A 57,671-nucleotide genomic window follows, 5' to 3' on the forward strand; every position below is an offset into this window, starting at 1 on the left:
ATCCACCACCGGGGCAAAGCTCAGGTCCACGCCACTGGCGCGCACTTCGCTGGCCATCAGCCAGGCATGTTGTTCGGCCAGCGCCAGCGCGGCCTGCGGGTCCTGCCGGTAAAGGGCATCGAAGCCCTGCAACGGCGGCAACGCGCTGTAGCCCTCACGGAAACGCTGGACGCGACCGCCCTCCTGGTCCACGCAGATCAGCTGCGGGCGCGGCGCGGCGGCGCGGATCGCCGCCGACAGCTCGGCCACCTGCTCGCGCGAGGCGAAGTTGCGCTTGAACAGGATGACCCCGGCCACCGCATCGTGCTGCAGCCAGTCGCGTTCCTGGGCGGTAAGTTCGGTCCCGGCAACGCCGATCACGAGCATGGTCGATCTCCAATACGGGGCGCCATGATGGCGCACCGCCGCATTGTCGCAGAAGCCGCGTGTACTGGGCCACGACCTGCGCCGTGGCCGGCCTTCTTACGGGCAGCCGTCCACGTCGCACTGGCCGCCCTGCGCCGCCGCAGGCGCCTCGGGCATGTCCGCGGCGATCTGGCGCAGGGCCTGGGCGAACGCCTCCGGCGGCTGGGCCCCCTGGATGGCATAGCGGTCATTGACCACGAAGGTGGGGACCGACTGGATGCCCAGCGCCTGGGCCTGGGCCAGCTGCGCCTGGATCTCCGGCAGCCCCTCGTCGCCGGCCAGCAGCGCGGTGACCCGCTCGGCGGGGATGCCACCGGCGGCCGCCGCGGCGATCAGGGTCTGCGTATCGGCCAGGTTGCGGCCCTCGACGAAATGGGCCCGGAACAGCGCCTCGCCCACCGCCGCCTGCACGCCTTCACGCCCGGCCAGCCACAGCAGCCGGTGGGCTGGCAGGGTGGTGACCCGCACCTGCCCCTGGTCGAAGTCCATCGGCAGGCCCTCGGCGCGCGCGGTGGTCTGGGTCTGGGACAGGATCTGCGCGGTGCGCTCGGCACTGCCGAACTTGGCCACGTAGGCCTCGCGCAGCGGTACCGGGGTGGTGCCGGCGTCGGGGTCGAGCAGGAAAGGATGCCAGTGCACCTCGATGTCGGGCGCGTCATCGCCCAGCAGGGCCACGCCCTGCTGGAAACGATGCTTGCCGATCCAGCACCAGGGGCACACCACGTCGGACCAGATATCGATTTTCATCTGACCAGACTGTGGGTCGGGGGCGGCCAAAACAAGGGGCGTCGCATTTGCGTGGCACGCCTACGTACCCACCAACGGTGGGTACCTACCGGCCCCGTTCAGCGGCTGACCAGCGCGCGTAAGGATGCGCGGCCAGGGCCAGGTTGTAGTAGCGCACCTGGTCGGTCACCTCGGTGCCGGCCCAGTCGGGCAGTTCGATGGCCTGGTCGGCGTGCTCCAGCTCCACCTCGGCCACCACCAGCCCGGCGTTGTCGCCCAGGAATTCGTCCACCTCCCAGACCAGACCGGCATGGCGCACCAGGTGGCGTCGCTTGTCGATCAGGCCGCCGACGCACAAGGCCAGCAGCGCGCGCGCGTCGTCGACCGGGATCGGGTAGTCGAACTCCTGCCGGGTATGACCGATCTCGCGCGATTTGAAGTTGAGGAAGGCCTGCTCGCCCTGGATGCGCACGCGCACCGAGGCCTTCTGCGCGCCGCTGTCGAGTGCGGCGGAGTCGTTGATGTAGCCCTGCGCCATCGGGATCACCGCGTGGGCGGCACTGCGCCAGCCATCACCGGTTACGAGGTATTTGCGTTCGATTTCAATGCCCATGCCCGCATTATGGCGCGCACCGCCTACACTGCGCGCCCTTTCCAAGGACCCGGTTCCCCCATGACCCGTCGCACCCGTTTTCTGCTCCTGTCCACCCTGCCCACCCTGCTGCTGGCGCTGCCTGTCGCGCATGCCGCCGTCTCCGATCCCACCTTGGCGCAGGCCCAGGCCGCAATGGATCGCCTGTTCGACGAGGCCATCGCCGATCGCCCGGCCAACGACAGCAGCCGCCTGGTGGCCGAGGCCTTCCGTCCGCGCCTGCAGGCCGTGTCCGGCTGCCTGCCGGTAACCGACGCGGGCCCGCCCAGCGTGGACTGCATCGTCACCGCGCAGGATGGCGGGGACGCGGTGCACCGCCTGCTGCGCTTCAGCCAGGTGGACGGCAGCTGGGCGCTGCTGCACACACAGCAGCAGCGTCAGCGGCCGGCACCGGTGCCGCCCACGGCGCGCGTGCAGGTGCTGCTGCGCGAGGGGTTTGCTGCGCGGCTGGCCCGCGAGCAGGATGCGGGCAAGCGTGCGGATCTGACCTTGGCCATGAACAGTGCCGAGGTGTTGGACGTGCGCGACTGCGCGGTCGGCGACGATGCGCCGGTGATCGAGTGCACGGTCCGCGCCGGTGCCGGCAGCGAGCGCGGCGAGCAGACCATGGCGTTTGCCTGGCGGGACGGCCAGTGGGTCAACGCCCCGCAGCCGTAAGCGGCCGCCCCGGTCGGGCGCCGATGCGATGCATCGGCCGCCCGGCCGGTGGCGCCGGCCTCAGCGCTTCTCGAATACCGCGATGCTTTCCACGTGCGCGGTGTGCGGGAACATGTCCATTGCACCGGCACTGACCAGGGTGAAGCCCTGTTCGTTGACCAGGTAGCCGGCATCGCGCGCCAGCGAACCCGGGTGGCAGCTCACATAGACGATGCGCTTGAACTGCTTCAGCGGCAGCTGCTGCAGCACTTCGATCGCGCCCGAACGCGGCGGGTCCAGCAGCAGCTTGTCGAAGCCCTGGCGCATCCACGGGGCGTTGCGCTGGTCCTGGGTGAGATCGGCGGCATGGAACTGCGCGTTGGCCAGGCCATTGCGCTCGGCATTTTCCCTGGCCCGGGCGACCAGGCCCGCATCGCCTTCCACGCCCACCACGTCACGCACGGTACGCGCCAGCGGCAGGGTGAAGTTGCCCAGCCCGCAGAACAGGTCCAGCACGCGCTCGTCCGGACCGGCCTCCAGCAGCTCCAGCGCCAGCGCGATCATCTTCACGTTGAGCGAGGCATTGACCTGGATGAAGTCCAGCGGGCGGAAGGCCAGCTCCACGTCCCACGGCGCCAGCTTGAACGACAGCGGCACCTCGGCCGGCCACAACGGCTGTACCGACTCCACCCCGCCCGGCTGCAGCGAGATCGCAAAGCCATGTTCCTGCCCGAAGGCGGTCCAGGCGGCGCGGTCGGCCTCGGTCAGCGGCTGCATGTGGCGGATGGTCAGCATGATCGCCTCGTCACCGGCGATGAACTCGATCTGCGGAATGTCGCGCTTGCCGTCGAGGGTTTCGATGAACGTCGCCATCGCCCCGACCTTGCTGCCGATCTCCGGAATGACGGTCAGGCACTGGCTCAGGTCCGCCACGAAACGCGGGTCCTGCTCGCGGAAGCCGACCAGGGTCTTGTCCTTCTTTTCCACCCGGCGCACCGAGAAGCGGCCCTTGCGGCGGTAGCCCCAGCTGTCGCCCACCAGCGGCGGCAACACCGTGCCGGGGGTGACGTGGCCGATCCGGGTCAGATTGTCCGTAAGGACCCGTTGCTTGGCCACGATCTGCTGCGACTCCTCCAGATGCTGCAGCACGCACCCGGCGCAGACGCCGAAATGCGGGCAGCGCGGGGTGACCCGCTGGGGCGACGGCTGCAGCACCTCCAGGGTGCGCGCCTCGTCGAAATGGCGGTTGCGCGCGGTCGGTTCAGCGCTCACCACTTCGCCGGGCAGTGCGCCGGTGATGAAGGTGACCTTGGCACCCTCGCCTTCACGGCGGGCAACGCCGCGGCCATCGTGGCTGAGGTCGAGGATGTCGGTCTGGAAGGGGGTACGGTCGAGGCGGGAGCGGGATCGGGCCACGTGGCAACAGGCTGCGGGCAAAAAGGGTGCGTATTGTCGCAGATACGTGGGTCGGGCTGCCGATGGGCCCGTTGGAAACGCTTGCAGAGCGCGTTGTCATGTTTAATATGGGCATAGCTGACATGGAGGCAGCCCCAATGCAGATGACCCCTCGGGATCCAATGCCCCGATTCCTGCTCGTCGAGGACGACACCATCAGCCGCGGCTTTTTCAAGGCCGCGCTGGAGACCCTGCCGGCGCAGGTGGATACCGCCGATTCGCTGGCCACGGCCATGGACACCGGCCGCAGCGGTCAGCACGACCTGTGGCTGATCGACGTCAACCTGCCCGACGGCAATGGCACCCAGCTGCTGCATGCGCTGCGCCGTTCACGGCCGGACACGCCCGCGCTGGCGCATACCGCCGATGGCGACACCAGCATCCATGCGCGGCTGCGCGATGCCGGCTTCAGCGACACCCTGGTCAAGCCGCTTACCGGCGAACAGCTGCTCAAGGCCGTGCGCCGGGCGCTGGTCAACAGCCCCGGCACCGCCCCGCCCGCCGTGGGCGCGAGCCTGGACAGCGAGCGTGAAGACTGGGACGAGATCACCGCGCTGGCCGCCCTGAACGGGCAGCGCCACCATCTCATCGCGCTGCGCGAACTGTTCCTGGCCGAGCTGCCGAGCGTGCGCGATGCGGTGGCCCAGGCCTTGCTGAAGCAGGACGTGCGTGCCCTGCAGGGCCAGTTGCACCGGCTGCAGGCCAGTTGCGGCTTCGTCGGCGCAGCGCGGCTGGCACGCGCGGTACGCCAGCTGCACCAGGCCCCGGAGTCCAGCGGCGCCCACACCCAGTTCCAGGCGGCGGTGGAATCCCTGCTGCATTGAGGCCCCGTAGCGCTGGGCTCTGCCCGGCTGGCGTGGAAACTGGCGGGTTCGCGCCGCGTAGAGCCGGGCTCTGCCCGGCTGGCGGGGAAACTGATGGGGTCGCGCACCCAAAGCAGCCGGGTAGAACCCGGCTCTACTGCGGCTCCATACGCCCGGCGCTACCTGCGCCTGGCCAGGTCTTCCAGCATTTCCCACGACTTCAGCCCGCGCCCGCCCAGGTGGTGCAGCAGCACCGCGCGCATGGCCCGGCGCAGGCTGGCCAGGTCGTCGGGGTCGGGCTGGCGGTCGTCGGCCAGTGCCAGAAGAGCACTGCCGGTGGCGGTGCCGCGGCGGGGGTCGGTGCCGCGTTCGCTGAGCAGCCGGCGCGGCCCCTCCTGCGGGTCCAGATCGTAGCGGGCGGCCGGGTCCACCGGCTCGCCGTCGCTGCCATGGGCCAGGTCGAACCCGAACCCCAGCGCTTCCAGCAGGTCGCGCTCGAACCGGCGCAACGTCCAGGCCAACGGCTCGCCGTCGCGCAGACGTTGGCGCACCAGGCCGTAATGGTCATACAGCTCGGGCAGCGGATCCTGGCGCGGGGCCAGCCGCATCAGCAGCTCATTGATATAGAACCCGGCCAGCATCGCCTCGCCGCCCAGCCGCGGTGCGGCATCGAGGGCTTCGGCGCCGCGCAGCTGGGCCAGCTCACCGCGCTGCACGGCACTGAAACGGATCCATTGCAGCGGCTGCAGTGCCGCCCGCAAGGCCTGGCTGCGCGGGCTGCTGACACCCCGCGCCAACAGGCCGATACGGCCGTGCTGCTCGGTCAGCACCTCCACCAGCAGGCTGGTTTCGCGCCACGACCGGGCATGCAGCACGAAGGCGGGTTCGTCATCGATGCGCATGGCGCAGCCGTCAGCGACCCGGCTTACTCGTAGCCGAACGCCTTCAGCGCGGCTTCGTCGTCGGACCAGCCTTCACGCACGCGCACCCAGGTCTCCAGGAAGACCTTGGCGCCGAACAGGCGCTCCATCTGCATGCGCGACTTGGCGCCGATGTCCTTCAGGCGGGTGCCGCCCTTGCCGATCACGATGGCCTTCTGGCCTTCGCGCTCGACCCAGATCACCGCGCCGATGCGCAGCAGGTTGCCGTCTTCGACGAACCGCTCGATTTCCACCGTGGTGGCGTACGGCAGTTCTTCGCCCAGCTGGCGCATGAGCTGCTCACGCACCAGTTCGCCAGCCAGGAAGCGCTGGCTGCGGTCGGTGATTTCGTCCTCGCCGAACATCGGCGGGGCTTCCGGCAGCAGCTTGAGCAGGTCGCGCACCAGCGCTTCCAGGCCGTTGCGCTTCTGCGCCGAAATCGGGTGGACGGCGGCAAAGGTGCGGCCCTCGGTGACCTGCTGCAGGAACGGCAGCAGCGCGGCCTTGTCCTTGAGCCGGTCGACCTTGTTGACCACCAGCACCACCGGAATGCCCGAGTCGCTGAGCACGTTGAAGGCCAGGGTGTCTTCCTCGTCCCAGCGGCCGGCTTCGATCACCAGCATGCCGGCGTCCACGCCTTCCAGCGAACCGCGCGCGGCGCGGTTCATGACGCGGTTCATGGCGCGCTTCTGCACGCGGTGCAGGCCGGGGGTGTCCACCAGCACCAGCTGCCCTTCCGGGTAGCTGGCAATGCCCAGCAACCGGTGCCGCGTGGTCTGCGGGCGGTTGGACACGATGCTGACCTTGGCGCCCACCAGGGCGTTGGTCAGGGTGGATTTGCCGACGTTGGGGCGGCCGATGACGGCCACGCTGCCGCAATGATGGGGAATTGCTTCGCTCACTTGGAATCCAGTTGCTCGAGGGCGGCCGCGGCCGCCTGTTGTTCGGCCAGCCGTCGCGAGGCACCTTCGCCTTCGGTGCTGACAGCGGGATCGGCTACGCCACAGCGTACCCGGAAGGTCTTGGCGTGATCGTCACCCGCTTCTGACACCAGCTCATACTGCGGCAGCGTCTTCTGGCGGGCCTGCAACCATTCCTGCAGGCGGGTCTTGGGATCTTTTTCGGGCTTGCCGGTGGCCGGCAGTGCCTCCATCGAGGCGTTGAACCACGGCAGCACCACGGTGCGGCAGGCCTCGAACCCGGCATCCAGGTAGATGGCGGCCACGACCGCCTCCAGGGCATCGGCCAGGATGGAGTCGCGGCGGTGGCCGCCGGTCTTCATCTCGCCCGGACCCAGGATCAGCCGGTCACCCAGTTCGAGGGTGCGGGCGATGACCGCCAGCGCACCTTCACGCACCAGTTCGGCACGGGCGCGGGTGAGCGCGCCTTCGTCGGCCTTGGGCCAGCGCTGGTACAGCGCCTGGGCCACCATCATGTTGACGATGCTGTCGCCGAGGAATTCCAGCCGCTCGTTGTTGGGCGTACCGGCACTGCGATGCGTCAGGGCCTGCTGGAGCAGGCCCGGATCTGCGAAGGGGTGGCCGATGCGGTCACCACGTTGGAAAGTCTTAGTCGACACCGGCGAGGGTCAGTTCCTGGTTCGTATCAAATTTGCCAACCACGTCGAGGTTGCCGATCAGTTCGCGGCGTACCTCGTAGCTGACCTTCATGTTCCAGCCGCCCTCGATGCGATCGAACTTGACGTTGGCCGGCTTCACGTTTTCCGAGTAGCTGATGTCAAGTCGCTTGAACAAAAGGTCCTGCACGCGGGCCGGCTCCATGTTGCCCACGCCCGGCTCCTTGGCCAGGCTCTTCATCGCCGAGCGCACCGAGTAGTACTCCTGGTACATCGGGAACAGCTTCATGCCCACATACAGGCCGAACGCCACCACGATCAGTACCGCCAGGAACGAGGTGAGGGTCATGCCGCGCTGCGTGTTCATCGTCTTCATTGCGTTCTCCCCAGATACGCGAGTGTGATGGATCAATTGATGCTCGAGCCGATCCGCGACGGCTCGAAGCCGTCCTTGCAGAACCACCCCGAGCAGTTCAGCCAGATCAGGAACGCCTTGCCGCGCAGGTTCTCTTCCGGGAGCAGGCCCCAGAAGCGACCATCATCGCTGTTGTCGCGGTTGTCGCCCATCACCAGGTACTTGCCGGCCGGCACCGTCCACTGGCCTGCGCCACGCGGGTAGTCGGTTTCCAGCACGGTGTGGGTGCGGCCCGGCAGGTGCTCGACCAGCAGCGAGCTGCCCTCGCCCTGGCCGCGATGGCCGGCGTACAGGCCCTTGTTGTCGTACTTGACCGGCTCGCCGTTGAGGATCAGCCCGTCACCTTCGAAGACGATCTGGTCACCGGGGATGCCGATCACGCGCTTGATGAAATTCTCGCCCTTGGCCGGATCGTTGTCCGAATGGCCCGGGAAGTGGAACACCACCACGTCGCCGCGCTTGGGTTCGCCCAGCGGGACGACCTTGGCATTGTTCAGCGGCAGGCGCAGGCCATAGGAGAACTTGTTGACCAGGATGAAATCGCCGATCAGCAGGTTGGGCATCATCGAGCTGGACGGGATCTTGTACGGCTCGGCGATGAAGCTGCGCACCACCAGCACGATCGCCAGCACCGGGAAGAACGCCCGGGCGTAGTCGACCGCGACCGGTTCGGAATCCAGCAGGCCGGCGCGCGCGGCACGGCGCTTGGCGAAATACAGCTTGTCGGCCAGCAGGATCAAACCCGAGGCCAGCGTCAGTACGACCAGGAGGATCTCAAACAATTTCATGCGGTGTCCTTGGGCAACGGGTGCAGCGGTGCGGGTGCAGCGGCTACGGGGCCATCCCTGCGCGCCCGGCGGCACCTGGCGGGTGCCGCGCGGTGGCCGGGCGACCTGCCGGCCTTACTTGTCCATCTGCAGCACGGCCAGGAAGGCTTCCTGCGGGATTTCCACGCGGCCAACCTGCTTCATGCGCTTCTTGCCTTCCTTCTGCTTTTCCAACAGCTTCTTCTTGCGCGAAACGTCGCCACCATAGCACTTGGCCAGCACGTTCTTGCGCATCGCCTTGACCGTGGTGCGGGAGATGATCTGCGAGCCGACGGCGGCCTGGATGGCCACGTCGAACTGCTGGCGCGGGATCAGTTCCTTCATCTTCTCGCAGAGCTCGCGGCCCCGGCGGTCGGCATGGCTGCGGTGCACGATCAGCGACAGGGCATCGACCTTGTCGCCGTTGATCAGCACGTCCACGCGGACGAACGGGCCGGCATCGAAACGCACGAAGTGGTAGTCCAGCGAGGCATAGCCGCGGCTGACCGACTTGAGCTTGTCGAAGAAGTCCAGCACCACTTCGGCCATCGGCAGCTCGTAGCTGATCTGTACCTGGCTGCCCAGGTAGTTGATGCCGATCTGGCTGCCGCGCTTTTCTTCGCACAGCTTGATGATGTTGCCGATGTACTCCTCGGGGGTGAGCACGTTGGCGCGGATGATCGGCTCACGGATCTCATCGACCATGTTCACCGGCGGCAGCTTGGCCGGGTTGTCCATGTTGATGATCGTGCCGTCGGTCTTGAGCACTTCATAGACCACGGTCGGCGCGGTGCTGATCAGGTCCAGGTTGTACTCGCGCTCCAGGCGCTCCTGCACGATTTCCATGTGCAGCATGCCCAGGAAGCCGCAGCGGAAGCCGAAGCCCATGGCTTCGGAGCTTTCCGGCTCGAAGCGCAGCGCGGCATCGTTCAGGCGCAGCTTGTCCAGCGCTTCGCGCAGGTCCGGGTAGTCTTCGGCGTCGACCGGGAACAGGCCGGCGAACACGCGCGGCTGCATTTCCTGGAAGCCCGGCAGCGGCTTGGAGGCCGGGTCGGCGGCCAGGGTCAGGGTGTCGCCAACCGGCGCGCCGTGCACGTCCTTGATGCTGGCCGTGACCCAGCCCACTTCACCGGCCCGCAGCGCCGGCAGCACCTTGCGCTTGGGGGTGAACACGCCGACGTTGTCGACCTGGTGGGTACGGCCGGTGGACATCACCTGCAGCTTGTCGCCGGCCTTGATCTGGCCCTGCATCACGCGCACCAGCGAGACCACGCCCAGGTAGTTGTCGAACCACGAGTCGATGATCAGCGCCTGCAGCTTGTCGGTATCGCGCGGCACCGGCGGCGGAATGCGATGCACGATCGCCTCCAGCACGTCGACCACGTTCAGGCCGGTCTTGGCACTGACGGGCACCGCGTCGGTGGCGTCGATGCCGATGACGGCCTCGATTTCGGCCTTGGCGCGCTCGATGTCGGCGGTGGGCAGGTCGATCTTGTTGATCACCGGCACCACTTCCAGGCCCTGCTCGACGGCGGTGTAGCAGTTGGCCACCGACTGCGCTTCCACGCCCTGGGCCGCATCGACCACCAGCAGCGCGCCTTCGCAGGCGGCCAGCGAGCGGCTGACTTCATAGGAGAAGTCGACGTGCCCGGGGGTGTCGATGAAGTTCAGGTGGTAGGTCTGGCCGTCTTTTGCCACATAGGGCAACGAGACCGACTGGGCCTTGATGGTGATGCCGCGCTCGCGCTCGATCGGGTTCGAGTCGAGCACCTGCGCCTCCATTTCGCGGGCCTGGAGGCCGCCGCAAAGTTGGATGATGCGATCGGCCAGCGTGGACTTGCCGTGGTCGACGTGGGCAATGATGGAGAAGTTGCGGATGAATCGCATCGAATCAGAAGACATAGGTGGCGGCGGCGCGTCGCGTCGTCAGGATGACTGCGGATTATCGCATGGCCGGCCCGGTCCCGCGTGCGGCCGCCCGCGATTGGCGTGATCGACCCGCCAGAAACGACCGGGCCCGCCGAAGCGGGCCCGGAAACGTAGCGCTGGCGGGGGCTTTACTGCCCGGCCTTGATCGCCACGAAGGCGCTGTTGCCGGTGGCCCGGACCAGCAGCATGACCACATCGCCCTTCTTGTAGGTGGCCAGCGCCTTGTCCAGCCCGGCCACGCTGCCAACCGGGGTACGCCCGACCTGCAGCACCACCATGCCGGGCGAAACACCGGCGTCGCGCGCGGAGGCGCCATTGACGCGGGTCACCCGCACGCCCTCGCCCGCTCCCAGGCCCAGCTGCTTGCGCTGGGCGGCGGTCAGGTCGGCCACCTCCAGCCCCAGCAGGGCGTTGGAGCCGGTCTGCGGCGCGGCGGCCTCGGCGGTGGGCCGGGTCGTGCCGCGTTCGGCATCGTCGGCCAACTCGGTCAGGGTGGCGCTGATTTCACGTTCCTTGCCGTCCCGGACCACGCCCAGGCGGACCTTGCTGCCCGGCGGCAGCGCGCCGATCAGCGGCGGCAGGTCGCTGAAGGTATTGATCGGGCTGCCGTTCACCGAGCGGATCACGTCGCCCGGTTCCACCCCGGCCTTCAGCGCGGCACTGCCCGGCACCACTTCATTGACCAGGGCACCGCGGCTGTCGGACAGGCCCAGGCCCTGCGCCTTGAGCCCGTCGATCGGCCCCACGGCGGCGCCCAGCTGCCCGCGGCTGACCCGGCCGGTCTTCTTGATCTGCTCGACCGCGCCCATCGCCAGATCGATCGGGATCGCGAAGCTGATGCCCATGTAGCCACCGGAGGCGGAGAAGATCTGCGAGTTGATGCCGACCACCTCACCGCGGGTATTGAGCAGCGGGCCGCCCGAATTGCCCTGGTTGATGGCCACGTCGGTCTGGATGAACGGCACGTAGCGCTGGTCGGCGCCGCCGGTGCTGCGGCCCACGGCGCTGACCACGCCGGCGGTGACCGAGTGGTCCAGGCCGAACGGCGAGCCGATCGCCACCACCCACTGGCCTGGCTTGAGCGTGTTGGAATCGCCCACGCGCACGGTCGGCAGGTTCTTGCCGTCGATCTTGAGCAGGGCCACGTCGTACTGCTGGTCGCTGCCGATCACCTTGGCGGTGAATTCGCGGCGGTCGCCCAGCTTGACCTTCACTTCGCTGGCGTCGGCCACCACGTGGTAGTTGGTCAGCACGTAGCCGTCGGCGGAGATGATGAAGCCCGAGCCCATGCCGCGGCCCTGGATGCGCGGGCTGTCGTCCTGGCCACCGGGGTCCTGCCCCGGCATCTGGAAGTCCGGGCCGAAGAAGCGCCGGAAGAATTCGGGCATCTCATCGTCGCCGCCCGGGCCCATGCCGCGGGCCTGGCGGTTGCTGCGCACGATGGTGGTTTCCACATTGACCACGCCGGGGCCGACCTGTTCGACCAGGTTGGTGAAGTCCGGCAGGCCGCTGACCAGCTGCGGGGCGGGCGCGCGGGGCGCCGCGGCGGCGGCCGGGGCGGCGGGAGCGGCAGGAGCCGGCGCCTGGGCGCAGGCCATCAACGGCAGGGTCAGGGCCAGCAGGGTCATGGCCTGGCTACGCATGCGGGGAGTCATCGGACGTCAGCCTCCGGATCGGGACGTGGGGAAAAGCGGGGGCGTTCCGGCCAGGGGGCCGGACGCAGGGTGTGCTGGAGCGGGTGCGACGACAGGGTCAGTCGCGATGCCGGCGCGGCGCGGGGGCGGCCGGGTCGACCTCCTGCAGGCGCGGCTCGAACGGGTAGAACGCGGCCTGCGGCTCCTGCGTGGAGAAGCTGGCGTTCAGCGCCCCGCCAGCCGCCGGGGCCAGGGTCGAGCGCGGCCACGGCTTGGCCTGCAGCGCGGCGACATCGCCGAACGGCAACGCACGGGCATTGGCGGCCGGCACCACCGGCACCGGCACGGCCTGGCTGGCCACCGCACGCTGCGGCTCGACGCTGCGTTCGCCGGCGCTGCGCGCGGCCTGCTGGGTACGGGTGGCACTGGCGCGGCGCACGGCGGCCACGTCCTGGCGACGGCTGGCCGCAGCGACGGCCGCAGCTGGCACGGCGGCCACGGCGACGGCCGCATCCACTGCCGCAGGCGAGACCGCCGGAGGGCTGGGCGGCAACTGGGCCTGGCGGGCAATGATGGTGGTGGCGGGCGCGTCGAGCGGCGTCTCGCTGGGCAGCTGTTCGCGGGTCATGAACATCGCCACGGCGGCGACCGAGGCGGCCAGCGCGGCGCCACCGCCCCAACGACGCCAGCCAGTGCGACGTTCGCGACTGCGTTCGACCGGGGTCACTGGTGCCAGCGGGGCCGGTTCGGCGGCGACCGCACCGCGTACGCGCGCGGCGAAATCCACCGGGGCCGGTGCGCAGGCCTGGCCGCGCAGCACGTCGCCCAGCAACTGCCAGCGCTCATGGCAACCGGCCAGCGCTTCATCGTGCTCCAGGCGGCGCAGCATGAAGCGCGCCTCGTCGGGCGACAGCGCGCCATCGACCAGCGCCGACAGCTGCTGGCGGTTGTGGATGTCGATTTTGTCCGGCGTGGTGCCGGCGGTTCCAGGGATTGGCATGTGTTCGCTCATACGCGGCTCTTCTCGCGGGTGGCACTGCCGATATCCAGCAGCGGCCGAAGTTCAGTGTCGATCGCCTCGCGGGCGCGGAAGATCCGCGACCGCACGGTGCCGATCGGGCACCCCATCTTCTGCGCGATATCTTCGTAACTCAGCCCGTCCACCTCGCGCAGGGTGATGGCCGATCGCAGTTCCTCCGGCAATGCCGCCACCGCCTTCATCACCGTCTGCTCCAACTCCTGGCGCATCAACTCGCGCTCGGGGGTGTCGGTGTCGCGCAGGCGGGTGCCGCTGTCGAACTGCTCGGCGTCACCGATGTCGATGTCATCGGTGGGCGGGCGGCGGTTGTGGGCGGCAAGGTGGTTCTTGGCAGTATTCACGGCTATCCGGTGCAACCAGGTATAGAACTGGGCGTCGCCCCGGAAACTGCCGATCGCGCGGTACGCGCGGACGAACGTGTCCTGTGCGACGTCCTGACATTCACTCCAGTCGGCGATGTAGCGCCCGATCAGTGCCACGATCCGATGCTGGTACTTGCGCACCAGGACATCGAACGCCGCACTCTCGCCGCGCTGCACGCGCCGGACCAGCTCCAGGTCCAGCTCCTGTGGTGTTTCAACCTCGGCCATGTGGGGCCGCACTCCTGTCAGCCCGACCAACGTCGAGCAATGAGACTGCCAATCCCGGGAAAAGTTCAGCGACCGATCACACGACGCCGCACCAGCTTTTAACCACCGTTCCGTTAAGGTTCCCGCTCACGGCACTGAACCGGGCCCGCCCATCCCCCAGCTATTGGGATTTGACGGGGAGGAAACAACCTCTGGATCATAGCCCCCTTCTCCATACACAACCGGATGGAACGTTCCCATGCTCTCAGGCTTCGATGGGCTCCGCTTCGCACATTGGCACCCGCAGATCCGTGATGATGGTGTGGTGGTGCTCAGCCTCGACCGCCACGACAGCAGCGTCAACGCGATGTCCCAGGACGTGCTGCTGGAACTGGGCGACCTGATCGAACGCATCGCCATGGACCCGCCCAAGGCGGTGGTGATCCAGTCGATCAAGCCGGCCGGCTTCATTGCCGGCGCAGACTTGAAGGAGTTCCAGGAATTCGACCGCCGCGGCACCGTCAACGACGCCATCCGCCGCGGCCAGAGCACCTACCAGAAGCTGGCCGAGCTGCCCTGCCCGACCGTGGCCGCCATTCACGGCCATTGCCTGGGCGGCGGCACCGAGCTGGCGCTGGCCTGCCGCTATCGCGTGGCCTCCAATGATCCGTCCACCCGGATCGGCCTGCCGGAAACCCAGCTGGGCATCTTCCCCGGCTGGGGCGGCAGTTCGCGCCTGCCGCAGCTGGTGGGTGCACCGGCGGCGATGGACATGATGCTGACCGGTCGCAATCTGTCGGCATCGGCCGCGCGCAGCATCGGTCTGGTGGACAAGGTCGTGGCCCCGGCGGTGCTGCTGGATACCGCGGTGGCACTGGGGCTGTCGGGCACCACCCGCCCGTTCAAGCAGCGCGCGACCGCCTGGGCCACCAACACCTGGCTGGCGCGCAAGCTGCTGGCCCCGCAGATGGCCAAGCAGGTGGCGCGCAAGGCCAAGAAGGACCACTACCCGGCGCCGTACGCGCTGATCAATACCTGGGCGCGCACCGGCGGCAGCCCGATCCAGACCCGTCTGGACGCCGAACGCCGTGCGGTGGTGAAGCTGGCCGGCACCCCGACCGCGCGCAACCTGATCCGCATCTTCTTCCTGACCGAACGCCTGAAGGCGCTGGGTGGCAAGGACCATGGCATCAGCCACGTGCACGTGGTGGGCGCCGGCGTGATGGGCGGCGATATTGCGGCGTGGTCGGCCTACAAGGGCTTCAACGTGACGCTGCAGGACCGTGAGCAGCGTTTCATCGACCCGGCCATGGAGCGCGCGCAGGCGCTGTTCGCCAAGAAGGTGAAGGACGAGAGCAAGCGCCCGGCCGTGGCCGCACGGCTGAAGGCCGATCTGGCCGGTGAAGGCGTGGCGCTGGCCGATCTGGTGATCGAGGCGATCATCGAAGATGCCGACGCCAAGCGTTCGCTCTACCAGACGCTGGAGCCGAAGATGAAGGCCGGCGCGCTGCTGACCACCAACACGTCGTCGATTCCGCTGCTTGAGCTGCGCGACCACATCGAGCACCCGGCGCAGTTCGCCGGCCTGCACTATTTCAACCCGGTGGCGCAGATGCCGCTGGTGGAGATCATCCACCACGACGGCATGGCGCCGGAGACCGAGCGCCGGCTGGCGGCGTTCTGCAAGGCGCTGGGCAAGTTCCCGGTGCCGGTGGCCGGCACGCCTGGGTTCCTGGTCAACCGCGTGCTGTTCCCGTACATGCTGGAAGCGGCCACGGCGTATGCGGAAGGCATTCCGGGCCCGGTGATCGACAAGGCGGCGGTGAAGTTCGGCATGCCGATGGGCCCGATCGAACTGCTGGATACGGTGGGGCTGGACGTGGCCGCCGGCGTGGGCAAGGAGCTGGCGCCGTTCCTGGGCCTGCAGATTCCGGCGGCGCTGCAGACGGTGGAACCGGGCAAGCGCGGCAAGAAGGATGGCCAGGGTATCTATAAGTGGGAAAACGGGCGGGCGCAGAAGCCGGACGTGCCGGCCAATGTAGAGGTGCCTGCGGATCTGGAAGACCGTCTGATTCTGCCGCTGCTCAACGAGGCGGTGGCGTGCCTGCACGACGGGGTGGTGGCCGATGCGGATCTGCTGGATGCGGGGGTGATTTTCGGGACCGGGTTCGCGCCGTTCCGCGGCGGTCCGATCCAGTACATCCGGGCGACCGGTGCGGACGCGCTGGTGGAGCGTTTGAAGGTGCTGCAGCAGCGGCACGGGGAGCGCTTCGCGCCGCGCCCGGGTTGGGATGCGGCGGTGTTGCGTGAGCCGTTGATGTAAGCCGGGCTGCCGCCCGGCACCTGCCGATGCAGGTGCAAGTGCAAGTCCAACTGCAACTGCAACTGCAACTGCAAGGGCCAGAGCGCAAGCGGAGAGCGTAAAGCGGCTCTGGACTGGATCGGGGCTGGCGGGGTGGGTCAGGTGGCGGGGACGCCGTGAACCCATCCCTGGGGGCTTGGTCGCGCCATCCATGGCGCTCACACCCCGCCACCTGACCCACCCCGCCTTCGATAGTTGGCCGGTGACGGCATAAACGCCTACGCGTATCGCCGGGCTCTGCCCGGCTGCTGTCGCCGCGACGAAACGCTGCCGGGCATCGTCCGGCGCTACTTGGGCTGTTGGCGCAACACCCTGTTGCCCGAATGGGGCATGCAGGGGGTGTGTCTGCATGCGATCCTGCTGGTCTGTCCACGCCAGCGAGAAAGCCCGCATGACGACGATCATTGCGCCCCGTGTCCACGATATCGGCGGTCTGCAGGTGCGCCGCGCCGTGCCTACCCTGCAGGCGCGCAGCGTCGGTCCGTTCGTGTTCGTGGACCAGATGGGTCCGGCGGTGCTTGCGCCGGGGACGGGTATCGATGTGCGTCCGCATCCACACATCGGGTTGGCCACCGTGACGTTCCTGTGGTCCGGTGCGATCGGTCACCGCGATACGTTGGGGTCGGATCAGGTGATCCGCCCCGGTGACGTCAACTGGATGACCGCCGGGCGCGGCATCGCGCATTCCGAACGTACCCCGCCGCCCGAGCGCGAGCACGATCACCCCATCCACGGCATGCAGACCTGGGTGGCGCTGCCGAAAAGTTTCGAGGAAACCGATCCCGGGTTCTTCCACCACGCGGCGGCCACCCTGCCCCAGCAGCGACGCGACGGTGCCTGGCTGCGCGTCATCGCCGGGCGTGCGTATGGCGAAGAGTCGCCGGTGAAGGTGTTCGCGGACACGTTGAATGTGGCGATCGATCTGGATCCGGGTGCGGAAATCGACCTGGATACCGGCCATGTCGAGCGCGCCCTGTACATCCTCGAAGGCGAGGCGCAGCTGGACGGCGTGGATCTGCCGGCGCAGCACCTGGTGATTCCGGAACTCAATGCGCGCGGCCGCCTGCGCGCGAAGACGCCGGTCAAGGCGATGCTGCTCGGCGGCGAGCCGCTGGATGGGCCGCGCCACCTGTGGTGGAACTTCGTGTCCAGCTCAACCGAACGCATCGAGCAGGCCAAGCACGATTGGGACGCCGGGCGTTTCGGCACCATCCCCGTCGACGACAAGGAATTCATTCCGCTGCCCACCTACTGAGGCGATGCCGTTCGTCGGCGCCTTGACGCCACGTTCACCCGGATGAACCGCGATTCAGCTACGGTCTGCCTGCCCGTCCCGGGCGTCTGGTGGAGAACGATCGATGAGCATGGGCAAACGTCTGGCCGCGGAGTTTCTCGGCACGTTCTGGTTGGTTCTGGGTGGCTGCGGCAGCGCGGTGCTGGCGGCCAAGTTCGGCGGTGATGGCAATCCGCTTGGCATCGGTTTCGTGGGCGTGGCGCTGGCCTTCGGGCTGACCGTGCTCACCGGCGCCTATGCGTTCGGCCACGTCTCCGGTGCGCACTTCAATCCCGCCGTCAGCCTGGGGCTGTGGGCCGGCGGCCGGTTCCCCGCGCGCGACCTGCTGCCCTACATCGTGGCCCAGGTGCTGGGCGGGTTCCTGGCCGGTTTCATCCTGCTGCAGATCGCTTCGGGCGCCCCCGGCTTCGCCATCGACGGCAGCCAGGCGGGCGCGTTTGCCAGCAATGGCTATGGCGCCCTGTCGCCGGGTGGCTACAGCGTGGCCGCTGCGTTCCTGTGCGAAGTGGTGCTCACCGCGTTCTTCCTGGTGGTCATCATGGGCTCCACCCACGGCAACGCCCCGGCCGGCTTCGCGCCGATCGCCATCGGCCTGGCGCTCACCCTGATCCATCTGATCAGCATTCCGGTGACCAATACCTCGGTGAATCCGGCGCGCTCCACGGCGGTGGCGGTGTTTGCCGGCAGCGGCGCGTTCAGCCAGCTGTGGCTGTTCTGGCTGGCCCCGCTGCTGGGCGGCCTGATCGGCGGCATCGCCTACAAGTGGATCGGCACCGAGCCGCGCTGAGCCTGGGCGGCCGGGCCGATACGGTCCCGGCCGCCTGATTCAAGGCGTCGTGGTCCACAGATGGGACCATCTGAAACAGTTATTTGTAGATCCAGTCACATTCCGTTAAGGTCCGAATCACCACGCCGTCACCTGGCAGGCGAGGTACTCCGGGACGCGCATGGGGAAAAATGCGCACGGACGGCCTGGGTTGTCTGCGGCCCCCGGAACCCCTCTGCCAGCACGACGCGCGGCCACTTCGACCTTTGGGGGAAGCCATGAACATCCTGCGCGCTGCCGTGTGCCTGAGCCTGTTGTTGTTGTCTGCTGCGGCCGTCTCGGCCCAGTCCTCGAACGTGTGCCCGTCCCTGCCCGCCGACAGCGGCCTGCAATGGCAGGAGCAGGCGCAGGCCGATTTCGTCCTGTGCAAGGCCAGCACCGGCGATGGCCGCGAAGTGCTCAGCCTGATGCTGACCGCACGCGACCCGAACCTGCCGCTGACCCGGCCGCTGCGCCAGGAAAAGGGCCTGTTCGCCGGTGAATCGCTGTACTGGTACCAGCCCGACCTGGGCGGCCAGCAGCCGCCGGGCTACGAAACGCGTCGCATCACCGTGGTGAAGTTCGACAAGAACCGCTACGCGCAGATCGCGCTGTATGCCGGCGATGCCAAGGAGCTGGGCGCGTTGCAGTCGCTCACCCAGGGCATGAACCTCACGCCCACGGCGGTCGCCGCAGGGCGCTGAGATGGCCGGGAATGTGCATGGCGCACATCCCGGTAGTGCCGGCCGCTGGCCGGCTGCGCCCCTGCCTCCAGGCTCCATCGGGTTGTCGGCCAGCGGTCGGCATTACCCGGGCTCTTGCAGCCTGATGCGGTTGCCGGCCAGCGGCCGGCACTACCCGGGTTTTTGCAGCGTGATGCGGTTGCCGGCCAGCGGCCGGCACCGCCCGTGTTTCCGCAGCGTCATGGGGGTGCCGACCGTTGGCCGGCACCACCGGTCAGAAGCGGCCTTCCTGGAAATCGACGAAGGCCTGCATCAGCTCCTGGCGGGTGTTCATCACGAACGGCCCGTGGCGCATCACCGGCTCGCGCAGCGGTCGCCCTGCCACCAGGATCAGGCGTGCACCCTCGGCGCCGGCCTGCAGCTGCAGCAGTTCGCCGCCGCCCAGCACCGCCAGTTCCTGGCGCGCCACCGGACGTGCATCCTCGCCCTGCCCCACCGTCAGCCCGCCTTCGAACACGTAGGCGAACGTGTTGTGCCCTTCCGGCAAGGCGTAGTCCCAGCGCGCGTTGGCGTCCAGGGTGATGTCCAGGTACACCGGATCGGTGGCCGGCTGCACGATCGGGCCGGTGACCTCGCCCACTTCGCCGGCAATCACCTTCACCTGCACGCCGTCGCCGGGCGCGGTGACGGGAATGCGCTCGGGCGCGAATTCCTGGTACTTCGGGTCGGTCATCTTGTCGCGCGCGGGCAGGTTCACCCACAGCTGGAAGCCGCGCATCTGGCCCGATTCCTGCTCGGGCATCTCCGAATGCACCAGCCCACGGCCGGCGGTCATCCACTGCACGCTGCCCGGGGTAAGCAGGCCTTCGTTGCCGTGGTTGTCCTTGTGCCGCATGCGCCCGTCGAGCATGTAGGTGACGGTTTCGAAGCCGCGGTGCGGATGGCTGGGGAAGCCGGCGATGTAGTCCTCGGCGCGGTCGGTGCCGAATTCATCCAGCAACAGGAACGGGTCCAGGTCGGGCAGCGAGGGGCCGCCGATCACCCGGGTCAGGCGCACGCCGGCGCCATCGGAGGTGGCGATGCCACGGATCGTGCGCTGTACGCGCACCGGGGTTGGGCTGCTCATCTCGACTCCAGCAAAAGGAAACCAGCCAACAAGATGGGCGCCCGGGTGGCAGCCGCCAATCGCCACGCCCGCAACCGATTGTTCCAGCGGTGGCGTTCGCACCCCGTGCAGGCGCGCGCGTCCACCGGGCCGTTGTCCGCATCGGCACGCACGCCACGTTGCGACCTACGACCAAAGTACTAGCGGCAAGCACCTGCGTTTGCATTGACCCCATCGGTGCCAAGGCAGACTCTTACGACGATCTCCAGGGAGACGCAATCTCATGAAAGGTTTTTCCAAGCTGGGCTGGGCCGCGCTCGCGCTGCTCGGCGCGTTCTGTCTGGGCGTGGTCGCACTGCGCCGTGGCGAACACATCAATGCGCTGTGGATCGTCGTCGCCGCGGTGTCGATCTACCTGATCGCCTACCGCTTCTACAGCCTGTTCATCGCCGACAAGGTGATGCAGCTCGACCCGACCCGGGCCACCCCGGCGGTGCTCAACAACGACGGCCTGGACTACGTGCCCACCAACAAGCACGTGCTGTTCGGCCACCACTTCGCCGCGATCGCCGGTGCGGGACCGCTGGTGGGCCCGGTGCTGGCCGCGCAGATGGGCTACCTGCCCGGCCTGCTCTGGCTGGTGGTCGGCGTGGTATTGGCCGGCGCGGTGCAGGACTTCATGGTGCTGTTCATCTCCAGCCGCCGCAACGGCCGCTCGCTGGGTGACCTGGTGCGCGAGGAGATGGGCCAGGTGCCCGGCACCATCGCGCTGTTCGGCGCCTTCCTGATCATGATCATCATCCTGGCGGTGCTGGCGATGGTGGTGGTCAAGGCATTGGCCGAAAGCCCGTGGGGCATGTTCACGGTGATCGCCACGATGCCCATCGCGATCCTGATGGGCGTGTACATGCGCTACATCCGCCCCGGCAAAATCGGGGAGATCTCGGTGGTTGGCCTGTTCCTGCTGCTGGCGGCCATCTGGTACGGCGGCAAGGTCGCCGCCGATCCCGTCTGGGGCCCGGCCTTCACCTTCACCGGCATCGAGATCACCTGGATGCTGATCGGCTACGGCTTCGTGGCCTCGGTGCTGCCGGTATGGCTGCTGCTGGCGCCGCGCGACTACCTGTCCACGTTCCTCAAGATCGGCACCATCGTGGCGCTGGCGATCGGCATCCTGATCGTCATGCCGGAACTGAAGATGCCGGCGCTGACCCAGTTCGCGGCCAGCGGTGACGGCCCGGTCTGGAAGGGCGGCATGTTCCCGTTCCTGTTCATCACCATCGCCTGCGGCGCGGTGTCCGGTTTCCATGCGCTGATCGCCTCGGGCACTACGCCCAAGCTGTTGGCCAATGAGCGCCACATGCGCTACATCGGCTACGGCGGCATGCTGATGGAATCGTTCGTGGCGGTGATGGCGCTGGTAGCGGCCTCGATCATCGACCCGGGTGTCTACTTCGCGATGAACAGCCCGGCGGCGGTGATCGGTGCCGATGCCGCCTCGGCCGCGCACTTCATCAGCACGACCTGGGGCTTTGCGATTACCCCCGAGCAGCTGGAAGCCACCGCGCTGGCGATCGGCGAGCCGACCATCCTGCACCGTGCCGGTGGTGCACCCACGCTGGCGGTGGGCATCGCGCAGATCCTCCACCAGGCGATTCCCAGTGGCAGCAACGCGATGATGGCGTTCTGGTACCACTTCGCGATCCTGTTCGAAGCGCTGTTCATCCTGACCGCGGTGGATGCCGGTACCCGTGCCGGTCGCTTCATGCTGCAGGACCTGCTGGGCAACTTCATCCCGGCGCTGAAGAAGACCGAATCGTGGACGGCCAACATCATCGCCACGGCCGGTTGCGTGGCGCTGTGGGGCTACCTGCTGTACACCGGCGTGAAGGATCCCTTCGGCGGCATCCAGACCCTGTGGCCGCTGTTTGGCATCTCCAACCAGATGCTGGCCGGCATTGCGCTGATGCTGGGCACGGTGGTGCTGTTCAAGATGAAGCGTGAGCGTTTTGCCTGGGTGACCGGCGTGCCGGCGGTGTGGCTGCTGATCTGCACCACCTACGCGGGCCTGATCAAGATCTTCGACAAGAACCCGGCCCAGGGCTTCCTGGCCCAGGCGCACAAGTTCCAGGACGCGATCGCCACCGGCACCATCACCGCGCCGGCCAAGAGCCTGGACCAGATGCACCAGATCGTGGTCAACGCCTACGTCAACACCAGCCTGACCGTGTTGTTCCTGTTCGTGGTGTTCTCGATCCTGTTCTATGCGATCAAGACCATCGTGCAGGCGCGCCGCAACCCGCAGCGCACGGACAAGGAAACCCCGTACGTGGCGCTGCAGCCGCACCAGATGGCGGACCTGTGATGAGTACTGAACTGGTTCCCGTTGGGCAGTACCAGGCGCACCGCCGGTTGTGGCGGCGCCTGGTGCAGACCGCACGCCTGTGCTGCGGCATCCCCGACTACGACAACTACGTGCGCCACGTGCTCGACAACCATCCCGACCGCGTGCCGATGGACTACAAGACCTTCTTCCGCGAGCGCCAAGAGGCGCGCTACGGCGGCAGGAACGGGGGCCGCTGCTGCTGAGCGGCGACATCGGTGGAATACCGGAACGGCGGCGCGAAAGCGCCGCCGTTTTTTCATGGCGGGAGCCGGTTGTCGGCCGGTTCGCATGAACCACATACGGTTCGGCTGGTTCGCGTGAACCTCACCTGGTTTGGTCGGCACCCGTGAACCTCACCGGGTTCGACCGGTTCCCGTGAACCGCACCTGGTTCCGGCGGCGCCCGTGAACCTTACCTGGTAGTGCCGGCCGCTGGCCGGCTCCTCATGAACCCACGGTTTCACCTGGAGCCGGCCAGCGGCCGGCACTACCTTTGCGTCGATATTGCGAGGAGCCGGCCAGCGGCCGGCACTACCTTTGCGTCGATATTGCGAGGAGCCGGCCCACGGCCGGCACTACCTTTGCGTCGATATTGCGAGGAGCCGGCCAGCGGCCGGCATTACCTTTGCGTCGATGTTGCGAGGAGCCGGCCAGCGGCCGGCACTACCCGTTATTCGGTCAGGGTTACCGGGGTCAGCGTGACCTTGGCGTTGTTGGCCGCGCCCATGCGGTCGGTGTAGGCCTGCCCGCGCTGCAGCAGGTAGAAGCTGTCCAGGTAGTCGGTGTCGTTGGCGAACCAAGTGGTCGGCATCGCCTTGAGGATGGCGCCGGCGATGTCGGCGATCACCGCGTACTCCGGCGCGAACGCGCCCAGTACCGCCTTGACGCCATCGGTCAAGGCCACCAGCAGATCCTGGTAGTTGGTGTCGCCGTCATCTTCGAACAGCTGCACGTTGGCCGCGTCGAAGCGGTAGTTGCCCCAGATCACCAGCGGTTGGCCGGGCGTGTAGTCGGTGGTGTCGTGGTCCAGGTACGGCAGGGTCAGCGTGGCCATCTCCGGTTCGGCCGCGCCGATCTGCAGGCCCGACACCACCGCGAACACCTCCGCGCCGCCCAGCGCCCACGGCTCCTGGTCGTCGGCCAGGCGGATGCGGTCCAACCGGGTCAGGTCGAGCGAGGCGCTGCCGTTGGCGGCCAGCCGGATGCGGTCCGGCGATTGCAGGCCGCGCGCCTGCAGCCCCGCATTGACCACCGCCATGCCCTCTTCCACCGCCGTGCGCGTATCCACGTCGACGATCAATACCGGGAAGGCCGGGGCGGTGCGCGCGTCCAGCGTGTGGCGACGCCCCTGCGGGTCGTAGGCGGTCAGCGTGGTCCAGTGGCGGTCATCACCGCGCGGGAGCACCGCCACCCACAGCTGCGCGGCGGGCACGTCGGTCAGCCGGGTGCCAGCGGGGACGTAGGCGCGCAGTTGCAGCAGGTCCGCGCCCGCGGCGGGCAACCCTTTCTGCTGGCGCAACTGGCGATCCTGGGCAGCCAGCGTGCGCGAGGCCTGGGTGCGCGCCTGCGGGTCGAAGCGCGCCATCACCCGGGCCAGCGGCACGCCGTCCGGGCGCGTGGCGAGGGCGCCGGTCACCGCCGTGGCGAAGCCCGGCTGGGCGATCAGCGCGGCCACATCACGGGCACTGGCATCGGTAATGGCCTGCACATCGGCGCGCTCGATGCGCGCGGTCTGGGCAACGGCGGTGGCGCTGGCCAACAACAGCAGCGCGGTGACACAGCATCGGAACAGTCCCTGCGGTTTCATGCAACGTCCTGGCTGGACGCCGATTGCCATCGGCGGAGATTCCCACCCGTGATGCCCCCTGCCACGGAATGGCGCATAACGCCGCACGTTACGGTGCAATCGCCGCTGCGTCTGATACCCGTTCCACACTCTGCACGTCGAAGGGTAGTGCCGGCCGCTGGCCGGCTCCAGGCCAATGTCAATTCCCCGGTAGTGCCGGCCGCTGGCCGGCTCCAGGTGACACCATGGGTTGATGTGGAGCCGGCCAGCGGCCGGCACTACCAGTGGGCTGCGTGGAGCCGGCCAGCGGCCGGCACTACCAGTGGGCTGCGTGGAGCCGGCCAGCGGCCGGCACTACCAGTGGGCTGCGTGGAGCCGGCCAGCGGCCGGCACTACCGGGTTGGCGGGTCAGGCCCCGGCCATCCATTTGAGGATCAGGCCGGTGACATAGGCCAGGCCGGTGCCGGTGGCGTAGCCCACCGTGCCCAGCAGCACGCCCACCGGAGCCAGCGAGGGATGGAACGCAGCAGCCACCACCGGGGCCGATGCAGCGGCGCCGATGTTGCCCTGCGAACCGATCGCAAAGAAGAACAACGGCGCGCGCAGCAGCTTGGCGGCAATCCACAGCACCAGGATGTGGGTGAGCATCCAGATCGCGCCCAGCGCGAACAGCCACGGGCGATCCAGCAGTGACAACAGGTCCATCTGCATGCCGATGCAGGCGATCAGGAAGTACAGGAACAGCGTGCCCAGGCGCGATGCACCGGCCGACTCCAGCCGCCGCGCGCGGGTGAAGCTCAAGCCCAGGCCCAAGGCGGTGGACAACAGCACCACCCACACGAACGCGCTGTCCAGGCTGAACTGGCTGGCCCAGCTGACGTTGGCCTTGAACCACCCGCTCAGCGGTGCGGCGATGGCATGCGCCAGGCCCACCCCGCCCAGCGCCACGCCCACGATCACCATCAGGTCGGTGAGACTGGGAATGCGGGCGTTCTGCGCTTCATAGGCGGAAATACGCGCCTTCATTTCATCGATGGCCGAGGTATCGGCCCCGTTGCGCGTGTCGATCTGCTGGGCGCGGTTGGCCAGGAACAGCAGCACCGCCATCCACAGGCTGGCACAGGCCACATCCACCACGGCGAACTGGCCGAAGGTGGTGGCGTCGGTGCCGAATACTTCGCGCATCGCGACCATGTTGGCCCCGCCGCCGATCCAGCTGCCGGCCAGTGCGGCCATGCCCTTCCAGGTATCGCCTGCGACGGTTGCCGGATGGATCCAGGACATTGCCTGGAACGACACGATCGCGCCAAGGATGATCCCCAGCGTACCGGCGCAGAACATCACCAGCAGCTTCGGGCCCAGCTTGAGGATGCCCTTGAGGTCGATCGACAGGGTCAGCAGCACCAGCGCGGCCGGCAGCAGCACGTCGCGCGCCACCGGGTTGTAGAGCGAGGTGTTGTGGCCGTCGATGAGGCCGGCGGTGTTGTAGATGGCCGGGATGAAGTAGCACAGCAGCAACGCCGGCACCCAGGCGAAGATCTTTTTCAGGCGGGGCGTCGGGCCACTGGCCGCCCAGAAAATCACGGCGAGCGTGGCGGCAATCAGGCCAAGCCCGACGATATCGTTGGTGATCAGGGCAGTACTGGTTTCGGTCGGCATCTTGCCATCCTCTGTCGATCGAAGAAAAAAAAGCGCCGCATAAAGCGGCGCCCTTCCAGAGGTTAACATCATCTTCACGCTGCGCCACCCTGCAGTGCAGCGTTCGCCAGGTCGATTACGTCATCGCGTCGCGCAGTGCCTGCGGAAGCGACGCACCCAGATCCAGAATCACCCGGGTGCCGCGTGGCGCACAGGGCTCCAGCTGCAAGGCCCAGCCCAGGTGGTCGCAGAGTTTGGCGATCAGCTCCAGCCCGATGCCACTCTGCTCATTGCGATCGCCACGCGCCATCCGCGCGTGCACGGCGGCGATTTCTTCCGGGCTCATGCCATGGCCGGGGTCCTGCAGGGTGACTACGGCGGTACTCGACAGCTGGATATGGATGGTGCCGCGGCCGCTGTTCTCGATCGCATTGCGCAGCAGGTTGCCGATGGCGGCCTGCACCACGCCCAGTGGCGCAATGATCTCCACCGGCGCCAGTCCGTCCACCTCGATGCGCAGGTCCTTGTCACCCATCAGGTGGCGATGGTCCTCGATGATGTCTGGCACCAGCTGGTCCAGCGCGATGCGTTCGCCCAGTGCGATCAGGCGCGCCGGGTCGCGCGCGAGCACCAGCAGCAGCTGGATCAACTGTTCCACGCCCTGCGCGGTGCGATGCACGCGCTGCATCTGCACGCGGGCACGTTCGGGCAGGGCCGGCTGCCCCAGCGCCAGTTCGGCCGCACCGGTAATCACCGCGATCGGCGTGCGCAGTTCATGGCTGGCGGTTGTGATGAAGGCCCGCTCACGCTCGACGAACTGCTCGTTGCGGGTGAGGTAATCATTGACTGCGTCGGCGATCACATACAGCTCCGAGCTGCCGCGCGGGTCCACGATCACCCGCTGTCCCGGCACCCCGGGTTTGAGGTGGTCGATGCGCTTGGCCAGAGAACTGAGTGGACGAACGAGTCGGCTGACGCCGAACGAGGCCATCAGCACCGTCACGATGATCATTACCACCCCGGCCAGCATCACCCACCGCGTGGCGAACTCCTCCAGTTCGTGGAAGTCGTTGATGTCCAGCGCCAGCGCCAGCCGGCCAAGGTTATCGGTCTCACGCACCATCACCGCACTGGACCGGCCGTTGATCACGATGCCGTCGTGCAGCCCGGGATGCAGCGTGCGCAGAGGTTGCGGGACGGCGTCACTGCCGTCGATGGTGAAAAGTCGAAGCGTATCGGAGTCCTGCCAGCGGTAATGCGGCTCGTGCTCGATGTGGTTGACGATGCTGTCCAGCTCGGAGTTGAGCAACGCGCGCCAGGCCGAATGCTCGGCATGTTCATGCACGTAGTTGCCCACGCTGAACACCGCGATGGAGATCAGTGCCAGGTACGCCAGCAGCCACCACACCAGCCGGCGGTGCAGTGGCGCAGGCTTATGCGGCTTCATTGCTGGATCCCGAACCGATCAGGCCCAGCCGGTAACCGACCCGCGGCAAGGTGTGGATCAACTTCTGCGCGGAGGCGCCGTCCACACTGCGACGCAGCTCGTAGACATGCGAACGCAGCAGGTCGCCATCGGGTGGTTCATCGCCCCACAGCGCGAACTCCAGCTGCTGCCGGGTCACCGCGCCGGGGCTGGCACGCATCAGCACTTCCAGCAGCTTGCGGCAGGCCGGATACAGGTGCAGCACCCTGCCGTCGCGATAAGCCTCCAGCGTGGCCAGATCCAGCTTGAGATCAGCCACTTCCAGTACTTTGCGCGGGTTGCGCCCATGCGCACGCACCATCAGCGCCTCCAGGCGCACTTCCAGCTCAGGCAGCGCAAAGGGCTTGGTCAGGTAGTCGTCGGCACCGGCACGGAAGCCGGCGATCTTGTCCGGCAGCTCATCGCGCGCGGTCAGCATGATCACCGGCACTTCCGACCCATGCTCGGCGCGTAGGCGGCGCAGCACTTCCGGGCCTTCCATGCGCGGCAGCATCCAGTCCAGGATCACCGCGTCGTAGGCGTGGCTGGCGGCCAGATGCAGGCCGGTGATGCCGTCCGGGGCGACGTCCAGCACGTGGCCAGCGCGACTCGAAGTAGTCGAACAGGTTGGCGACCAGTTGGCGGTTGTCTTCAATGACCAGGAGCCGCATGGCAGACTCTCGTGAACGGATCGGCGCATGGTAGCCCGATCCATGTCGGAATCCGGTCGCAATGACCCGGCTTCGACGCTTTTCCTACGCTGTCGGGGCGACAGTGATCGTTTTGCTGAAGGATCCTCGCATGTCCGACGCGTTGTTGCTGCGCAATCGCTGGCGGATTCTGGTCTGCGTGGGCATCGTGTTGGCCCTGCTGGCCGGCATGGGCCTGCGCCAACCCTCCCCGCCGGACGAACCCCGCTTCGTGCTGGCCGCCCGCGCGATGGTGGACAGCGGCAACTGGCTGCTGCCCCATCGCGGCGGCGAGCTGTACGCCGAGAAGCCGCCCGTGTTCATGTGGATGCAGGCGGCCAGCCACACGGTGTTCGGCGGCTGGGACCTGGCCTTCCTGGTGCCCTCGCTGTTGGCCGGCCTGCTGACCCTGTGGCTGACCTGGGACCTGGCACGACGGCTATGGAACCGGCGGGTGGCATGGTGGGCGGTGCTTGCCTTGTTCAGCTGCCTGCAGTTCGGCCTGATGGCCAAGCGCGCCCAGATCGACATGGTGCTGGTGGCGATGACCACGCTGGCGATGTGGGGCCTGCTGCGCCACCTGCTGGAGCGGCGCAACCTGGGCGCGCTCTGGCTGGCCGGGTTTGCCGCCGGGCTGGGCACAGTGACCAAGGGCGTGGGCTTTCTGCCGTTGCTGGTGCTGCTGCCGTGGGCGCTGTGGCGCTGGCGCAACCGCGATCAGGCGCGCCCTGTGGGTGCGGCAAGCGCACGCAGCCTGTGGTGGCTGCTGCCGGCCTTCCTGCTCGGTACCGCCGTATGGCTGGGGCCGCTGGGCATCGCGCTGTTGAACGATCCCGAGCCCAGCCTGCAGGCCTACGCGCGCGAACTGCTGTTCAAGCAGACCGGCACCCGCTATGCCAATGCCTGGCACCACGTGCAACCGGCTTGGTACTACCTGCAGGTGATGGTCACGTTGTGGCTGCCGGGCAGCCTGCTGCTGCCCGCGCTGCTGCCGGCCTGGTGGCGGCGGCTCAAGCGCCTGGACGGCCGCTACTGGCTGCTGCTGGGATGGTCGCTGCTTGTGCTGGTGTTCTTCAGTGCCAGCCCCGGCAAACGCGAGGTCTACATCTTCCCGATGCTGCCGCTGCTGTGCGTGGCTGCCGCGCCGTTGCTGCCGGGCCTGCTGCGCAAGGCCGGGGCGCGCTGGCTGCTGCTGGCCTATGTGGCCCTGCTTGCATTGGCCGCACTGTACATCGGCACGCAGTTGCTCAGTGGCAGTGCGTGGGCGCACGCGCAGCTGGCACGGCGCGAAATGCCCGACAGCCTGCTGCCCGTACTCGGCAGCTGGATGCTCGGCTTCGGGGTGGTGCTGGCCGCTCTGGTCGCGTCGCTGCGGCAACGACGCGCCGGGGCATTGGCTGTGCTTACCGCATTCCTTCTGTGGAATCTGTACGGCTGGGGCCTGATGCCCGCGCTGGACCCCTACAGTTCGGCATCGGCATTGATGCAGCGGGTTGGCCAGCGAATCGGTCCGCAGGCCGAGCTGGGCATGCTCGCCTGGCGTGAGCAGAACCTGTTGCAGGCCGATCGCAAGGTCACCGAGTTTGGCTTCAAGCGGCCGTGGGACGAACAATGGCAGGATGCCGGCCCGTGGCTCGCGCAGGCACCGCGGGCACGCTGGCTGCTGGTGCTGGACCAGGCCATGAGCCCGTGTGTGGACCGCTCGCAGGTGATCGATATCGGCAGCAGCAACCGCAACCGCTGGCAGCTGCTGCCCGGCACCGCGTGGCGCACCGATTGTCATTCGCATCTGCAAGGCGCGGCGGCTTCTGAAGACGAGCAGGACTGAACGAATGTCCCACGTGGCCCCGATTTAACCCGGGGCCAACACGGATCCGACCGCTTTCCGACAGCGCGCTGACGACCATGGCTGCGACCCCAACCCGCCGCCTCATCGCCCATGCCCTCAGCGCCCGCTGCAACCGTTGACCTTGTTCCGGTCGTCACCACGTCGAACCCGCGCTTCCTGCGCGGGCATTTGTGGCTGCCCCTGGTGGCGACCCTGGCCGCCAGCACGCTGCTGATGAGCTTCGGCGGGGACCAGTGGCTGGCTGACCAGTTCTATCGGCTGGAGGGCCATCACTGGGCACTGCAGAACGCCTGGGTCACCAGCCATCTGGTGCACAAGGCAGGCAAGTGGGCGAGTACGGCCGCCGCGCTGGTGGTGATCGTGCTGTGCACGCATGCCTGGCGCAGCGAGCGCGCTGCCGCGTGGCGCTGGCCGCTGCTGTACTTGGTGCTGGCGGTGGCGCTGGGTACCGGCCTGGTCTCGGCGCTCAAGTCGGTGACCAACATGGATTGCCCGTGGGATCTGGCCCGGTACGGCGGTGCGCGCGAGTACATCGGCCTGTTCGCTTCACGGCCACATGACATGGCTCGTGGCATCTGTTTTCCTGCCGGCCACTCAAGCGCGGGATACGCATGGGTCAGCCTGTACTTCTTCGCCCTGATGGTGCGTCCGGCGTGGCGCTGGCGTGGGCTGGTAGTCGGACTGGTGGCAGGTGGGGTGTTCGGCCTGGCCCAGCAGCTGCGTGGCGCGCATTTCCTGTCCCATGATCTGTGGACGCTGGCGACCTGCTGGCTGGTGTCGCTGCTGCTGTACCTGGCGGTGCAACCGCTGCTGAAACGATCGCGCGTGCCTCATAACGCATTGCCACAGGGAGAGCTGGCATGAGTGCGTCCGTACTCCGCACGGGACGGTTCACCGGGCTGGCACGCTGGCGCAGCTGGCGCCCACAGCTGTCGACCGAAGCGCTGATCGTACTGACCAGCGTGTTCTTCGCGCTGGCCTGCAATGGCCTGTTCTGGCACAGCGCCATGGCCACCCACCCGGGCAGCCTGCGCTTTGCCACCTCGCTGCTGCTGTTTCTGGTGGGCGCGCACTGCCTGCTGATGGGCCTGCTGGTGTGGCGGTGGAACGCCAAGGTAGTGATCGGGGTATTGCTGCTGTGCACCGCGATGGCCGCGCACTACATGGGCAGTTACCACATCTACCTGGATGCGGACATGCTGCGCAACGTGCTGGCCACCGACCACAAGGAAAGCCGTGAGCTGATGACCTCGGCGCTGATTGCGCCGCTGGTATTGCTGGCGCTGCTGCCGATGCTGGTGCTGTGGCGGGTACAGCTGGTCAAGCGCAGCTGGGGCAAGGCGCTGCTGTGGCGCGCCGGCTTCCTGCTGCTCTCGCTGCTGGTGGCACTGGGCGGGGCGATGCTGTCGTTCCAGGAAATGTCGGCGCTGATGCGCAATCAGCGCGAGGTGCGTTATCTGGCTACCCCGGGCAACGTCCTGCTGGGGCTGCCGAAAGCGCTGCGCGGCGACAATCCGATCCAGCGCGCCCCCAAGCTGCCGATCGGCACCGACGCCACGGCCACGCCGCGCGCCGCAGGCAGCCGGCCGCGGTTGCTGGTGATCGTGATGGGCGAAACCGCACGCGCGCAGAACTGGGGTCTGAACGGCTATGCCAGGCAGACCACACCGGAACTGGCGCAGGCTGGGGTGATCAACTTCCCGGACATGCATTCGTGCGGCACCAGCACCGAAGTATCGCTGCCGTGCCTGTTCTCGCCGTACGGTCGCCATGACTACGACGAGAAAAAGATCCGCGCGCACCAGTCGTTGCTGCACGTGCTGGACCGCACCGGCATCAGCACGTTGTGGCGTGACAACCAGTCCGGCTGCAAGGGGGTCTGCGAAGGGCTGCCGATGCAGGCACTGGACGATGCCAAGCACCCGCAGCTGTGCGCCAACGGACGCTGCATGGACGAGATCCTGATCGACGACCTGGCCGCGCAGGTACGCGCCAAACCCGGCGACCGGGTGGTGGTACTGCACCAGCTGGGCAACCACGGGCCGAGCTACTTCGAACGCTACCCGGCCCGCTTCCGCCACTTCACGCCCACCTGCGACACCGCCGACCTGGGCAAGTGCAGCCGCGAGCAGATCACCAACAGCTACGACAACGCACTGCTGTATACCGACCACCTGCTGTCGCGCACGATCGGCACCCTGAAAGGCATGGACGACTACGACACGGCGATGATCTACCTGTCCGACCACGGCGAATCACTCGGCGAGAAGGGCCTGTTCCTGCACGGCATGCCGTACGCGATTGCACCGCAGGAACAGACGCGGGTACCGATGACCATGTGGTTCTCCCCGTCCTTCGCCGCCAACCGCGGGCTCAACCTCGCCTGTGTGCGCCAGCGCGCGGGCAAGTACACCGACCACGACAACCTCTTCCCGTCCGTCCTGGGGCTGATGCAGGTCAAGACGGCCATCTACGAACGCGACCGCGATCTGTTTGCAGGGTGCGAGGCCTAGTTTCCTGCTGGCCACTCTCCCCTCTCCGGTTCTGCTTCGCCGGATAGCAAAGACACATGCAGCCAACGTCGGCCATGACCCAAGCGCAATGCTGGTCGTTGCCGTTGTAGTTGCACCTGCCGTTGCCGTTGCCATGCGCACCAGCCCTGTGTGGACGGGTCGGTACGGGTGGGTTGGCGGGACCGTTGGGCGCCATGGATGGCGCTCACGAGCCTACACGGACGTACTTGCGGCGTGTCCCGCCAACCCGCCCGTACCGACCCGCCAACAGCAGCAATGACGCCATGTTGTTGGCGCGCAAAGCGCGTGCGTGCTGCCCTGCCCCTTGCGGTGTGACGGACGCTTCACTAGCCTTCGCCGGTCTGTCACCACCCAAGGATGTCCCCGTGAACCACCGCCCGCTCCTGCTGGCCCTGGCTGTCAGTGCTGCCGCACTGACGCTGGCGGCCTGCCAGAAGGAAACGACCCCGGCCGATGCCCCCGCCGCGGCTGCTGCCACCCCGACCGAAACCGCGGACCAGTTCATCGCCCGCGTCAACGCCGAGTACAAGGCCATGTACCCGGAAATGACCTCGGCACAGTGGCTCTCCTCGACCTACATCAACGAGGATTCCGAGCGCGTGGCGGCCAAGGCCAACGAACGCTGGCTCACCGTCCTCAACGGCTGGATCACCCAGGCCGGCACCTATGACGGCAAGCCCATGAGCGAGGATACCAAGCGCCAGATCCACCTCCTCAAACTCATGACCTCCATGCCCGCCCCGCGCGACCCGGCCAAGCTCTCCGAGCTCACCCGCATCGCCAGCCGCATGGAAGGCGCCTACGGCTCGGGCAAGTACTGCACCGATGACGCCAACCCCGCCACCTGCCGCCAGCTTGGCGACCTCGAACAGGTCCTGGCCCGCAGCCGCGACTACGACAAACAGCTTGACGCCTGGCAGGGCTGGCACGCCACCACCAAACCCATGCGCGCCGACTACCAGCGCTTCGTCGGCCTGGTCAACGAAGGTGCCAAGGAAATGGGCTTCGCCGACGCCGGCCAGATGTGGCGCAGCGGCTACGACATGCCCCCCGAGCAGATCGGCCCGGAAACCGACCGCCTGTGGGAACAGGTCAAGCCCATGTACGAACAGCTCCACTGCTACGCCCGTACCAAGCTGGATGACACCTACGGCAAGGACAAGGCCGAAACCGAGGGTGGCCTGATCGCCGCCCACCTGCTCGGCAACATGTGGCAGCAGGACTGGTCCAACCTCTGGGACCAGCTGGAACCGTATCCCGGCGCCGGCAGCCTGGACATCACCGCCGCACTGGAAAAGCAGTACCAGACCAACCTCAGCGGCGCGCTGGCCAAGGCCGGCGGCAACAACGCCACCATCGAAGCGCAGTTCAAGGCGCAGCGCGAGGCCGAACTGCGTACCGCCAAGCAGATGACCGAACGTGCGCAGGACTTCTACGTCTCGCTCGGCATGCCCGCGCTGCCCAAGTCGTACTGGGACAAGACCCAGTTCATCAAGCCGCTGGACCGCGACGTGGTCTGCCACGCCAGCGCCTGGGACATGAACATGGACGGCGACGTGCGCACCAAAATGTGCATCAAGCCCACCGAAGAAAACTTCACCACCATCTACCACGAGCTGGGCCACATCTATTACGACCTGGCCTACAACCCGCTGCCGCCGCTGTTCCAGGGCGGTGCCAACGATGGCTTCCATGAAGCGATCGGCGACACCATCGTGCTGGCGATGACCCCGCAGTACCTCAACTCCATCGGCCTGGTCGACAAGCCGCAGGAAAGCCGCGAGGCCACCATCAACGCGCAGATGCGCATGGCTCTCAGCGGCGTGTCGTTCCTGCCGTTCGGCCTGATGATCGACCGCTGGCGCTGGGGCGTGTTCGATGGCTCCATCACCCCGGACCACTACAACCAGGCATGGTGGGACCTGAAGGCCAAGTACCAGGGCGTGGCACCGGTGGGTACGCGCGGTGAGGAGTTCTTCGATCCGGGCGCCAAGTACCACGTGCCGGGCAACACCCCGTACACCCGCTACTTCCTGGCGCGCATCCTGCAGTTCCAGTTCTACAAGGGCCTGTGCGATGCCTCCGGCTACAAGGGCCCGCTGCACCAGTGCAGCTTCTACGGCAACAAGGAAGCCGGGCAGAAGTTCTGGGCGATGCTGAGCAAGGGTGCCAGCCAGCCGTGGCAGGCCACGCTGCGCGAGATCACCGGCGGCGACAAGCTCGATGCCGGCCCGATGATCGAGTACTTCACCCCGGTCAACGACTGGCTCAAGCAGCAGAACCAGGGCCAGATGTGCGGCTGGAAGGCACCGGCGGCCACCGCCGCGGCCACCCCGGCCGCGACCGCACCGGCGGCACGCTGACCGTGCGCTGGGGCCGGCTACGGTCGGCTCCAACGCCCCATGAAAAAACCGGCCGAAAGGCCGGTTTTTTCATGTCTGTCGCGGGTGGCTTTTGCCGGATCTGATGACATCCGAACCGACTGCAGCCACGCATGGCGTGGCTCTGACCCCCCCGGCCTCAGGAGTGCGGCGGGGTCTTCAGGCTGGCGGCGAGTTCGGCCTTGAACTGCTCGAAATCCTTGCCGTCGGCCTTGGCCTCGGCATGCGCGGCGTCCTTCAGTGCATCCGAATACACCAGGCGCACCGGCGTGCCCTGGCGTTCGTGCAGTTCGGCGGCCTGCATGATCAGCGCCAGCACGCGGGCGGCACTGGGGGTCTGGCCGGCGATACGGCCGTCCATGCCCAGCACCCATTCGCCATCGCGACGCACCACGCCAGCCAACAGCGTGCGCTGCTGGTCGCGCAGTTCCGCATGCGGTTCGACCGGCGGGGCGGCGGCCTGCTCACGGTTGGCGGCCTGGGTTTCACGGCGCCGGCGGATGTCGCGGCGCAGTTTGGAGGTGGTCGACATCAAGAACGTCCGGACTGCATCAAAGCGCCAAGGATACCGCACGTGCCCCGCCAGGCCGGCCGCTGGCCACCGCCGCCCCTCAGTCCAGCACCTTGCCGTGGCGCCAGTACCCCATGAAGGTGATGGCCCGTTTGTCGATCCCGCAGTCCTTCACCAGGTGCCGGCGGATCGCCATCACCGCGCCGGCTTCACCGGCGACCCAGGCGTACAGCCCGCCGCCCGGCGCACTGGCCTGCTCCCACAGGATGTCCTGGTCGATGTCGATCTCGGCCAGGTCCTGCTCGGCCGCGCGCAGCCCCAACGGCCCGACCCGCGCCTGCACCGCCTGCTGCAGCAGCTGACCGTGCGCGGCGCCCTCGCGGGCCAGCCAGAACAGCTGCGCCCCCACCGGGGCCGCCAGCGGCAGCACGTCGGCGTCGTGGGCCACTTCCAGGAAGGCCTGCACCTGCGGCGGATGCGGCCAGCGGGCCAGGTCTTCCAGGATGCCGGCCACCGCCGGCAGCGCGGTCTCATCGGCCACCAGCAGCACCCGCTGCACGTCGGCCGGCGGCTTCCACTCGAATCCCTGGCTGCTGTCGGCCACCTGTGCATCCGGGGCCAGCAGGCCGATGCGGTCGCCGATGCGGGCATGGGTGGCCCAACGCGAGGCCGGGCCGGTCTCCCCGTGCAGGACGAAATCGACGTCGACCTCGCCGGCCTCCGGGCGCAACGCGCGGATGGTGTAGGTCCGCATCGGGGCGCGTTCGCCCTCAGGCAGGGCGCGGTAGCGCGCGTACCAGTCCTCGCCCTGCGGCACCTGCGGCGCGTCCTGGCCGGGCAACGGGAAGAACACCTTGATGCGCTGGTCCGGCCCCTCGGTCTTCATGTTGGCCACGTCGGGCGCGGCGAACACCATGCGGGTCAGCGACGGGGAAAGGACGGTGCGCTGCTTGAGCGCGACGTCGAACAGGCGGTAGGTCTGCTGTGCAGCCATGCAATCACCCTGGAGTGCGGCGGACACGGACGGCCCGCAGGGGAATGTGTTGGCTGTCGTGGTGCACGAACTGGCTGGCGAGCACACAGAATACGCCGCCACCGCACGTTGGCAATGGCGGCGGCACCACGGTTGCGCACGACGCAACCGTGGCGTGCGCGCGGCTTATTCGATGGGCGTCAACAGCGCGCGGCGCTGCTCGCAGTGGCGTTCCCAATACCAGAAACTGGCGCCCACGGCGAAGAAGCCCGCATAGCCCAGCGCAAGATGCAGCGGCTTGGCACTGAGCAGCGGCGAGACCACGCCGGCCACCACGGTGTTGATCATCAGCTGGATGAACATCTGCATCGACGACGCCAGCCCGCGCTGGTGCGGGTACATGTCCAGCACCGCCAACGCCAGGATCGGGAAGATCAGCGCCATGCCCACGCCCCCCAGGAAGATCGGCAGCACCGCCCACGGCAGCATGATCTGCGGCACGGCCAGCACGTAGCCCAGATTGAGCACCGCCGACACCGCGCACAGGCCGAAGCCGATGCCGATCTGGCGCTGCGCGGTCAGGCGCCCGGCCATGCGCCCGGACAGGAACGAGCCCATCGTCATGCCGCCGATGGTGGGGATGAACAGCCACGCAAAGCCGCCCTCGCCCAGCTTGAGGTGCTGCATGACAAACACCGGTGCCGAGGCGATGTACAGGAAGATGCCGGAGAAGTTGAACGCGCCGGCCGCCGCCAGCCGCAACAGGCGTGGGTTGGAGCCCATGCGCAGGTAGCTGCGCAGCAGTTCGCGCATCGACAACGGCGTGCGTGCCTCCACTGGGTGGGTTTCGGGCAGCCACTTGCCGGTGGCCAGCAGCAGCACCACCCCGAACAGCACCAGGAACCAGAAAATCAGCGGCCAGTCGCCCCCGCCCAGCAGGATCCAGCCGCCGATGATCGGCGCGATCGCCGGGGCCACGCCGAAGATCATCGACACCTGGCTCATCAGGCGCTGCGCGTCGGCCCCGTGGTACAGGTCGCGGATCACGGCGCGGCCGACGATCACCCCGACCCCGGCGGTGACGCCCTGCAGCGCGCGGAACACCAGCAGCGTGGTCATGTCACGTGACAGCGCGCAGCCGATCGAGGCGCCGATGAACAGCACCAGCCCGCCGATGATCACCCGCTTGCGCCCGAACGCATCGGACAGCGGGCCGTGCGCCAGGCTCATCAGGCCGTAGAACAGCAGGTACACGCTGATGGTCTGCTGCACCGCGACCTGGTCCACCTGCATGCGCTCCCCCAGCAGCAGGAAGGCCGGGAAAATGGTGTCGATCGAGAACGGACCGAACATCGCCAGGCCTGCGAGCAGCAGGGCCAGGCGGCGGGTCGAGGGCGAGGCGGGCGTCATGCGGTCTTCCGTCTGGGCCATGCGCGAATGCACGGCGGGCGCCAGCCCGGAACGGGCGGCGCCAGATGAATACGAGGATCCGGCCATGATAGGCCTTTGCCGGCCCCCGCACCATGCCAACGGTCCCATTCCGGGGCGTCTGGCGTCCCCCATTCATCCCGGGTAGGGCCGCAGCCGGCAAGGCCGCTGGGCTATAATCGCCGGGCTACATGGTGGGAGAAGCGGCGCTTTGTTTTGAAGCACCCGCTGCCGAAGGCGCAACGCCCGTAATCGCTCAGGCCCGATACCACCCGCATCAAAACTCTGGAGAGACCGGCCAGTGCCGGCGCCGAAGGGGCACGAAGCACGCAGATGCGCGCTTTTAAACTCTCAGGCAAAAGGACAGAGGGGCACCCAGGAAGACCGCAAGGTCCGGTGGTTCGCGCGCGTCTGCGATGCACCCCGACCCGGCAGCCTTCCGAACGTGCGTGCCCACTCTTCGAGATGCCAGCCATGTCCCAGAACACCCCTTCCCTGCGCGAGCTTGAACACAGCCACGCGTTCGTCGAACGCCACATTGGCCCCAACGACGCCGAAATCGCGCAGATGCTCGACGTGGTCGGCCACGCCTCGCTGGACGCGCTCACCGATGCGATCGTGCCCGCCGGGATCAAGTCGCCGGCGGCGCTGGCGTTGCCCGAGTCGCTGACCGAAGTGCAGGCGCTGGCCAAGATCCGCGCCATCGCCGACAAGAACCAGGTGTTCCGCACCTTCATCGGCCAGGGCTACTACGGCACGCTCACCCCGAACGTGATCCTGCGCAACGTGCTGGAAAACCCGGCGTGGTACACCGCCTACACCCCGTACCAGGCCGAGATCTCGCAGGGCCGCATGGAAGCGCTGATCAACTTCCAGACCCTGTGCGCCGACCTGACCGGCATGGAAATCGCCAACGCCTCGCTGCTGGACGAAGCCACCGCCGCGGCCGAAGCGATGACCCTGGCCAAGCGTTCGGCCAAGAGCAAGTCCGACACCTTCTTCGTGCACGACGCGGTGCACCCGCAGACGCTGGAACTGCTGCGCACGCGCGCCGAGCCGATGGGCATCGTGCTGCGCGTGGGCACCCCGGCAGAAGCCATGGAAGCCGAAGCCTACGGCGTGCTGCTGCAGTACCCGGACACCTTCGGCCATGTGGGTGACTACAAGGCGCTGGCCGATGCCGTGCACGCGCGCGGCGGCCTGGTTGCCGTGGCCACCGACCTGCTGGCGCTGACCCTGATCGCCGCGCCCGGCGAATGGGGCGCGGACATCGTGGTGGGCAACTCGCAGCGTTTCGGCGTGCCGTTCGGTTTCGGCGGCCCGCATGCCGCGTTCATGGCCTGCCGCGACGCCTACAAGCGCTCGATGCCGGGCCGCCTGATCGGCGTGTCGGTCGACGCCCAGGGCAACGCAGCCTACCGCCTCACCCTGCAGACCCGCGAGCAGCACATCCGCCGCGAGAAGGCCACCTCCAACATCTGCACCGCCCAAGTGCTGCTGGCGGTGATGGCCTCGATGTACGCGGTGTACCACGGCCCGGACGGCCTGACCCGGATCGCCCGCCGCACCCACCGCCTGGCCGCGATCCTGGCCAATGCGCTGCGCGCTGCCGGCGTCAACGTGGGCGAGCACTTCTTCGACACCCTGCACGTCAAGGACATCGACGCCAAGGCGATCCACGCCAAGGCCGCGGCGGCGCGCATCAACCTGCGCGCGATCGACAGCGAAGCGGTCGGCATCAGCCTGGATGAAACCACCACCCGCGACGACATCGTGGCCCTGGGCCAGCTGTTCGGCGCCAAGGTGGATGTGGATGCGCTGGACGCCAGCACCGCCGACGCGCTGCCGGCCGGCCTGGTGCGCACCAGCGCGTTCCTGACCCACCCGGTGTTCAACACCCACCACAGCGAGCACGAACTGCTGCGTTACCTGCGCTCGCTGGCGGACAAGGACCTGGCCATGGATCGCACCATGATCCCGCTGGGCAGCTGCACCATGAAGCTCAACGCCACCGCCGAGATGATTCCGGTGACCTGGCCGGAGTTCGCCAATATCCACCCGCTGGCCCCGGCCGACCAGGCCACCGGCTACAAGGAACTGATCGAGAGCCTGGAAGCGATGCTGGTGGAATGCACCGGCTACGACGCGGTGAGCCTGCAGCCCAACTCGGGCGCGCAGGGCGAGTACGCCGGCCTGCTGGCGATCCGCGCCTACCACCGCTCGCGCGGCGACGACCACCGTGACGTGTGCCTGATCCCGGATTCGGCGCACGGTACCAACCCGGCGTCGGCGCAGATGTGCGGCATGAAGGTGGTGGTGACCAAGACCGACGCCAACGGCAACGTCGACGTCGACGACATCCGCGTCAACGCAGAGAAGTACAGCGACCGCCTGGCCGCGATCATGATGACCTACCCGTCCACGCACGGCGTGTTCGAGGAAGAGGTGGTGGAGATCTGCGAGATCATCCACAAGCACGGCGGCCAGGTGTACACCGACGGTGCCAACATGAACGCCCTGGTGGGCGTGGCCAAGCCCGGCAAGTGGGGCTCGGACGTGTCGCACCTGAACCTGCACAAGACCTTCTGCATTCCGCACGGCGGCGGCGGCCCGGGCGTGGGCCCGTGCGCGGTCAAGTCGCACCTGGCGCCGTTCCTGCCGGGCAAGCTGGGTGACAACGGCCCGGTGGGCATGGTCAGCGCGGCCAGCTTCGGCAGCGCCTCGATCCTCCCGATCAGCTGGATGTACATCACGCTGATGGGCACCGCCGGCCTGCGCAAGGCCACCCAGGTGGCCCTGCTCAACGCCAACTACATCGCTACCCGCCTGGCCCCGCACTTCAAGACCCTGTACACCGGCCGCAACGGGCTGGTGGCACACGAGTGCATCCTGGACGTGCGCCCGCTGGAGAAGACCTCCGGCATCGCCGCCGAGGACGTGGCCAAGCGTCTGATCGATTTCGGCTTCCACGCCCCGACGCTGAGCTTCCCGGTCGCCGGCACGCTGATGGTGGAGCCGACCGAAAGCGAATCGCTGCACGAGCTGGACCGCTTCATCAACGCGATGATCCAGATCCGCGAGGAAATCGCCGCGATCGAAGACGGCCGCCTGGACCGCGAGGACAACCCGCTCAAGCACGCCCCGCACACCGCCACCGCAGTGTCGGCCAGCGAGTGGGCGCACGCCTACCCGCGTGAGCTGGCGGCCTTCCCGCTGGCCAGCCTGCGCCAGCAGAAGTACTGGCCGCCGGTGGCGCGCGTGGACAACGTGTACGGCGACAAGAACGTGATGTGTGCGTGCATCCCGGTGGATGCCTACAAGGAAGACGAGGGCGTGGAGGTCTAAGCCTCCCTGCCCTGCCGCAACAGGAAACGGCCCGCGCAAGCGGGCCGTTTCTGTTTGCGGGATGCCCCGTCGCACGTGATGCCGGTAACGCCGGTCCCTGACCGGCTGCCATTTCCCCCGGTAACGCCGCCCTCTGGCCGGCTGCCATTTACCCCGGTAGTGCCGGCCGCTGGCCGGCTGCCATTTACCCCGGTAGTGCCGGCCGCTGGCCGGCTCCCACGGATGCCGACCGGCATGGTGCAGAGCCGGCCAGCGGCCGGCACTACCGGGTTTCGATCGGTGAGGTGATGAGCCGGCCAGCGGCCGGCATTACCGGGTTTCGATCGGTGGTGTGGTGTGCCGGCCAGCGGCCGGCAGTAGCGTCAATCCGCCCTGCGGCTGGCGCGTACGCTGCGGGTGACTTCGCTGCTGATGGCGATCACCGCGGTCAGCGCGGCCATGCCGCGACAGGAAGCCCCGTCGCACGTGATGCCGGAAACGCCGGTCCCTGGCCGGCTGCCATTTCCCCCGCTACTGCCGGCCGCTGGCCGGCTCCCACGGATGCCGATCGGCATGGTGCAGAGCCGGCCAGCGGCCGGCATTACCGGGTTTCGATCGGTGGTGTGTTGTGCCGGCCAGCGGCCGGCAGTAGCGTCAATCCGCCCTGCGGCTGGCGCGTACGCGGCGGGTGACTTCGCTGCTGATGGCGATCACCGCGGTCAGCGCGGCCATCGACAGGAACTGCAGGCGGGTGTGCGACTCGGACAGCAGCAGGCCGAAGATCAGCGCCAGCACGCCCAGGCCGATTACGGTGAGGTACGGGTAACCGGCCATGCGGAACGGCAGGCGGGTGCCGTCGCGGTTGGCGCGGTGGCGCAGGATCAGCTGCGACAGCAGCGAGATTGTCCACACCAGCAGGCAGGTCGAGCCGACGATGTTGAGCAGCACCGGCAGCACCTTGTCCGGGAACAGCAGTTCCATCACCGTGGCCGCAAAGCCGAACAGCACGCTGGCCAGCACCGCGATGATCGGCACCTGGCGCGGGTCGGTCCAGCCCAGCACGGCCGGGGCCTCCTGGCGCTGGGCCAGCGAGTACATCATGCGCGAGGCGCCGTAGAGGTTGGCATTGAGCGCCGACAACAGCGCGATCACCGCAATCAGGGTGATCGCCGTGGCCGCGCCGGGAATGTTGGCCACCTGCAGCACCGCCGCGAAGGGCGACTTCAGCGCTTCGCTGGTCCACGGCACCACGGCGATGATCACGCTGAGCGAGCCGATGTAGAACACCAGGATGCGCCAGGCCACGGTGCGGATGGCGCGCGCGATGCTGCGCTCGGGGTCTTCGGTTTCGGCCGCGGCCACCGCCACGATCTCGGTGCCGCCAAAGGCGAACACCACCACCAGCAGCGCCGCGCCCACACCGGCCAGGCCCTTCGGCGCGAACCCGCCGTGCGCGGTGAAGTTGGACAGGCCCGGCGAGGCCACGTCCGGCAGCCAGCCCATCAACAGCGCCACGCCGATCAGGATGAAGGCGATGATCGCCACCACCTTGAGGATGGCGAACCAGAATTCGAACTCGCCGAAGTTCTTCACCCCGAGCAGGTTGATCGCGGTGAAGAACAGCATGAAGGCCAATGCGGCCATCGGCACCGGCACCGCCGGCCAGACCGTGGCCAGCAACCCGGCCGCGCCCACCGCTTCGGCGGCGATCACGATCACCAGCTGTACCCACCACAGCCAGCCCACGGTGGCCCCGGCGGTGGCACCCATGGCGTCGGCCGCGTACACCGAGAACGCGCCACTGGTCGGCTTGGCGGCTGCCATCTCGCCCAGGGCGTTCATCACGATGATCACCAGCGCGCCGGCGACCAGGTAGGACAGCAGCACCGCCGGCCCGGCCGCCTGCACGCCCACGCCCGAGCCCAGGAACAGGCCCGCGCCGATCGCGCTGCCCAGCCCCATCATGATCAGCTGGCGGGGCTTGAGCGCGTGGCCCAGGCGGGGAGCGGCTGGCGTCGGAGTCGGGGATGCGGGCATCGGAATCGCTTGGCGGGCAACAGGTGCAACACGATACCTGTTCGGCCGGGCTGCGGCATAGGCCACAGGGCCCAGTCCGGCCTAGCGGTCGCGCTCGCCGATCTGCGCGCGGTAGCCGCGCGGGGACACCCCCACCTCGGCCTTGAACTTGCGGGTGAACGCGCTCTGGTCGGTGAAGCCGCAGGCCTGGCCAATGCTGGCGATGCTGTCGCCGCCGTGCAGCAGGTGCACCGCCATCTGGATGCGCAGGCGGGTAAGCACCTGCTGCGGGGTCATCTGGAATACCTTGCGGAAGGTGCGCTCCAGCTTGGACAGCGAAAACCCGGTGATGTCCAACAGGGTCTGCATGCGCACGTTCTCGGCGTAATGCGCGTTCAGGTGCGCCAGCGCCAGCCGCAGCTGCTCGTACTGGGTGCCCAGGCTGTCCTTCTGGCCGAGGTCGCGCGAAATGCCGATCAGTCCCTTGACCTGCCCGTCCACCAGCAGCGGCCGCTTGCAGGTCAGGCACCAGCCCGGCTCGCGGTTGGCGAACAGGTGCAGCTCCATCAGGTTCTCGATCACCCGCCCGGCCAGCACCTGTTCGTCCTGGCTGGCGTAATCGGCCCCCAGCCCGGTGGGATAGATCTCCGCCGCGGTGCGCCCGATCACCTCCTTGCGCGACTTCAGGCCCAGCCGGCGCAGCATGGTCTGGTTGATGTGCGTATAGCGCCCGTCGCGGTCCTTCATGAAGAACAGCACGTCGGGGATCGCATCAAACAGGGCTTCGATGTCGGCAGGTTCTACGCGCATGCGGCAACAGGTGGCGGAAGATTCGGGCCAAGGATACCCGTCCGGCTGCGCGCCACCCAGCGCCAGGACGCGGCATGTGAAGCGCGGGTGGATGCGCGCCGGGCTTTTCGCACCCGCGATTAACGCCGGCCACGCCAGTGTGGGGGTTGCCTTCCCGCCAGCCCGGAGCCGCCACATGGCCGCCAGCAAGCCCCGCACCAAACCCGCCCCTCCTGCCGACAGCCGTGGCCAAGGGGACGAACTGCACCAGCACGCCGGTGGCACCCACCCGCCGCTGACCACCAACCAGGGCATTGCGGTTGCCGACAACCAGAACTCGCTGCGCGATACCCCGCGCGGGCCGACGTTGCTGGAAGACTTCATCCTGCGCGAGAAGATCACCCACTTCGACCATGAGCGCATCCCCGAGCGCATCGTGCATGCACGCGGCAGCGCGGCGCACGGCTATTTCGAGCTGACCCGTTCGCTGGAAGAATTCACCCGCGCGCGCGTGCTGACCGAAGTGGGCGTGCGTACCCCGGTGTTCACCCGCTTCTCCACCGTGGCCGGTGGCGCCGGTTCGGTGGATACCCCACGCGACGTCCGCGGCTTCGCGGTGAAGTTCTACACCCGCGAAGGCAACTGGGACCTGGTCGGCAACAACATCCCGGTCTTCTTCATCCAGGACGCGATCAAGTTCCCCGACCTGATCCACGCGGTAAAGATGGAACCGGACCGCGCCTTCCCGCAGGCAGCCAGTGCGCACGACACCTTCTGGGACTTCGTGTCGCTGATGCCCGAATCGATGCACATGATCATGTGGGCGATGAGCGACCGCACCATCCCGCGCTCGCTGCGCACCATCGAAGGCTTCGGCATCCACAGCTTCCGCCTGCTCAACGAAGCCGGCGAATCCACCTTCGTCAAATTCCACTGGCGCCCCAAGCTGGGCATCCAGTCCACGGTGTGGGACGAGGCGGTGAAACTGCAGAGCGCCGACAACGACTTCCATCGCCGTGACCTGTTCGAGGCGATCACCGCCGGCGACTTCCCCGAGTGGGAACTGGCCGTGCAGCTGTTTACCGAGGAAGACGCCGAGGCGTTCCCGTTCGATCATCTGGACTCGACCAAGATCATCCCCGAATCGCTGGTGCCGCTGACCGTGATCGGGCGCATGGTGCTGGACCGCTGGCCGGACAATTTCTTCGCCGAAACCGAACAGGTGGCTTACTGCCCGGCCAATGTGCCGCCGGGCATCGACTTCAGCAACGACCCGCTGCTGCAGGGCCGCTTGTTCTCCTACCTGGATACCCAGCTCAGCCGCCTGGGCGGGCCGAACTTCCACCAGATTCCGGTCAATGCGCCCAAGTGCCCGTTCGCCAACCACCAGCGCGACGGCCACATGCAGATGCAGGTGCCCAAGGGGCGCGTTGCCTACGACCCCAGTTCGCTGCAGGACGACACTCCGCGCGAAACCCCCGAGGGCTTCCCGAGCCATGCCACGGCGCCCGATGACGGGGTGAAGGGCCGCGTGCGCGCGGCCAGCTTCGCCGATCACTACAGCCAGGCGCGGATGTTCTTCCGCAGCCTGGAAGCGCCCGAACAGGCCCACCTGGCCTCGGCACTGGTGTTCGAGCTGTCGAAGGTGGAAACAGCGAAGGTGCGCGAGCGCACGGTGAGCCACCTGCGCAACATCGATGACGCGCTGGCCAAACGCGTGGCGGCGGGCCTGGCGATGCCTGCCCTGCCCGATCCCGCGCCGACCGCCACCCCGGCGCAGGATTTCCCGAAGGCGCCGGAAGTGCGCGTGATCGGCCGCACCAAGGACCTGCTCAAAGGCCGCTGCATCGGCATCCTGTTCGACGAAGGCTCCGACGCCGGATTGATCAGTAATCTGCGCAAAGCCGCCGACAAGGCCGGTGCCAGCGTGAAGCTGGTCGCGCCGAAGCTGGGCGGCGGCAAGCTGAGCGACGGCAAGACCCTGGCGGCCGATGGCCAGCTGGCCGGTACGCCGTCGGTGGTGTTCGACGCGGTTGCCGTGGTGCTCAGCAACGAGGCCGCCAAGCGCCTGCTCAAGGAATCGGCGGCCATCGATTTCGTCGCCAACGCGTGGGTCCACCTGAAGGCCATCGCGGCCGACGAGGGTGCGCAGGCGCTGCTCAAGGCGGCCCGCGTGGGCAACGATGCGGGCGTGGTGGAAGCCGAAGATGCGAAGGCTTTCCTCACTGCTGCGGCAACCCGCCAGTGGGCGCGTGAACCCAAGGTCCGCATGCTGGCCTGACCTCATCCACCGCGTACAGGAGATCTCCGATGCCCCGGGGTGACAAATCCACCTACACCGACAAGCAGAAGCGTCAAGCCGCGCACATCGAAGAAAGCGAGAAGGATCAGGGCCGCAGCGAAGCTGCGGCCGAACGGATCGCCTGGGCCACCGTCAACAAGCAGGATGGCGGTGGCCGGAAGGATGGCGCGGCGAAGAAGGCGGTGAAGAAAGCGACGGAAAAGACGAAATCTGCGCACACGGCCGCGGCGCGAACACCTGCAAAGAAAGCGGCGCGCTGAATCGACCAACGGATGCGGCAGCGTCGGACTGCCGCATCCCTACCGGAGCCGGGTCCTACGTAGCAGCGATACAGCTCAGCGTGGCTCGGCGGCTGGCGTGCGCGCAGGCGTGGCCTTCACCTGGCCCGGCAGCACCACCGACTGCATGCGTTTGATCGCCGAGATCGGCACCGCTTCGGCACGCTTCTGCTGCGGCCACCACAGGAACACGAACCCGGTGCTGCTGCCGAGCAGGCGCGCGGTACCGGGCAACGCGGCGGTATCGCCTGCCAGATGTACAGTGACCGCGCTGCCCTGCCCGCTTTCGCGGATGTTTTCGGCCTTATTCAAGGAGTAGAGGGCCGCCCCCAGCGCCATGAAGAACGCCACCGCCACGCATACACCCGTCAGTGGACGCATGCCCGACATGTCCCAACTGGTCAGCGCCGAACGAGAAAACAGCACCCGCCAGCCCCAGTGCCGCGCCCGCAGTGCGTCCACCCGGGCCGGATTGCGTCGGCGCAGCGTGTCCGGCCAACCGACCAGGATCGCCAGCAGGGCGCCACCCGCCAGGATCGCCGCGTACGCTGGATCGCGCAGGCCGGCGACCAGGAAATCGCTGACCTGCAGGTAGTCCAGGATCGACAGCTGGAAACCGCGGTAGAAAAAGTAACTGGACCACAGCCCCAGCAGCGACAGCAGCACATACCCGGCGCTGACGATCAACGCCGGCTCCTGCCGCAGCAGCCGCCACACCACCATCACCACCGAATCCTCGTTGCCCTGCACCACCGGCAGCACCGACCAGTCGGTGGGCGGCGCGATGCCCGCAGCAGGCACCGGGTCGGTGGTGAGGTGTGCAATGGCCGGCACATCGCCGTGGATGTCGCCTGAATAGATGAAACGTAAGTAATCCCAAGATCGAGCCAGGCGGGCGTGTGCGCCAAGGGCGTCACCACCAACGGTGGTGACCTACCGTGTTGGGGCGGAGCGCCAAAAAAGAAGGCCCTGCGCAAGCAGGGCCTTTTCATTGCCACTGACCCGTCCTGAATTGGGTTGACACCTTTTCCCACAGGAAGAGGAATGTTCAATGGATTCAACACTCAGGCGCAGCCAGCGGGATTACTCGTTGGCCTTCAAATTGTCGGTGGTCGACCAGGTCGAGCGCGGGGAACTGACCTACAAAAAGGCCCAGGAGCGATACGGGATCCAAGGAAGGAGCACTGTGCTTGGCTGGCTTCGCCGCCATGGTCGGCAGGATTGGTCCGGTGGTGCATCATCTGCCCCCATGACCACTTCACCCAAAAGCGGGGCGGCCAAGCCGCTGACGCCGGAACAACAGATCAAGGCCTTGCAGGTACAACTGCGGGAGGCCAACGAGAAAGCGCAGCTTTTCGAAGCCATCGTCGATGTCCTCAAAGAGGACTACGGGGTACGCATCGTAAAAAAGCCTTCCGGCAAGTCCTCACGCAAGGGCGCCTCCAAGGCGTAAGCGTGGCAAGGGCTTGCCGACATTTCGGCATTAGTCGGCAGGCGTACTACAAAGCCGGCCATCGCCAACAACAGCAGCTGGTCGAGGGCGCGCGGGCGATCGCCTTGGTGGGTGGCTATCGGGCCCGTCAGCCACGCATCGGCACCCGCAAGCTCCACGGTCTGATCAGGCCGGCACTGCAGGAATCGGGGATAGCGATGGGGCGGGACCGCCTGTTTGGTGTCCTTCGTGATGCCCGGCTCCTGGTGCCCATGCGGCGGGCATATCACAAGACAACCGACAGCCATCACCGCTTCCGACGGCACCCCAACCTGCTCAAAGCTGGCGAGGGGCGCGTGGTACCCACCGGCTGCGAGCAGGTGTGGGTCGCCGACATCACCTACCTGCCGACGCAAGGAAAATTCGTCTATCTGAGCCTGATTACGGATGCTTGGTCACGCAAGATCGTCGGCTGGAGTGTGCACGACACGCTGCAGACCGAGCAGGTTGCCCAGGCGTTGCAGATGGCGCTGAAAGGACGAAAAACGCGTCAACAACTGGTCCACCACTCCGATCGAGGTATCCAATACTGCTCGGATTACTACCAGAAGATCCACGCCGCGCACGGCGTAACCTGCTCGATGACCGACGGCTACGACTGCTACCAGAATGCGTTGGCAGAACGGGTAAATGGGATCTTGAAAGGCGAATTCCTGCTGCATCGCCATCGGGACCTGGCGCAGGCACGGCAGATGGTGGCCGAGTCGGTGGCGATCTATAACGCCGAGCGGCCGCACCTGTCCCTTAAAATGCAGACGCCCGATGCAGTGCATCGGGCGTCCTTGGCCGCCTGACGGCGGCCGATTCATCCGCCACAGGTGTCAACCTATGGCAGGACGGGTCACACCCCGGCGTCAACGCTGCCGGGCAGCGCGACGCGCGGGTGCACGGAAAACTACGCCGCGCGGCGGGCAGCCACAGTCCGGGTGCCCTGCTCCAGCTTGAACACCGCCACCGATTCACTCAGCGCGTGCGCCTGTTCTTCCAGCGCGCGGCTGGCCGCGGTGGCTTCTTCCACCAGCGCCGCGTTCTGCTGCGTCACCTGGTCCATCTGAACCACCACCTGGTTCACCTGCTCGATGCCGGCGGCCTGTTCCTTGGTGGCCGCGGCGATGTCGCTCATCAGCTGGTTGGTACGCGAGCTGGCCTGGGTGAGCCGGGCAATCGCTGCTTCGGATTCCACGGTCACGCTCAACCCGGTCTTGACCTTGTCGCTGGCCTCGCCGATCAGGTCCTTGATCTCCTTGGCCGCCGTACCGGCGCGCTGCGCGAGCGTGCGCACTTCGCTGGCAACCACCGCAAAACCACGCCCGTTCTCACCGGCACGCGCGGCCTCGACGGCAGCATTGAGCGCCAGGATGTTGGTCTGGAAGGCGATGCCGTCGATCACCGAGGAAATCTCGGAGATGCGCGCGGAGGATTTGTCGATCTCGCTCATCACCGTGGCCATCTGCGCGATCGCCTGCTCGGTGGCGCGCACGGCGACGCCGGACGCATGCGCCTCCTGGTCGGCCTGGCTGGCGAGTTCTGCGTTCTGGCGCACGGTCGAGGTCAGCTCTTCCATCGAGGCAGCCGCCTCTTCCAGGTTGGCAGCCTGCTGCTCGGTGCGGCGCGACAGGTCGTTGTGGCCGGCGGCCAGTTCCTGCGCGGCGTCGTTGATGCTGCCGGCGGCACCCTGGATCTGCTGCACGATACCGGTCAGCTGCGCCGCGGTGACGTTGGCATCGTCGCGCATCTGTGCGAACACGCCTTCGTAATGGCCTTCCATGCGCGAGGTGAGGTCACCGGTGGAAATGGCGCGCAGCACCTGCGACAGATCGGCGATGCTCGACTGCGAGCTGGCCATCATGCCGTTGAGGTTGGCCACCATGGCGCGGAACTGGAACTGGAACGCGGCCTCATCGCCACGCACCGAGAAGTCACCGGCGCGCGCGGCGCTGGCCAGCGTGTCGATCTGCTGGTTGATCGCCATCAGGCTGCTCTTGACCGTGGCCATGGTGCGGGTCAGCAGTGCCTTCTCGCCCGGGTAGCTGTCCAGGTCGCGGCTGAGGTCGCCGATGGCGTAGTCCTGCATCACATCGACCATGTGCGACTGCACGGCCACGTGCGAGCCCACCAGTTCGTTGGTGGCACGCAGCATGTGCCCGTAATCGCCCGGCAACGCGGCCGCGTCCATCCGGTAGCTGATCGCACCGGCTTCGTGCTGCTGCGCCATCTGCAGCTGCGCGGTGATGGCGGCCTGCACGTTCTGGCGCACGCTGCCCATGGCGTTGCCCAGCAGGGTGAGCTCGTCGCGGCCGCCCAGGCGGAAATCCTGGTCCAGCTCGCCACGGGCCATGCGGTCGGCCAGGCCCACCGCGCGGGCCAACGGCCCGGTCAGGCTGCGCCCGATCAGGATCGAGGCGGCAATGCCGACCAGCAGCGCGATGCCACCGAGCACCAGCAACTGCAGCAGGGTGCGCTCGCCCAGGCGGATCGCCTCGGCCGCGGCCTCGCGGCTTTCCTTTTCTTCATAGGCCACGCCATTGGCCAGCGCCTTGTTCCAGCCGTTGGCCGCGTCCTGCACCGGGCCCAGGGTCAGGGCGACCGCGCCGGGGAAATCGCCTTGCTCCATCAGCTCGCTGGTCTGCTTGTTGAGCGGACGTGCGGTGGCGCGCCTGGCCGCGATCTGCTCGCCGATCGCCTTGCCTTCGGCATCGGTGGGCAGCGCCTGGTAGGCGGTCCAGCTGGCCTCGTAGCGCTTGACCAGCGCGGCAATGCGCGCCTCGTCGGCCTCGCGCTCCTGCCCCTGGCGGATCAGCATTTCACGGCGCACCACCATCATCTGGTTGTTCGCATCGAGCATTTCCGACAGCAGCCGCACCTTGGCGACGCCAACTTCGACCACCTGCTGCATCGCGTGCTTCTGCACCGCGCTGCCGGTGGCGCCGGTGGCCACCACGGCCGCCACCAGCAACAACAACAGGCCAAAGCCCATACCAAGACGCCAGACGACTCTGACGTTACGCAAAAAATCCATGGGGACATCCAAGAACGTGGGGGGGTGAGGGGGTATCGGCCCCCCGTTGCGCGTTCTTGACCACACTTTCTTAACAACTCGGCCGCGGTTCACATTGCCATCGCCATGGCCGGGCGCTCCCTACCCAGATTGGGTACGGTCATACCCAATTTGGGTATTCAGGCCCACTGGGGGGCCGCCCCACGAAAAAGCCCCGCTTTCGCGGGGCTCCTTCGTGCTTCTGCCTGGTGCGGTGGCAGTGCCGAGCAGGGCTCGGCACTACCGGGTGGCTCAGGCGAACGGGTCCTGCAGGACCATGGTGTGGTCGCGGTCCGGGCCGGTGGAAACGATGCTGACCGGGCAGCCGGCCAGCTCTTCCAGCGCACGCAGGTAGGCGCGGGCGGCCGGCGGCAGGTCGTCCCAGTTGGTGATGCCGTGGGTGTTCTCGGTCCAGCCCGGGAACTCCAGGTACACCGGGGTGCACTCTTCCCAGCCCTGCGCGTCCAGCGGGGCGTATTCGGTACGCTTGCCGCGGTATTCGTAGGCGATGCAGACCTTCAGCTTTTCCATGCCGTCCAGCACGTCCAGCTTGGTGATGCACAGGCCGCTGATGCCGTTGATGGCCACGGCGCGCTTGAGCGCGACGATGTCCATCCAGCCGCAGCGACGCGGGCGGCCGGTCGAGGCACCGTACTCGGCACCGCGGTCGCGGATGCCCTGGCCGACTTCATCGTCCAGCTCGGTCGGGAACGGACCACCGCCGACGCGGGTGGCGTAGGCCTTGGCGATACCCAGCACGTAGTCGATCGCGTCCGCGCCCACGCCGGCACCGGCCAGCGCGCCGCCCACGGTGGTGTTGGAGCTGGTGACGTACGGGTAGGTGCCGTGGTCGATGTCCAGCAGTGCGCCCTGGGCGCCTTCGAACAGCACGCGCTTACCCTGCTTGCGCAGGTCGTGCAGGATGCCGGCAACGTCGGACTTCATCGGCTCGACGTACTCGCCGAAGGCCAGTGCTTCGTCGTAGGTCTTCTGGAAGTCGACCGCGTCGGTCTTGAGGTAATTGGTCAGCACGAAGTTGTGGTAATCCAGCGCGGTGCGCAGGAGTTCTTCCAGCTGGGCCGGGTAGTGCAGGTCGGCGATGCGGATGCCGCGACGCGCCACCTTGTCTTCGTACGCCGGGCCGATGCCACGGCCGGTGGTGCCGATCGCCTTGCCGCCGGCAGCGCGTTCGCGCGCCTGGTCCAGGGCGATGTGGTACGGCATGATCAGCGGCGCGGCCGGGGAGATCTTCAGGCGCGAACGCACTTCCACGCCGGAGGTTTCCAGCTCGGCGATTTCCTTCTGCAGCGCAGCCGGGGAGATCACCACGCCGTTGCCGATCAGGCACAGCGCGTCGGCACGCAGGATGCCCGACGGGATCAGGTGCAGCACGGTCTTCTTGCCATTGATGACAAGCGTGTGGCCGGCATTGTGGCCGCCCTGGAAACGTACTACGGCACCGATTTCCTCGGTGAGCAGATCGACGATCTTGCCCTTGCCTTCATCGCCCCACTGGGCACCAAGCACTACGACAGACTGACCCATGACGGGCTCCTCATATGTTGCGGCCATCGGGGCCGCGGACGGGTAAACCGTGGCGGGGCTGGCCAGCGCGGTGATGGCGGCTCCAAACGGGGAGCGGCCGGCGATGGAAGGCCCAGACACGGAAAAAGCCGAACGGGGAGGCCCGTCCGGCTTTTTTGCATTATCCGGGTTTCCTTGGGCAGGTGCCACCCCGCTGGAGGCGGGCGTTGGCAACCGGTCAGGACCAGGCACCGTGGCACCGGCCCCGGCCCGGCCGCTGATGCGATCCGGTAGTGCCGGCCGCTGGCCGGCTCCTCAGCCAAGGTCGGGAGCCGGCCAGCGGCCGGCACTACCGGGGTCTGGTCGGGAGCCGGCCAGCGGCCGGCACTACCTAGTGTTTCAGCCACCACAGCGTGGTCAGGCCGGCCAGCAGGATCACTCCGCCCCAGGTGCGCAGTGTGGCGCTGCGCAGCATCAGCAGGTGTTCGGCCATGCGCTTCCAGGCCAGCGGGGCGGCGAACAGGAACAGGCCTTCGAGCACGGCCACCAGGCACAGGGCCGAGAACAACTCTTTCATGACATCTCCACCAACAAAACGGGGACCCGGTCTGCACCGGGTCCCCGTGGGTTACCTGCCGCCTGCGGCCTCAGCGATCGCTCTTGAGGTACTGCAGGAACGGGTCGTTCTTGTCGAGCACGATCACGCCGTTGCCGTCGGCCATCGAGCCACGATAGGCCTCCAGGCTGCGGTAGAAGGCGTAGAACGACGGGTCGGCCGAGCCGGCCTTGCCGTAGATGCGCGCGGCTTCGGCATCGCCGACACCGCGCAGCTGCTGCGCATCGCGCTCGGCTTCGGCCACGATCACCGTGCTGTCGCGGTCGGCCTGGGCACGGATGGTCAGCGACTGCTCCTCACCCTCTGCACGCAGCTTGGCCGCTTCCTGCTTGCGCTGGGCGCGCATGCGCTCGTACACATCGTTGATCACCTGGCTGTCGGTGGGCAGGTCGATCTGCTTGATGCGCAGGTCGATGATCTGCATGCCGAGGCCCTTCACCGCTTCGTTGATGCCGGTCAACTGCCCGGCAATCAGCTCGCTGCGGTCACCGGACACCAGCTGCTGCAGCGAGCGCGAGTTGATCTGGTTGCGCAGCGAGTCGGTGATGATCGGGGCCAGGCGCGCGTCGGCCACGCTGGCATCGCCACCGGTGGCACGGTAGTAATCGCGTACGTTGGAGATGTAACCGATGGCGAAGAAGTCGACGCTGACGTCCTTCTGCTCGGCGGTGAAGTAACGCGCCGGGGCAGTGGCGAGCACCTGGAAACGGCGGTCGAACACCCGCACCGTTTCCACCAGCGGCACCTTGAAGTGCAGGCCCGGCTTGATGTCGGCACGGACCACCTTGCCCAGGTTGAGCACCATCGCGGTCTGGTCTTCACGGACCACGTATACCGAGCCCAACAGGCCCAGCAGGGCGGCCACGGCCAACCCGATCCAAAGGGAACTCTTCATCGGCTGACTCCTTCACGACCGGTGGGTCGGGTGGTCGGGCGTTCGGTGTTGCGCACGCCATCCACCGGCGTGCTGGCCGGCAGCGACGGCAGCATCACTTCCGGGGTCACGGCCGGTGCGGCCGGTGCGGCAGCGCCGCGGGTGTCGCCGGGCATCGGCACGTAGATCAGCTGGCGGCCATCGCCCCCGATGATCTTGCGGTTCTGGCCGAGCACCTGCTGCACGGTTTCCAGCCACAGGCGCTTGCGGGTGACTTCCGGGGCGTCCTTGTACTGGGCCTGCAGCAGGGTGAAGCGTTCGGCGTCACCCTCGGCCTTGGCCACGGCGGCCTGCTTGTAACCTTCGGCCGTGGTGCGGGCACGCGAGGCCTGGCCGCGCGCTTCCGGCACGACTTTGGCCGCGTAGGCCTGGGCTTCGTTGATCAGGCGTTCCTTGACCTGCTGGGCGCCGTTGACCTCGTCGAAGGCCGGCTTGACCTCTTCGGGCGGGCGCGCATCGGGCAGGGTCAGGCCGGTCACGGCCAGGCCGGTGCGGTAAGCCTTCAGTGCGGCCTGCAGGCGTTCCTGGGCAACCAGCGCCAGCGGGCCGCGGTTGTTGAGGACGGCGTTGAGGTCGGCACGGCCCACCTGCTCGCGGACCGCGCTCTGCGCGGACTGCTCCAGCACCTGGTCGGCTGCCACCGTGCCAAACAGGTACAGGCGCGGGTCGTCGATGCGGTACTGCACGTTGACCGAGACGTTGACGATGTTCTCGTCACGGGTCAGCACCGGTACTTGGCTGCTGAACGTCTTGATCTGGGTGGCATTGACCTTGGTCACCGATTCGATCGGCCAGGGCAGCTTGAAGTTGGGGCCGGGCTGCAGGATCCGCGAGAACTGGCCGAAGCGCAGGACCACGCCGCGCTGCTGTTCGCCGATCAGCTGGAAGCTGGAGAACAGCAGCAGCAGAACCACCGCGACCGCCACCCAACGCAGGATGTTGCCATCGAAGAGATCCTTGAGCGGGCCGGGAAAACCGCCCCAACCGCTGCCATTGCCGCCACCGCGCGGGCCAAACGGCCCTCGTCGGTTCTCGTCGGGACCTTGTCCGCCCTTGTTGCCGCCGGGTGTATTCCAGGCCATGCACGCTCCATCAGTGAAAGGTTGCCTGCGGGCCATTCCGCACCGTCAACCATGAATCCTGTTCGATTCTACTAGATGGGGCGGATCGGCAGGATTGGAAGGGGCAAGGGGCCAACGGGATCGATTCATGCGTTGCCCAGCCGGGGGTCCCGGCCCGCGCAGGCAGCAGGTAAGGTGTCGTTCCACACCCCACGAGGCCGCCCCCATGCCCCTGCCCGCCCCCTTCAACGCCTTCCGCATCCACCAGGACGAGCACGGCCACCGCAGCGGCATCGAGGCGATCGGCCTGGATCAGCTCAACCCGGGCGAGGTGGTGATCCGCGCGCAGTGGTCGTCGGTGAACTACAAGGATGCCCTGGCCGGCACCGGCAAGGGCCGCATCCTGCGCCGCTTCCCGCTGGTGGGGGGCATCGACGTCGCCGGCACGGTGGTGGCCTCCACCGACCCGGCCTACCGCGAGGGCGATGCGGTGCTGGCCACCGGCTGCGGGCTCAGCGAGACCCGGGACGGCGGCTACAGCCAGTACGTGCGGCTGGCCGCGAGCGCGGTGATCGCCCAGCCGGCCGGGCTGACCCCGCGCGAGGCGATGGTGCTGGGCACCGCCGGCTTCACCGCCGCGCTGGCGCTGCTGCGCATGACCGACAACCGGCTGACCCCCGCGCATGGCCCGCTGGCGGTCACCGGGGCCACCGGCGGGGTCGGCTCGTTGGCGGTGGACATCTTCAGCCGCGCCGGCTTCGAGGTGCATGCCATCAGCGGCAAGGCCGACCAGGCCGACTACCTTCACGGGCTGGGCGCCAGCCAGGTGTTGCCGCGCGAGGCGCTGGCCACGGGCAAACCGATGGAATCGGCGCGCTTCGGCGGCGGCCTGGACAATGCCGGCGGCCCCATGCTGGCCAGCCTGCTGGCGCAGACGGTGCCTTACGGCAGCGTGGTCAGCGCCGGCCTGGCGGCCAGCCCCGCGCTGGACATGACGGTGATGCCCTTCATCATCCGCGGCGTGTCACTCCTGGGGGTGTCGTCGGCGGCTGCACCGCGCGCGCTGCGCGAACAGGTGTGGGAAAAGCTCGCCGGCGATTGGAAGCCGCGCCACCTGGAGGCCATCTGCACGCGCGAAGTGGGCCTGGACGGATTGGCCGACGTGTTCGACGCGATGCTTGCGGGCGGCGCAGTGGGTCGCACGGTGGTGCGGATCGACTGAGCGTTGCAGGGGGGCGACGGACGGCATGCCGGACGCTTCCCGGCCATGCGCGCGCGGCACTACACTGCGGGCATAACCTGGGGAACAACATGGCACGCATTCTGATCGTCGACGATTCACCGTCGCAGCTGCTGGGGATACAGCGCATCGTCGAAAAGCTCGGGCACGAGATCCTGACCGCCACTGATGGCGCCGCCGGGGTGGAAGCGGCCCGGGCGCAACTACCCGATCTGGTGCTGATGGACGTGGTGATGCCCAACCTCAACGGTTTCCAGGCCACCCGCACGCTGGCCCGCGATGCGAGCACCAAGCACATTCCGGTGATCCTGGTAACCACCAAGGACCAGGACACCGACCGCATGTGGGGCATGCGCCAGGGGGCCAAGGCCTACATCACCAAGCCGTTCTCCGAGGACGAGCTGTCTGAAGTGCTGGAGCGCGTTTTCAGCAACCAGGAACCGCCGACGGCGTGATGCCGACGGCCGGCCCGGTAGGTACCGACCGTTGGTCGGTACGCACTGACGGTTGGTACGCAACAACGGTCGGTACGCCGATGCATCGGCGCGCCGCCGGCATCACACCTTTTCGCCGAACGCCTTGGCCAGCGCCTTGTAGGCCTTCTTCTGGGCCTCTTCGGTCGGGGCCGGCGCCACGATCTCCAGCTCCACGATCTGGTCACCGTCCGGGTTGCCCGGCAGGCCGCGACCGCGCAGGCGCAGCTTGCGCCCGGCATCGGATTCGGCCGGCACCTTCAATTCCACCGACCCGCCCAGGGTGGGCACGCTGATGCTGGTGCCCAGCGCGGCCTGCCACGGCGTCACCTGCAGGGTGTACAGGATGTTGCGGCCGTCCACCTCGAACTGCGGGTGCTCGGCATATTCCACTTCCAGCAGCAGGTTGCCGCCGCCGGTGCCCTGCCCGGTCAGCCGGATCACCTGGCCCGGGCGGATGCCCTTGGGCACGCGCACGTCCAACTGCTTGCCGTTGACGTTGATGCGCAGGCTGTCGCCGGTATGGGCCGCTTCCAGCGGCACCGACAACTTGGCGCGGGTGTCGCGGGTGGGCTGCGGCCCCTGGCTGGCGCCGCCGAAGCCACTGGCCCGGCCACCGCCACCGCCGCGCTGGCGCGCGAACAGGCTTTCGAAGAAGTCGCTGAAGCCGCCGCCGCCGGCGCCGCCCCCAAACACTTCCTCGTAATCGAAGCCCTGCCCGCCGCCGTAGTTCGGCGGTGCATGGAACTCCTCGCCCGGCCGGTAGCCCTGGGCCTTGAGCTGGTCGTAGGCGGCACGCTTCTGCGGGTCGCGCAGGGCTTCATAGGCCTCGTTCACGGCCTTGAACTTGTCTTCCGCGCCGGCCTCCTTGCTCACGTCAGGGTGGTACTTGCGTGCCAACCGGCGGTAGGCCGTCTTGATCTCGGCATCGCCCGCGGTCGGTTCCACCCCGAGCGTGGCGTAGTAATCCTTGAATTCCATCGATACACCTCGAATAAGTTCGGTCGCCCGCGCCGGCGGGCACCGTCCCGTCAATTCTAGCCGCTGGCAGCGCCGCTGCCGTGACGCGCGGGCTTGATCCGGCGCAATGCGTCGCGCATGGGCGGCGGCTACGCTGGCCCCGGCAGCGCTG

The 57,671-nt window shown here is 67.6% G+C and carries 46 protein-coding genes, 2 pseudogenes and 1 riboswitch (1 of these 49 running past the window's edge); of the genes and pseudogenes, 17 read left to right on the forward strand and 31 right to left on the reverse strand.

Going from position 1 to position 57,671, the window contains the following annotated elements; genetic code table 11:
• The 3 genes from nagZ to ACZ0AE_RS14485 form a co-directional block, all read right to left on the reverse strand.
• Positions 1–366, reverse strand: the 5' end (the start) of a protein-coding gene (gene nagZ / locus ACZ0AE_RS14475) for a beta-N-acetylhexosaminidase (RefSeq protein ID WP_141059591.1). The gene continues 642 nt to the left of window position 1, outside the view; 366 of the gene's 1,008 nt are visible here — the first part of the coding sequence; it begins with the start codon at positions 364–366; the stop codon falls past the left edge of the window.
• A 96-nt stretch (positions 367–462) separates the two neighbouring features.
• Entirely contained in the window at positions 463–1,152 is a 690-nt protein-coding gene (locus ACZ0AE_RS14480; protein WP_463601436.1) for a DsbA family oxidoreductase, read from the reverse strand.
• An 85-nt stretch (positions 1,153–1,237) separates the two neighbouring features.
• Positions 1,238–1,744 carry a CYTH domain-containing protein gene (locus tag ACZ0AE_RS14485; RefSeq protein WP_447595071.1) on the reverse strand — a complete coding sequence of 169 codons (507 nt, stop codon included), beginning with the start codon at positions 1,742–1,744 and terminating at the stop codon, positions 1,238–1,240.
• A gap of 60 nt (positions 1,745–1,804) precedes the next feature.
• Between ACZ0AE_RS14485 and ACZ0AE_RS14490 the strand changes: the two genes are divergently transcribed.
• Positions 1,805–2,440, forward strand: coding sequence for a hypothetical protein (locus ACZ0AE_RS14490; protein WP_463601437.1), 636 nt, complete (start codon positions 1,805–1,807; stop codon positions 2,438–2,440).
• Positions 2,441–2,500: 60 nt separating this feature from the next.
• Here ACZ0AE_RS14490 and rlmD read toward each other — a convergent pair whose 3' ends face one another.
• Complete coding sequence (rlmD, locus tag ACZ0AE_RS14495) at positions 2,501–3,835, reverse strand: 23S rRNA (uracil(1939)-C(5))-methyltransferase RlmD (RefSeq protein ID WP_038686999.1); 1,335 nt, start codon at positions 3,833–3,835, stop codon at positions 2,501–2,503.
• 137 nt (positions 3,836–3,972) lie between these two features.
• On the opposite strand from rlmD, the gene ACZ0AE_RS14500 reads away from it, so the two are divergent.
• A complete protein-coding gene (locus ACZ0AE_RS14500; protein WP_463601438.1) occupies positions 3,973–4,698 on the forward strand; it encodes a response regulator in 726 nt (241 codons plus the stop codon).
• Positions 4,699–4,856: 158 nt separating this feature from the next.
• Here the strand turns inward: ACZ0AE_RS14500 and recO are convergent, their stop codons facing one another.
• The 9 genes from recO to rpoE all read right to left on the reverse strand — a co-directional run bounded on the left by recO (position 4,857) and on the right by rpoE (position 13,586).
• Complete coding sequence (gene recO, locus ACZ0AE_RS14505) at positions 4,857–5,579, reverse strand: DNA repair protein RecO (protein ID WP_038686995.1); 723 nt, start codon at positions 5,577–5,579, stop codon at positions 4,857–4,859.
• 23 nt (positions 5,580–5,602) lie between these two features.
• A complete protein-coding gene (era, locus tag ACZ0AE_RS14510; RefSeq protein ID WP_038686993.1) occupies positions 5,603–6,499 on the reverse strand; it encodes a GTPase Era in 897 nt (298 codons plus the stop codon).
• Positions 6,496–7,176 (reverse strand): ribonuclease III, encoded by a 681-nt coding sequence (gene rnc, locus ACZ0AE_RS14515; protein WP_463601439.1) that lies wholly within the window; start codon positions 7,174–7,176, stop codon positions 6,496–6,498. Before rnc ends, era begins: the two co-directional genes overlap by 4 nt.
• Positions 7,166–7,549 (reverse strand): DUF4845 domain-containing protein, encoded by a 384-nt coding sequence (locus tag ACZ0AE_RS14520; protein ID WP_463601440.1) that lies wholly within the window; start codon positions 7,547–7,549, stop codon positions 7,166–7,168. The genes rnc and ACZ0AE_RS14520 overlap by 11 nt, the downstream gene beginning before the upstream one ends.
• A 32-nt stretch (positions 7,550–7,581) precedes the next feature.
• Positions 7,582–8,376, reverse strand: a complete 795-nt coding sequence (gene lepB, locus ACZ0AE_RS14525) for a signal peptidase I (protein ID WP_038686987.1) — start codon at positions 8,374–8,376, stop codon at positions 7,582–7,584.
• 114 nt (positions 8,377–8,490) lie between these two features.
• On the reverse strand, positions 8,491–10,281 hold the full coding sequence (lepA, locus tag ACZ0AE_RS14530) for a translation elongation factor 4 (protein ID WP_038686985.1): 1,791 nt from the start codon (positions 10,279–10,281) through the stop codon (positions 8,491–8,493).
• 170 nt (positions 10,282–10,451) lie between these two features.
• Positions 10,452–11,978, reverse strand: coding sequence for a DegQ family serine endoprotease (locus ACZ0AE_RS14535; RefSeq protein WP_463601441.1), 1,527 nt, complete (start codon positions 11,976–11,978; stop codon positions 10,452–10,454).
• A gap of 97 nt (positions 11,979–12,075) precedes the next feature.
• Positions 12,076–12,957 carry a sigma-E factor negative regulatory protein gene (locus ACZ0AE_RS14540; RefSeq protein ID WP_463601442.1) on the reverse strand — a complete coding sequence of 294 codons (882 nt, stop codon included), beginning with the start codon at positions 12,955–12,957 and terminating at the stop codon, positions 12,076–12,078.
• Between the two features lie 8 nt (positions 12,958–12,965).
• Positions 12,966–13,586 (reverse strand): RNA polymerase sigma factor RpoE, encoded by a 621-nt coding sequence (gene rpoE, locus ACZ0AE_RS14545; protein WP_038686981.1) that lies wholly within the window; start codon positions 13,584–13,586, stop codon positions 12,966–12,968.
• Positions 13,587–13,824: 238 nt separating this feature from the next.
• On the opposite strand from rpoE, the gene ACZ0AE_RS14550 reads away from it, so the two are divergent.
• The 3 genes from ACZ0AE_RS14550 to aqpZ all read left to right on the forward strand — a co-directional run bounded on the left by ACZ0AE_RS14550 (position 13,825) and on the right by aqpZ (position 18,008).
• Positions 13,825–15,888, forward strand: a complete 2,064-nt coding sequence (locus ACZ0AE_RS14550) for a 3-hydroxyacyl-CoA dehydrogenase NAD-binding domain-containing protein (protein ID WP_463601443.1) — start codon at positions 13,825–13,827, stop codon at positions 15,886–15,888.
• A 430-nt stretch (positions 15,889–16,318) separates the two neighbouring features.
• Entirely contained in the window at positions 16,319–17,182 is an 864-nt protein-coding gene (locus ACZ0AE_RS14555) for a pirin family protein (RefSeq protein ID WP_463601444.1), read from the forward strand.
• 103 nt (positions 17,183–17,285) lie between these two features.
• Complete coding sequence (gene aqpZ / locus ACZ0AE_RS14560; protein ID WP_463601445.1) at positions 17,286–18,008, forward strand: aquaporin Z; 723 nt, start codon at positions 17,286–17,288, stop codon at positions 18,006–18,008.
• 128 nt (positions 18,009–18,136) lie between these two features.
• On the opposite strand, the gene ACZ0AE_RS14565 is transcribed toward aqpZ, so the two are convergent.
• Both ACZ0AE_RS14565 and ACZ0AE_RS14570 read right to left on the reverse strand, forming a co-directional pair.
• Positions 18,137–18,808, reverse strand: coding sequence for a transposase (locus ACZ0AE_RS14565; protein WP_463601446.1), 672 nt, complete (start codon positions 18,806–18,808; stop codon positions 18,137–18,139).
• A 175-nt stretch (positions 18,809–18,983) separates the two neighbouring features.
• Positions 18,984–19,835 (reverse strand): pirin family protein, encoded by an 852-nt coding sequence (locus tag ACZ0AE_RS14570; RefSeq protein ID WP_463601447.1) that lies wholly within the window; start codon positions 19,833–19,835, stop codon positions 18,984–18,986.
• A gap of 262 nt (positions 19,836–20,097) precedes the next feature.
• Here ACZ0AE_RS14570 and ACZ0AE_RS14575 point away from each other — a divergent pair, with 262 nt between their 5' ends.
• Both ACZ0AE_RS14575 and ACZ0AE_RS14580 read left to right on the forward strand, forming a co-directional pair.
• Positions 20,098–22,179, forward strand: coding sequence for a carbon starvation CstA family protein (locus tag ACZ0AE_RS14575; protein WP_038686970.1), 2,082 nt, complete (start codon positions 20,098–20,100; stop codon positions 22,177–22,179).
• A complete protein-coding gene (locus tag ACZ0AE_RS14580; RefSeq protein WP_038686969.1) occupies positions 22,179–22,403 on the forward strand; it encodes a YbdD/YjiX family protein in 225 nt (74 codons plus the stop codon). Before ACZ0AE_RS14575 ends, ACZ0AE_RS14580 begins: the two co-directional genes overlap by 1 nt.
• A 466-nt stretch (positions 22,404–22,869) precedes the next feature.
• Here the strand turns inward: ACZ0AE_RS14580 and ACZ0AE_RS14585 are convergent, their stop codons facing one another.
• The 4 genes and pseudogenes from ACZ0AE_RS14585 to ACZ0AE_RS14600 all read right to left on the reverse strand — a co-directional run bounded on the left by ACZ0AE_RS14585 (position 22,870) and on the right by ACZ0AE_RS14600 (position 27,759).
• Positions 22,870–24,006: a DUF3103 family protein gene (locus ACZ0AE_RS14585; protein WP_463601448.1), complete on the reverse strand. Its 1,137-nt coding sequence runs from the start codon at positions 24,004–24,006 to the stop codon at positions 22,870–22,872.
• A gap of 387 nt (positions 24,007–24,393) precedes the next feature.
• On the reverse strand, positions 24,394–25,644 hold the full coding sequence (locus ACZ0AE_RS14590; RefSeq protein ID WP_038686967.1) for a DUF819 family protein: 1,251 nt from the start codon (positions 25,642–25,644) through the stop codon (positions 24,394–24,396).
• A 115-nt stretch (positions 25,645–25,759) separates the two neighbouring features.
• Positions 25,760–27,070: a sensor histidine kinase gene (locus ACZ0AE_RS14595; RefSeq protein ID WP_038686965.1), complete on the reverse strand. Its 1,311-nt coding sequence runs from the start codon at positions 27,068–27,070 to the stop codon at positions 25,760–25,762.
• Positions 27,057–27,759: pseudogene (locus ACZ0AE_RS14600) on the reverse strand (response regulator transcription factor). The gene ACZ0AE_RS14595 and the pseudogene ACZ0AE_RS14600 overlap by 14 nt, the downstream one beginning before the upstream one ends.
• A 130-nt stretch (positions 27,760–27,889) precedes the next feature.
• Here ACZ0AE_RS14600 and ACZ0AE_RS14605 point away from each other — a divergent pair.
• From ACZ0AE_RS14605 to ACZ0AE_RS14620, 4 genes are all read left to right on the forward strand, one after another.
• On the forward strand, positions 27,890–29,605 hold the full coding sequence (locus ACZ0AE_RS14605) for an ArnT family glycosyltransferase (protein ID WP_038686962.1): 1,716 nt from the start codon (positions 27,890–27,892) through the stop codon (positions 29,603–29,605).
• Positions 29,606–29,716: 111 nt separating this feature from the next.
• Positions 29,717–30,490 carry a phosphatase PAP2 family protein gene (locus ACZ0AE_RS14610; protein ID WP_463601449.1) on the forward strand — a complete coding sequence of 258 codons (774 nt, stop codon included), beginning with the start codon at positions 29,717–29,719 and terminating at the stop codon, positions 30,488–30,490.
• Positions 30,487–32,139 (forward strand): phosphoethanolamine transferase, encoded by a 1,653-nt coding sequence (locus ACZ0AE_RS14615; RefSeq protein WP_463601450.1) that lies wholly within the window; start codon positions 30,487–30,489, stop codon positions 32,137–32,139. Before ACZ0AE_RS14610 ends, ACZ0AE_RS14615 begins: the two co-directional genes overlap by 4 nt.
• A gap of 386 nt (positions 32,140–32,525) precedes the next feature.
• Positions 32,526–34,523: a M2 family metallopeptidase gene (locus ACZ0AE_RS14620; RefSeq protein ID WP_463601451.1), complete on the forward strand. Its 1,998-nt coding sequence runs from the start codon at positions 32,526–32,528 to the stop codon at positions 34,521–34,523.
• A 157-nt stretch (positions 34,524–34,680) separates the two neighbouring features.
• Here the strand turns inward: ACZ0AE_RS14620 and ACZ0AE_RS14625 are convergent, their stop codons facing one another.
• The 3 genes from ACZ0AE_RS14625 to ACZ0AE_RS14635 all read right to left on the reverse strand — a co-directional run bounded on the left by ACZ0AE_RS14625 (position 34,681) and on the right by ACZ0AE_RS14635 (position 37,435).
• Positions 34,681–35,073 carry a hypothetical protein gene (locus tag ACZ0AE_RS14625; protein WP_447595104.1) on the reverse strand — a complete coding sequence of 131 codons (393 nt, stop codon included), beginning with the start codon at positions 35,071–35,073 and terminating at the stop codon, positions 34,681–34,683.
• Positions 35,074–35,152: 79 nt separating this feature from the next.
• Positions 35,153–36,046, reverse strand: coding sequence for a siderophore-interacting protein (locus ACZ0AE_RS14630; RefSeq protein WP_463601452.1), 894 nt, complete (start codon positions 36,044–36,046; stop codon positions 35,153–35,155).
• 165 nt (positions 36,047–36,211) lie between these two features.
• Positions 36,212–37,435, reverse strand: coding sequence for a multidrug effflux MFS transporter (locus tag ACZ0AE_RS14635; RefSeq protein WP_448134178.1), 1,224 nt, complete (start codon positions 37,433–37,435; stop codon positions 36,212–36,214).
• 293 nt (positions 37,436–37,728) lie between these two features.
• A riboswitch (glycine riboswitch) is annotated at positions 37,729–37,830 on the forward strand.
• 88 nt (positions 37,831–37,918) lie between these two features.
• Between ACZ0AE_RS14635 and gcvP the strand changes: the two genes are divergently transcribed.
• The gene (gcvP, locus tag ACZ0AE_RS14640) at positions 37,919–40,798 is read left to right on the forward strand and encodes an aminomethyl-transferring glycine dehydrogenase (RefSeq protein ID WP_447595109.1); all 2,880 of its coding nucleotides are present in this window, start codon (positions 37,919–37,921) and stop codon (positions 40,796–40,798) included.
• Positions 40,799–41,431: 633 nt separating this feature from the next.
• Here the strand turns inward: gcvP and ACZ0AE_RS14645 are convergent.
• Positions 41,432–42,814, reverse strand: coding sequence for an amino acid permease (locus tag ACZ0AE_RS14645; RefSeq protein ID WP_313245305.1), 1,383 nt, complete (start codon positions 42,812–42,814; stop codon positions 41,432–41,434).
• A gap of 81 nt (positions 42,815–42,895) precedes the next feature.
• Complete coding sequence (locus ACZ0AE_RS14650; RefSeq protein WP_038686947.1) at positions 42,896–43,603, reverse strand: AraC family transcriptional regulator; 708 nt, start codon at positions 43,601–43,603, stop codon at positions 42,896–42,898.
• A gap of 175 nt (positions 43,604–43,778) precedes the next feature.
• Here ACZ0AE_RS14650 and ACZ0AE_RS14655 point away from each other — a divergent pair, with 175 nt between their 5' ends.
• Positions 43,779–45,863, forward strand: coding sequence for a catalase (locus tag ACZ0AE_RS14655; RefSeq protein ID WP_463601453.1), 2,085 nt, complete (start codon positions 43,779–43,781; stop codon positions 45,861–45,863).
• A 29-nt stretch (positions 45,864–45,892) separates the two neighbouring features.
• Positions 45,893–46,138 (forward strand): annotated as a pseudogene (locus tag ACZ0AE_RS14660) (HupB); the annotation flags it as partial.
• Positions 46,139–46,219: 81 nt separating this feature from the next.
• On the opposite strand, the gene ACZ0AE_RS14665 reads toward ACZ0AE_RS14660, so the two are convergent.
• Entirely contained in the window at positions 46,220–46,996 is a 777-nt protein-coding gene (locus tag ACZ0AE_RS14665; protein ID WP_463601454.1) for a hypothetical protein, read from the reverse strand.
• Between the two features lie 217 nt (positions 46,997–47,213).
• Between ACZ0AE_RS14665 and ACZ0AE_RS14670 the strand changes: the two genes are divergently transcribed.
• A protein-coding gene (locus ACZ0AE_RS14670; protein WP_463601455.1) for an IS3 family transposase occupies positions 47,214–48,448 on the forward strand; the annotation gives its coding sequence in 2 pieces (ribosomal slippage) (positions 47,214–47,565 and positions 47,565–48,448; 1,236 coding nt in all).
• 101 nt (positions 48,449–48,549) lie between these two features.
• Here the strand turns inward: ACZ0AE_RS14670 and ACZ0AE_RS14675 are convergent.
• The 5 genes from ACZ0AE_RS14675 to hflK form a co-directional block, all read right to left on the reverse strand.
• Positions 48,550–50,673: a methyl-accepting chemotaxis protein gene (locus ACZ0AE_RS14675; protein ID WP_038686943.1), complete on the reverse strand. Its 2,124-nt coding sequence runs from the start codon at positions 50,671–50,673 to the stop codon at positions 48,550–48,552.
• A gap of 270 nt (positions 50,674–50,943) precedes the next feature.
• A complete protein-coding gene (locus ACZ0AE_RS14680; protein WP_038686937.1) occupies positions 50,944–52,236 on the reverse strand; it encodes an adenylosuccinate synthase in 1,293 nt (430 codons plus the stop codon).
• Positions 52,237–52,606: 370 nt separating this feature from the next.
• Positions 52,607–52,792: a DUF2065 domain-containing protein gene (locus tag ACZ0AE_RS14685; protein ID WP_038686935.1), complete on the reverse strand. Its 186-nt coding sequence runs from the start codon at positions 52,790–52,792 to the stop codon at positions 52,607–52,609.
• A gap of 70 nt (positions 52,793–52,862) precedes the next feature.
• Entirely contained in the window at positions 52,863–53,726 is an 864-nt protein-coding gene (hflC, locus tag ACZ0AE_RS14690; protein ID WP_038686933.1) for a protease modulator HflC, read from the reverse strand.
• The gene (gene hflK / locus ACZ0AE_RS14695; protein ID WP_038686932.1) at positions 53,723–54,847 is read right to left on the reverse strand and encodes an FtsH protease activity modulator HflK; all 1,125 of its coding nucleotides are present in this window, start codon (positions 54,845–54,847) and stop codon (positions 53,723–53,725) included. Before hflK ends, hflC begins: the two co-directional genes overlap by 4 nt.
• A gap of 205 nt (positions 54,848–55,052) precedes the next feature.
• Here hflK and ACZ0AE_RS14700 point away from each other — a divergent pair, with 205 nt between their 5' ends.
• Both ACZ0AE_RS14700 and pilH read left to right on the forward strand, forming a co-directional pair.
• Positions 55,053–56,048 (forward strand): YhdH/YhfP family quinone oxidoreductase, encoded by a 996-nt coding sequence (locus ACZ0AE_RS14700; protein WP_463601456.1) that lies wholly within the window; start codon positions 55,053–55,055, stop codon positions 56,046–56,048.
• An 89-nt stretch (positions 56,049–56,137) separates the two neighbouring features.
• Positions 56,138–56,521 carry a twitching motility response regulator PilH gene (gene pilH / locus ACZ0AE_RS14705; protein WP_038686928.1) on the forward strand — a complete coding sequence of 128 codons (384 nt, stop codon included), beginning with the start codon at positions 56,138–56,140 and terminating at the stop codon, positions 56,519–56,521.
• Positions 56,522–56,623: 102 nt separating this feature from the next.
• Here the strand turns inward: pilH and ACZ0AE_RS14710 are convergent, their stop codons facing one another.
• Positions 56,624–57,520, reverse strand: coding sequence for a DnaJ C-terminal domain-containing protein (locus ACZ0AE_RS14710; RefSeq protein ID WP_038686926.1), 897 nt, complete (start codon positions 57,518–57,520; stop codon positions 56,624–56,626).
• Positions 57,521–57,671: the final 151 nt, after the last annotated feature.

This window comes from Stenotrophomonas sp. AC248 (assembly GCF_979258185.1).

Coding starts and splice junctions, on each gene's coding strand:
- ACZ0AE_RS14480 (WP_463601436.1), bottom strand. CDS start 1,152: ATGAAAATCGATATCTGGTCCGACGTGGTGTGCCCCTGGTGCTGGATC.
- ACZ0AE_RS14485 (WP_447595071.1), bottom strand. CDS start 1,744: ATGGGCATTGAAATCGAACGCAAATACCTCGTAACCGGTGATGGCTGG.
- ACZ0AE_RS14490 (WP_463601437.1), top strand. CDS start 1,805: ATGACCCGTCGCACCCGTTTTCTGCTCCTGTCCACCCTGCCCACCCTG.
- ACZ0AE_RS14500 (WP_463601438.1), top strand. CDS start 3,973: ATGCAGATGACCCCTCGGGATCCAATGCCCCGATTCCTGCTCGTCGAG.
- recO (WP_038686995.1), bottom strand. CDS start 5,579: ATGCGCATCGATGACGAACCCGCCTTCGTGCTGCATGCCCGGTCGTGG.
- ACZ0AE_RS14520 (WP_463601440.1), bottom strand. CDS start 7,549: ATGAAGACGATGAACACGCAGCGCGGCATGACCCTCACCTCGTTCCTG.
- lepB (WP_038686987.1), bottom strand. CDS start 8,376: ATGAAATTGTTTGAGATCCTCCTGGTCGTACTGACGCTGGCCTCGGGT.
- lepA (WP_038686985.1), bottom strand. CDS start 10,281: ATGCGATTCATCCGCAACTTCTCCATCATTGCCCACGTCGACCACGGC.
- ACZ0AE_RS14535 (WP_463601441.1), bottom strand. CDS start 11,978: ATGACTCCCCGCATGCGTAGCCAGGCCATGACCCTGCTGGCCCTGACC.
- ACZ0AE_RS14540 (WP_463601442.1), bottom strand. CDS start 12,957: ATGCCAATCCCTGGAACCGCCGGCACCACGCCGGACAAAATCGACATC.
- rpoE (WP_038686981.1), bottom strand. CDS start 13,586: ATGGCCGAGGTTGAAACACCACAGGAGCTGGACCTGGAGCTGGTCCGG.
- ACZ0AE_RS14550 (WP_463601443.1), top strand. CDS start 13,825: ATGCTCTCAGGCTTCGATGGGCTCCGCTTCGCACATTGGCACCCGCAG.
- ACZ0AE_RS14555 (WP_463601444.1), top strand. CDS start 16,319: ATGACGACGATCATTGCGCCCCGTGTCCACGATATCGGCGGTCTGCAG.
- aqpZ (WP_463601445.1), top strand. CDS start 17,286: ATGAGCATGGGCAAACGTCTGGCCGCGGAGTTTCTCGGCACGTTCTGG.
- ACZ0AE_RS14565 (WP_463601446.1), bottom strand. CDS start 18,808: ATGGAGCCTGGAGGCAGGGGCGCAGCCGGCCAGCGGCCGGCACTACCG.
- ACZ0AE_RS14570 (WP_463601447.1), bottom strand. CDS start 19,835: ATGAGCAGCCCAACCCCGGTGCGCGTACAGCGCACGATCCGTGGCATC.
- ACZ0AE_RS14575 (WP_038686970.1), top strand. CDS start 20,098: ATGAAAGGTTTTTCCAAGCTGGGCTGGGCCGCGCTCGCGCTGCTCGGC.
- ACZ0AE_RS14580 (WP_038686969.1), top strand. CDS start 22,179: ATGAGTACTGAACTGGTTCCCGTTGGGCAGTACCAGGCGCACCGCCGG.
- ACZ0AE_RS14585 (WP_463601448.1), bottom strand. CDS start 24,006: ATGAAACCGCAGGGACTGTTCCGATGCTGTGTCACCGCGCTGCTGTTG.
- ACZ0AE_RS14590 (WP_038686967.1), bottom strand. CDS start 25,644: ATGCCGACCGAAACCAGTACTGCCCTGATCACCAACGATATCGTCGGG.
- ACZ0AE_RS14595 (WP_038686965.1), bottom strand. CDS start 27,070: ATGAAGCCGCATAAGCCTGCGCCACTGCACCGCCGGCTGGTGTGGTGG.
- ACZ0AE_RS14605 (WP_038686962.1), top strand. CDS start 27,890: ATGTCCGACGCGTTGTTGCTGCGCAATCGCTGGCGGATTCTGGTCTGC.
- ACZ0AE_RS14610 (WP_463601449.1), top strand. CDS start 29,717: ATGCCCTCAGCGCCCGCTGCAACCGTTGACCTTGTTCCGGTCGTCACC.
- ACZ0AE_RS14615 (WP_463601450.1), top strand. CDS start 30,487: ATGAGTGCGTCCGTACTCCGCACGGGACGGTTCACCGGGCTGGCACGC.
- ACZ0AE_RS14625 (WP_447595104.1), bottom strand. CDS start 35,073: ATGTCGACCACCTCCAAACTGCGCCGCGACATCCGCCGGCGCCGTGAA.
- ACZ0AE_RS14630 (WP_463601452.1), bottom strand. CDS start 36,046: ATGGCTGCACAGCAGACCTACCGCCTGTTCGACGTCGCGCTCAAGCAG.
- ACZ0AE_RS14635 (WP_448134178.1), bottom strand. CDS start 37,435: ATGACGCCCGCCTCGCCCTCGACCCGCCGCCTGGCCCTGCTGCTCGCA.
- gcvP (WP_447595109.1), top strand. CDS start 37,919: ATGCCAGCCATGTCCCAGAACACCCCTTCCCTGCGCGAGCTTGAACAC.
- ACZ0AE_RS14645 (WP_313245305.1), bottom strand. CDS start 42,814: ATGCCCGCATCCCCGACTCCGACGCCAGCCGCTCCCCGCCTGGGCCAC.
- ACZ0AE_RS14650 (WP_038686947.1), bottom strand. CDS start 43,603: ATGCGCGTAGAACCTGCCGACATCGAAGCCCTGTTTGATGCGATCCCC.
- ACZ0AE_RS14655 (WP_463601453.1), top strand. CDS start 43,779: ATGGCCGCCAGCAAGCCCCGCACCAAACCCGCCCCTCCTGCCGACAGC.
- ACZ0AE_RS14675 (WP_038686943.1), bottom strand. CDS start 50,673: ATGGATTTTTTGCGTAACGTCAGAGTCGTCTGGCGTCTTGGTATGGGC.
- ACZ0AE_RS14680 (WP_038686937.1), bottom strand. CDS start 52,236: ATGGGTCAGTCTGTCGTAGTGCTTGGTGCCCAGTGGGGCGATGAAGGC.
- ACZ0AE_RS14685 (WP_038686935.1), bottom strand. CDS start 52,792: ATGAAAGAGTTGTTCTCGGCCCTGTGCCTGGTGGCCGTGCTCGAAGGC.
- hflC (WP_038686933.1), bottom strand. CDS start 53,726: ATGAAGAGTTCCCTTTGGATCGGGTTGGCCGTGGCCGCCCTGCTGGGC.
- hflK (WP_038686932.1), bottom strand. CDS start 54,847: ATGGCCTGGAATACACCCGGCGGCAACAAGGGCGGACAAGGTCCCGAC.
- ACZ0AE_RS14700 (WP_463601456.1), top strand. CDS start 55,053: ATGCCCCTGCCCGCCCCCTTCAACGCCTTCCGCATCCACCAGGACGAG.
- pilH (WP_038686928.1), top strand. CDS start 56,138: ATGGCACGCATTCTGATCGTCGACGATTCACCGTCGCAGCTGCTGGGG.
- ACZ0AE_RS14710 (WP_038686926.1), bottom strand. CDS start 57,520: ATGGAATTCAAGGATTACTACGCCACGCTCGGGGTGGAACCGACCGCG.